This window comes from Mycobacterium montefiorense (genome assembly GCF_003112775.1).
Taxonomy (GTDB): Bacteria; Actinomycetota; Actinomycetes; order Mycobacteriales; family Mycobacteriaceae; genus Mycobacterium; species Mycobacterium montefiorense.
Genome location: NZ_BFCH01000007.1, coordinates 4,900 through 62,570, shown reverse-complemented (window position 1 = coordinate 62,570; position 57,671 = coordinate 4,900). Strand labels below are relative to the sequence as shown.

Annotated in this window: 37 protein-coding genes (1 of these 37 running past the window's edge); 21 read left to right on the top strand and 16 right to left on the bottom strand. The window is 67.0% G+C overall.

The features are described from left to right. The 3 genes in view from DB708_RS03905 to DB708_RS03895 are tightly spaced (at most 4 nt apart) and all read right to left on the bottom strand, a layout consistent with a single transcriptional unit that may run on beyond the window. Positions 1-1,000: the 5' portion of a hypothetical protein gene (locus tag DB708_RS03905; RefSeq protein WP_108920654.1), read on the bottom strand. The gene continues 248 nt to the left of window position 1, outside the view; only the first 1,000 of its 1,248 coding nucleotides appear in the window; its start codon is at positions 998-1,000; its stop codon lies off the left edge, out of view. Then, positions 993-2,210, bottom strand: coding sequence for a sulfotransferase family protein (locus DB708_RS03900; protein WP_108920653.1), 1,218 nt, complete (start codon positions 2,208-2,210; stop codon positions 993-995). Before DB708_RS03900 ends, DB708_RS03905 begins: the two co-directional genes overlap by 8 nt. A 4-nt stretch (positions 2,211-2,214) precedes the next feature. Continuing rightward, the gene (locus DB708_RS03895; protein ID WP_108920652.1) at positions 2,215-2,658 is read right to left on the bottom strand and encodes a nuclear transport factor 2 family protein; all 444 of its coding nucleotides are present in this window, start codon (positions 2,656-2,658) and stop codon (positions 2,215-2,217) included. Between the two features lie 84 nt (positions 2,659-2,742). On the opposite strand from DB708_RS03895, the gene DB708_RS03890 reads away from it, so the two are divergent. Together DB708_RS03890 and DB708_RS03885 are read left to right on the top strand one after the other, a co-directional pair. Further along, on the top strand, positions 2,743-3,633 hold the full coding sequence (locus DB708_RS03890) for an SDR family NAD(P)-dependent oxidoreductase (protein ID WP_108920651.1): 891 nt from the start codon (positions 2,743-2,745) through the stop codon (positions 3,631-3,633). Positions 3,634-3,635: 2 nt separating this feature from the next. Next, a complete protein-coding gene (locus DB708_RS03885) occupies positions 3,636-4,457 on the top strand; it encodes a mycofactocin-coupled SDR family oxidoreductase (protein WP_108920650.1) in 822 nt (273 codons plus the stop codon). A gap of 20 nt (positions 4,458-4,477) precedes the next feature. Here DB708_RS03885 and rpmB read toward each other — a convergent pair whose 3' ends face one another. Continuing rightward, positions 4,478-4,672 carry a 50S ribosomal protein L28 gene (rpmB, locus tag DB708_RS03880; protein WP_108920649.1) on the bottom strand — a complete coding sequence of 65 codons (195 nt, stop codon included), beginning with the start codon at positions 4,670-4,672 and terminating at the stop codon, positions 4,478-4,480. Between the two features lie 267 nt (positions 4,673-4,939). Between rpmB and DB708_RS03875 the strand changes: the two genes are divergently transcribed. Genes DB708_RS03875 through DB708_RS03865 form a run of 3 tightly spaced genes read left to right on the top strand, consistent with a single transcriptional unit; the run spans position 4,940 to position 9,548 of the window. Then, positions 4,940-6,619 (top strand): DAK2 domain-containing protein, encoded by a 1,680-nt coding sequence (locus DB708_RS03875; RefSeq protein ID WP_108920648.1) that lies wholly within the window; start codon positions 4,940-4,942, stop codon positions 6,617-6,619. Between the two features lie 2 nt (positions 6,620-6,621). Continuing rightward, complete coding sequence (gene recG / locus DB708_RS03870) at positions 6,622-8,841, top strand: ATP-dependent DNA helicase RecG (protein WP_108920647.1); 2,220 nt, start codon at positions 6,622-6,624, stop codon at positions 8,839-8,841. After that, the gene (locus DB708_RS03865; protein WP_108920646.1) at positions 8,838-9,548 is read left to right on the top strand and encodes an HNH endonuclease family protein; all 711 of its coding nucleotides are present in this window, start codon (positions 8,838-8,840) and stop codon (positions 9,546-9,548) included. The genes recG and DB708_RS03865 overlap by 4 nt, the downstream gene beginning before the upstream one ends. A gap of 15 nt (positions 9,549-9,563) precedes the next feature. Here the strand turns inward: DB708_RS03865 and DB708_RS03860 are convergent, their stop codons facing one another. Together DB708_RS03860 and DB708_RS03855 are read right to left on the bottom strand one after the other, a co-directional pair. Then, positions 9,564-10,352 (bottom strand): aldo/keto reductase, encoded by a 789-nt coding sequence (locus DB708_RS03860; RefSeq protein WP_108920973.1) that lies wholly within the window; start codon positions 10,350-10,352, stop codon positions 9,564-9,566. 62 nt (positions 10,353-10,414) lie between these two features. Beyond that, positions 10,415-11,248 (bottom strand): aldo/keto reductase, encoded by an 834-nt coding sequence (locus DB708_RS03855; protein ID WP_108920645.1) that lies wholly within the window; start codon positions 11,246-11,248, stop codon positions 10,415-10,417. Here DB708_RS03855 and DB708_RS03850 point away from each other — a divergent pair. From DB708_RS03850 to DB708_RS03820, 7 genes are all read left to right on the top strand, one after another. After that, positions 11,247-12,365: an alpha/beta hydrolase gene (locus DB708_RS03850; RefSeq protein WP_108920644.1), complete on the top strand. Its 1,119-nt coding sequence runs from the start codon at positions 11,247-11,249 to the stop codon at positions 12,363-12,365. The genes DB708_RS03855 and DB708_RS03850 overlap by 2 nt on opposite strands. A 100-nt stretch (positions 12,366-12,465) precedes the next feature. Continuing rightward, positions 12,466-13,233 carry a DsbA family protein gene (locus DB708_RS03845; RefSeq protein ID WP_108920643.1) on the top strand — a complete coding sequence of 256 codons (768 nt, stop codon included), beginning with the start codon at positions 12,466-12,468 and terminating at the stop codon, positions 13,231-13,233. A gap of 8 nt (positions 13,234-13,241) precedes the next feature. Further along, positions 13,242-13,877 (top strand): vitamin K epoxide reductase family protein, encoded by a 636-nt coding sequence (locus DB708_RS03840; RefSeq protein WP_108920972.1) that lies wholly within the window; start codon positions 13,242-13,244, stop codon positions 13,875-13,877. 10 nt (positions 13,878-13,887) lie between these two features. Then, positions 13,888-17,271: a pyruvate carboxylase gene (locus DB708_RS03835; RefSeq protein WP_108920642.1), complete on the top strand. Its 3,384-nt coding sequence runs from the start codon at positions 13,888-13,890 to the stop codon at positions 17,269-17,271. Further along, positions 17,268-17,822 carry a 16S rRNA (guanine(966)-N(2))-methyltransferase RsmD gene (gene rsmD / locus DB708_RS03830; protein WP_108920971.1) on the top strand — a complete coding sequence of 185 codons (555 nt, stop codon included), beginning with the start codon at positions 17,268-17,270 and terminating at the stop codon, positions 17,820-17,822. Before DB708_RS03835 ends, rsmD begins: the two co-directional genes overlap by 4 nt. A gap of 24 nt (positions 17,823-17,846) precedes the next feature. After that, complete coding sequence (gene coaD / locus DB708_RS03825) at positions 17,847-18,329, top strand: pantetheine-phosphate adenylyltransferase (RefSeq protein WP_108920641.1); 483 nt, start codon at positions 17,847-17,849, stop codon at positions 18,327-18,329. Positions 18,330-18,365: 36 nt separating this feature from the next. After that, a complete protein-coding gene (locus DB708_RS03820; protein WP_108920640.1) occupies positions 18,366-19,619 on the top strand; it encodes a saccharopine dehydrogenase family protein in 1,254 nt (417 codons plus the stop codon). A gap of 12 nt (positions 19,620-19,631) precedes the next feature. Here DB708_RS03820 and DB708_RS03815 read toward each other — a convergent pair whose 3' ends face one another. Then, on the bottom strand, positions 19,632-20,318 hold the full coding sequence (locus tag DB708_RS03815) for a flavodoxin family protein (RefSeq protein WP_108920639.1): 687 nt from the start codon (positions 20,316-20,318) through the stop codon (positions 19,632-19,634). Between the two features lie 319 nt (positions 20,319-20,637). Between DB708_RS03815 and DB708_RS03810 the strand changes: the two genes are divergently transcribed. The 8 genes from DB708_RS03810 to DB708_RS03775 all read left to right on the top strand — a co-directional run bounded on the left by DB708_RS03810 (position 20,638) and on the right by DB708_RS03775 (position 27,591). Beyond that, positions 20,638-21,786, top strand: coding sequence for a PPE family protein (locus tag DB708_RS03810; protein ID WP_108920970.1), 1,149 nt, complete (start codon positions 20,638-20,640; stop codon positions 21,784-21,786). A gap of 21 nt (positions 21,787-21,807) precedes the next feature. Then, complete coding sequence (locus DB708_RS03805; protein ID WP_108920638.1) at positions 21,808-23,022, top strand: PPE family protein; 1,215 nt, start codon at positions 21,808-21,810, stop codon at positions 23,020-23,022. 8 nt (positions 23,023-23,030) lie between these two features. Continuing rightward, positions 23,031-23,366, top strand: a complete 336-nt coding sequence (locus DB708_RS03800; protein WP_108920637.1) for a DUF732 domain-containing protein — start codon at positions 23,031-23,033, stop codon at positions 23,364-23,366. A 151-nt stretch (positions 23,367-23,517) separates the two neighbouring features. Continuing rightward, a complete protein-coding gene (locus DB708_RS03795) occupies positions 23,518-24,468 on the top strand; it encodes a metal ABC transporter solute-binding protein, Zn/Mn family (RefSeq protein WP_108920969.1) in 951 nt (316 codons plus the stop codon). Further along, a complete protein-coding gene (locus tag DB708_RS03790; RefSeq protein ID WP_108920636.1) occupies positions 24,469-25,353 on the top strand; it encodes a metal ABC transporter ATP-binding protein in 885 nt (294 codons plus the stop codon). It begins immediately after the preceding gene. Next, on the top strand, positions 25,350-26,264 hold the full coding sequence (locus DB708_RS03785) for a metal ABC transporter permease (RefSeq protein ID WP_108920635.1): 915 nt from the start codon (positions 25,350-25,352) through the stop codon (positions 26,262-26,264). The genes DB708_RS03790 and DB708_RS03785 overlap by 4 nt, the downstream gene beginning before the upstream one ends. Then, complete coding sequence (locus DB708_RS03780) at positions 26,261-27,151, top strand: metal ABC transporter permease (RefSeq protein ID WP_108920634.1); 891 nt, start codon at positions 26,261-26,263, stop codon at positions 27,149-27,151. Before DB708_RS03785 ends, DB708_RS03780 begins: the two co-directional genes overlap by 4 nt. A gap of 26 nt (positions 27,152-27,177) precedes the next feature. Continuing rightward, positions 27,178-27,591 carry a Fur family transcriptional regulator gene (locus DB708_RS03775; protein ID WP_108920633.1) on the top strand — a complete coding sequence of 138 codons (414 nt, stop codon included), beginning with the start codon at positions 27,178-27,180 and terminating at the stop codon, positions 27,589-27,591. Positions 27,592-27,650: 59 nt separating this feature from the next. Here DB708_RS03775 and DB708_RS03770 read toward each other — a convergent pair whose 3' ends face one another. Further along, complete coding sequence (locus tag DB708_RS03770; RefSeq protein WP_108920632.1) at positions 27,651-28,892, bottom strand: permease; 1,242 nt, start codon at positions 28,890-28,892, stop codon at positions 27,651-27,653. 262 nt (positions 28,893-29,154) lie between these two features. Between DB708_RS03770 and pks2 the strand changes: the two genes are divergently transcribed. Beyond that, positions 29,155-35,427, top strand: coding sequence for a sulfolipid-1 biosynthesis phthioceranic/hydroxyphthioceranic acid synthase (gene pks2, locus DB708_RS03765; RefSeq protein WP_108920631.1), 6,273 nt, complete (start codon positions 29,155-29,157; stop codon positions 35,425-35,427). Between the two features lie 21 nt (positions 35,428-35,448). On the opposite strand, the gene DB708_RS03760 is transcribed toward pks2, so the two are convergent. The 8 genes from DB708_RS03760 to DB708_RS03725 all read right to left on the bottom strand — a co-directional run. Continuing rightward, positions 35,449-36,711, bottom strand: a complete 1,263-nt coding sequence (locus tag DB708_RS03760) for a phthiocerol/phthiodiolone dimycocerosyl transferase family protein (RefSeq protein WP_108920968.1) — start codon at positions 36,709-36,711, stop codon at positions 35,449-35,451. 16 nt (positions 36,712-36,727) lie between these two features. Continuing rightward, positions 36,728-37,558, bottom strand: coding sequence for an ABC transporter permease (locus tag DB708_RS03755; RefSeq protein ID WP_108920630.1), 831 nt, complete (start codon positions 37,556-37,558; stop codon positions 36,728-36,730). After that, positions 37,555-38,370 (bottom strand): ABC transporter permease, encoded by an 816-nt coding sequence (locus DB708_RS03750; RefSeq protein ID WP_108920629.1) that lies wholly within the window; start codon positions 38,368-38,370, stop codon positions 37,555-37,557. Before DB708_RS03750 ends, DB708_RS03755 begins: the two co-directional genes overlap by 4 nt. Beyond that, positions 38,367-39,368 carry an ATP-binding cassette domain-containing protein gene (locus DB708_RS03745; protein ID WP_108920628.1) on the bottom strand — a complete coding sequence of 334 codons (1,002 nt, stop codon included), beginning with the start codon at positions 39,366-39,368 and terminating at the stop codon, positions 38,367-38,369. Before DB708_RS03745 ends, DB708_RS03750 begins: the two co-directional genes overlap by 4 nt. Before the next feature lie 10 nt (positions 39,369-39,378). Further along, entirely contained in the window at positions 39,379-43,803 is a 4,425-nt protein-coding gene (locus tag DB708_RS03740; protein ID WP_108920627.1) for a type I polyketide synthase, read from the bottom strand. Between the two features lie 2 nt (positions 43,804-43,805). Next, positions 43,806-49,217: a type I polyketide synthase gene (locus tag DB708_RS03735; protein WP_108920626.1), complete on the bottom strand. Its 5,412-nt coding sequence runs from the start codon at positions 49,215-49,217 to the stop codon at positions 43,806-43,808. Further along, positions 49,218-55,712, bottom strand: a complete 6,495-nt coding sequence (locus tag DB708_RS03730) for a type I polyketide synthase (RefSeq protein WP_108920625.1) — start codon at positions 55,710-55,712, stop codon at positions 49,218-49,220. Next, the coding region (locus DB708_RS03725; protein ID WP_201263413.1) for a beta-ketoacyl reductase at positions 55,712-57,671 on the bottom strand (1,960 nt) is incomplete at its 5' end. The genes DB708_RS03725 and DB708_RS03730, both read right to left, overlap by 1 nt.

Below are 57,671 nucleotides of genomic sequence, written 5' to 3'. Positions count from 1 at the left end.
CGACGGGCGAGATCACGTAGGTGTACGTGCCGTCCTCGCCGGCGACCGACTGCGCCTTGTTGAGGCTGCCGGTGCGGTCGACGAGATCGAGTGTGGTGCCCCAGATATTGCTCAGCGGAACGGTGAAGTATTCGGCGCCGCCGTCGCTGAGGTCGACCACGAACGCTTCGTCGGGCTCGAGCTCGAAGCGGCCCATCACATAGACCTGGTTGCGCATCGCGCCGACTTTGTCGGCCGACCACGCCAGGTTGAACTGGTTGGCGGGCATCTTGTACACGCCGTGGCTGAGCTTGCCGGTGAAGTTGGCGAAGTAATCCATCATCGCGGCGGTGGCCTCGGCCTGCTCGTCGAGGGTGCGCGCGGGCGTTGCGGGATGGCCGCCAAGCCGTTGCGCCTCAATATGATTGGGGTCGTCGCGGCCCCAGTCCAGCAGCACGTCACGGATGTAGAACTCGTGGGCCGCCGCAGAAGCCTGCACGTGATTGGGTCGCCCGTTGGCGGGCTCGGCGTCGACGGTGATGGTGTAGCTGCCGTCGGAGTCGACCACCATGGTGCGACCGTTGAGCACGTTGACGGTGCCCATGTTCGCATCCCACAGCGTGAAGTAGTTCTCGGTCATGCGGTGCTCGCCGACCCGGCCGTGGATCTCGTAGCGCTCGTCTCCCGAGATCGGGATCACCCGGTACACGCTGTCGGGATTGTCAATGCCCCAACGTGATCCGGGAATGTTTCGGCCTTCCACCGGGTGGGCGAGCCGGGTGATGCAGCTGACCTTGGGCCGCAGCTTGTCCTGATTGGACGACCACACCGCCGCGGAGAACATCACCTCGGCGAATGAATCGTCGAACCGCTCGCGCATCGCATCGGATGCCTTGGCGCGGCCCAGCCAGGTCTGCGCCACGCTGCGGTAGGCGGCTTTGACGGTCGGATGCTCGATCAGGTCGAGGGCGGCCAGCTCTTGTTCGCGCTGGGATGCGGTCGAGACTGGATCGTCAGGCATGTGCTGTTCCTCCGATGTGCTGTTCAAAGCGCTTGTTGTACAAAGCGAATCGCTCGTCGACCTGTTCGGGAAGCAGACCGTAGTTGTCCAGTCCGTAGGGCGGGCGGGCCGCCTCGCGGGGACGCTCGTGCAGCCAGCGCCGCATCGCGTCCTCGGCGGCATCTATCAGCGGCAGGCCAATGGCGTCGTAGACGCGGGCCACCTGCCCGATCGGATCGGCCACCGCCTCGTCGTATCCGATGTCGGTGACCACTGTGGCCTCGCCACCGGTTTGGCGGGCCCACCCGTCGCGAGCCGACATGGCCCGGTCGTTGGTCCAGCCCATCCGCGCCAGCCACTGCGCGCCGACCCGGTGTACGTCGACGGTGTCGGCGTGCATCGCGTGCAGCGTGGCGTTCAGACTGGCGCCCGAGGCGATCGTGGTGCGCGGGTCGCGATGCATGTGCACCACGTGCAGGCCGGGAAACCGTGCTGCCAGCTTGTCCAGATAGCCCAGGTGCGCAGGCGATTTCAGCACCCAGCGCGGTGCTTGGAGTCCGCCCCCCGAACAACGTTGCCGCTTTTGCCACTGAACGAATTGCAACATGCGGTGCAGGTGTTCGTAGGCGGGGGAGAAGTCCTGCTCGTCGAGCCAGGACCGGTAATGCGGAAGGTGGGCTCCTGATTCGGGGACATGGGACAAAAACGCGTCAGCCAGGAAAACGATTTCTTCCTCGGCTTCTCCTGCGTACATCGGGTGGATGGCGAACAGATCCGGCGCCAGCTCACGGGTTTTCGTTTCGCGCGCTCGGCTGATCGGGATGCGCGGATCGACGACATCGCTGAACCGATAGTCGAGCTTGGGCGCGACCTCGACGACCTCCCACCCGTAGGCGCAGATGAAGCGCGGGTCGGCGGCCAGCAGTCGTTGCAGCAGCGTGGTGCCGCTGCGCATCATCCCGACGACGACGATTGGCGCGGCGACCCGCTCCTCGAGGATCTCCGGGTGGCGGCGGATCCACTCCTGGGTGCGAAGCCGCATGCGCAGGCTGTGCACGATGCCCGAGCTCAGGATGTGCAGCCCGATGGCGTTCAGGTCGGCCCGCGCGTAGTCGTCCAGCAACACCTGCAGTGGACCCTCGAATTCGCCGGGGCCCCAATCGGTCAGGGTCTCCTTGCGCTGCGCGTCGGCCTGCACCGCGGCTAAGTCAAAAGCGCTCGAGGCTGCCACGCGTTCAGAACTTCAGGTGCTGGCTGACATCGCCGAGCTGGTCGACGAACATGATGCGGCTGTCGAACCACCAGGCGCCGTCCACCCGGTGAAAAGTGTCTTTGTAATGCCCAGTGACGATCACTTGCAGCGGAAGATCCGGGGTGGCCTGCGTGACGCAGTAGTAGGACGTGCTGCGTGCGGTCCCCGCGCCGTCGTCGATGTGGAGCTGCACATTGCTGGTGTTGTGCTTGGTCTTCGGGGTGCCGTCGTCGTAGATGCGGGTGGCCATGTCGTACATCTGCCGCACCCGGGCGGATCCCTCGAACACCGTCTCCGGCGGACCATCTTCCATGCCGCAGATGCGGCCATGTTCGAAAAGCCCGGCAACCCCGTCCAGGTCACCACCGTCGAGGAGCTCGGCGTAGGTGTAGATCAGGTTGGTGATTTCTCGCGCGCTGTCACTCATGCCAAGCCACTCCTGTGCCGTTTGCAGACCATGTTGGCAGAACTGACCCAACTTACATAGAACCGCCCATTACTCTTAGTCGCCGTGACGTTACCTTGGACGCCGAGCCGCCTCGGCAACTTGACCGGCAAGCGGGTCATCGTGACCGGAGCCACCAACGGCGTTGGGCTGGGCACCGCGCAAGCGCTGGTCAAAGCCGGCGCCCAGGTGATCCTGGCTGTACGCAACACCGACCTTGGCAAGCAACGGGCCGAACAGATGGGTGGCTCGACATCGGTGGTCAAACTCGATCTCGCCGACCAGTCGTCGGTGCGAGCCTTTCCCGATCAGGTGGACGGCGATATCGACATCCTGATCAATAACGCCGGCACGCTCACCGATCGACGCACCGACACCGTAGACGGCTTCGAGATGACGCTGGGCACCAACCTGCTGGGACCGTTCGCGCTGACCAATCTGCTGTTGCCGCGGGTGCGTTCGCAGATCATCAACGTCGGCTCCGATGCGCACAAGTCGGCCACCCTGCGACTCGACGACCTGCACCTGCGCCGCAACAAGTGGACGAGGCTCGGTAGCTATGCCATGTCGAAGCTCGCGGTGATGCTGTGGGGGCTCGAGCTGGACCGCCGGCTGCGCGCCGCGGGATCGCCGATCGTCAGCCAACTCACCTACCCGGGGTGGGTGGCCTCGAACCTGTCCAATCTCTCGGACGCACCGCTGATGTCGCTGGCCCACAAAGCCGTCACGGTGGTGGCCGACCGGCTGGCCAACGACATCGACGAAGGTGCGGCGCCGACCTTGTACTGCATCAGCGAGCCGGTTCCGCCGGGCAGCTTCGTAGGCGTCAGCGGCAGGCTTGGCCTGCGCGGCGAGCCGGCCATGATCGGTCGCACACCGCTGGCGTGCGACTATGACGCGGCCGCCCGGCTGGTGGCCTTCGCCGAAGAACAGACCGGGACAACGCTGGAGGTATAGCCATGGGTGAACTCGACAACTCGGTCGCCGTCATCACCGGTGCAGCGCGCGGCCAGGGCCGCAGCCACGCCGTGGCGCTCGCCGAACAGGGCGCCGACATCATCGCCGTGGACATCTGCGCCGACATCGACGCGATTCCCTACCCGCTGGGGAGCAAGTCGGATCTCGACGAGACCGCACGGCTGGTCGAAGCCGCAGGTCGCAAGGCCGTGACCGTCGTCGCCGACGTCCGCGACCTGCCCCAATTGGAAGCGGCGGTGCAAAGCGGCATCGACGATCTCGGGGAGGTCGATATCGTCATCGCGAACGCCGGAGTGGTGGCGATCGGCGACCCGGAAATCCATTCCGAGCCGGTGTTCAACTCGATCGTCGACACCAATCTCAAGGGGGTCTGGCACACGCTGCTGGCGACGGTGCCGTCGATCGTCCGCAAGGGCCGGGGCGGGTCGATCGTGCTGGTCAGTTCGTCGCAGGGCCTGACCGGTCGGGGCGGCGACGGCAGCGCCGCAATGTTCGCCTACGCCGCATCCAAGCACGGCGTGGTGGGGCTAATGCGTTCGGCCGCCAATGCGTATGCGCCACACAAGATTCGGGTCAACTCGGTGCACCCGAGCGGTGTCGCCACACCGATGATCATCAACGACTTCGTGGTGAACCGGATGCTGGAGAATCCGAACCCCGCGGTCGCCCAGATGCTGTTGCCCGACGTGCCGTTGGTCGAACCGCAGGACGTGACGGAAGCGGTGCTGTGGCTGGTCGGTCCCCGGGCGCGCTACGTGACCGGTGTGTCGATACCTGTCGACGCCGGGCACATCGTGATGTAGCCGCGGCCGCTGGCCCCGGACTAGCCCCGGACGACCTTGCCGGCCTTGATGCAGGACGCGCAGGCGTTGACGCGCTTCTTGTTGCCGCCGGGACGAGACACGACGTGCACAACCTGAACGTTGGGGTCCCAGCGCCGGCTGGTGCGGCGGTGGGAGTGCGACACCGACTTACCGAAGCCGGGGCCTTTCCCGCAGATATCGCACACAGCGGCCATCGTTGTAGCTCCTCAAATGTTCGGGGGTCCGGCACGGATAAGGTCGAGACGCGCCGCGACAGTTTAGGATACCGACTGAGGTGGGCAACCACCAAAACGATCCACAACTGACGGCGGCGCACCTCTGATCCTGTCGCTGTCGCTGGCTAGGCTCAATAGGCCGGTCAGCCCTTGCCGGCAAGGGGTGGCTCGCGGGCAGCCGCCACGTGCGTCATCGCCGCGCTACGCTGGCGCCCGCCGGCCGCTGGCTGCGAGGAGGTGGGTCAAGTGGGCAATCCGGAACGTCTGCTCGACGCGCCGGCCCTGCGGGACTGGGCGCACGCCGCCGTCAGCGACCTGATCACTCACATCGACGAGATCAACCGCCTCAACGTGTTCCCGGTCGCAGACTCCGACACCGGCGCAAACATGCTGTTCACGATGCGTTCCGCGCTGGCCGAGGCCAACGCCGGGATCGGTGCCGACAGCGGCCCCGGATGCGTTGCCCGGGTCGCCTCGGCGCTGTCGGTGGGCGCGCTGAACGGTGCGCGTGGCAACTCCGGGGTGATCCTGTCGCAGATCCTGCGCGGCATCGCCGACGTCACCGCGACCGCGGCCGCCGATTCCGGCGGTGAACTGCCGCAGCTGGACGCGGTGCTGCTCGGGGCCGCGTTGCATCGCGGCGTCGAGCTGGTGATCAGCTCGATGGGCGGCCAGGAAGTCTCGGGAACCATCGTCTCGGTGCTGCGGGCCGCTGCCGACGCCGTCGACGGCAGCGCGCGCGACGGGCTGGCCTCGGCGATCACCGCGGCCGGCGACGCGGCCGTTGTCGCGCTGGAGAAAACCCCTGAACAGCTGGACGTTCTTGCGGACGCCGGTGCCGTGGACGCCGGCGGGCGGGGTCTGCTGGTGCTGCTGGACGCGCTGCATTCGACCGTCATCGGGCAGGCGCCGGCCCGCACCATCTATGAGCTCTCGCCGCGGGCGCAGCCCGCAACGGATGTGACCAAGCGGCCGGCGCCGCAGTTCGAGGTGATGTATCGGCTGGACGGGTGCAATCCGCCCGCCGCGAACGCCCTGCGGAACCGGCTGATGAAGTTGGGTGACTCCGTGGCCATCGCCGCCGCGCCGTTCACCAACCAGGCCAGCTACTCGGTGCACGTGCACACCGATGACGCCGGGGCCGCGGTCGAAGCGGGCGTGGCGGCCGGACGGCTGAGCAAGATCGTGATCTCGGCGCTGAGTTCTGGGATCACCGGGCTGCCCGCGGGCAGTTGGACCAAGGAACGGGCGGTGCTGGCGGTCGTCGACGGGGACGGCGCCGCGGAGCTGTTCGCCGGCGAGGGCGCCCAGGTCCTGCAGCCCGCCCCGGAGGCAGGCGACCCGACCACCGCCATCAGCGCTCACCAGCTGATGCGGGCCGTCGTCGACGCCGGTGCCGCGCAGGTGATGGTGCTGCCGAACGGCTACGTGGCCGCCGAGGAACTGGTCGCCGGCTGCACCGCGGCCATCGGCTGGGGCATCGAGGTGGTGCCGATACCGACGGGGTCGATGGTGCAGGGGCTGGCCGCGCTGGCCGTGCACGAAACCGACCGGCAGGCGGTCGACGACGGCTACACGATGGCGCGCGCCGCCGGCAGCGCGCGATACGGATCGGTACGCATCGCCACCGAGAGCGCGTTGACCTGGGCGGGTCGCTGCCAGCCGGGCGACGGTCTGGGCATCGCGGGTGACGAGGTGCTGATCGTGGCCGCCGACGCGGCGGGGGCGGCGATCGGCCTGCTCGACCTGCTGTTGGCTTCGGGCGGCGATCTGGTGACGGTGCTGGTCGGTGTCGGCATCGACGACGGCGCCGCTGCGGTGACCGCCGTCCTGCACAAGCACGTGCACGACCATCATCCGGGCACCGAGCTGGTGACTTACCGCACCGGCCACCGCGGCGACGCCCTGCTGATCGGGGTCGAGTAATCGTGGCGTCGCTAAGCGACCGGCTGGACTACGTGCTGGGCGCCAAGGCCGCGGATTCCCTCGATGAGGTGTTCGGCATCCGGACGGTTGACGACCTGCTGCGCCACTACCCGCGCAGCTACACCGAGGGCGCGGCGGTCCGGGGTGCCGACGACGAGCGGCCCGAAGAAGGCCAGCACATCACCGTCGTCGACACCATCACGCAGGTTTCCGAGCGCCCGATGCGCAAGCGCCCCAATAACAAGATCCTGCTCGTCACCGTCGGGTCGGGACGCAACAAGCTCACCGCCACCTTCTTCAATGCGCGCTTCCTCAAGAAGGGGCTCACCGAGGGCACCCGGGTGATGCTCTCCGGTGAGGTCGGATACTTCCGGGGCGCGATGCAGCTGACACACCCCGCATTCCTGATCCTCGACTCGCCGGACGGTAAAAACCGGGGCAGCACCTCGCTGCGTGGCATCGCCGACGCTTCGCAGGCGGTCAGCGGCGAGGTGTTGATGTCGGCATTCGAGCGCCGCTTCTTCCCGATCTATCCGGCCAGCACCAAGCTGCAGAGCTGGGACATCTTCGCGTGCGTGCGCCAAGTGCTCGAGGTTCTCGATCCGGTGGCTGATCCGCTGCCCGGGGAGTTGGTCGCCGCTCATGAGTTGATGTCCGAGGACGAGGCACTGCGCGCGATTCACCTTGCCGAAGACGAGGGGGAGCGGGACCGGGCGCGCGAGCGGCTGACCTTCGACGAGGCCGTCGGCCTGCAATGGGCGCTGGTGTCGCGCCGGCACGGTGAGCTTTCGCAATCGGGGCCATCGGCGCCCCGGCAGTCGGCCGGACTGGCCGCGGAACTGTTGGGCCGCTTGCCCTTCGAGCTGACAGCCGGGCAGCGCGAAACGCTCGACGTGCTGTCCGAGGGGCTGGCGGCCAATCGCCCGATGAACCGGCTGCTGCAAGGTGAGGTCGGCTCCGGCAAGACGATCATCGCGGTGCTGGCGATGTTGCAGATGGTCGATGCGGGCTACCAATGCGCGCTGTTGGCCCCCACCGAAGTCCTTGCTGCGCAACATCTTCAGTCGATCAACGATGTGCTGGGCCCGCTGGCGATGGGCGGTCAGCTGGGCGGGGCCGACGACGCCACCCGGGCGGCGCTGCTGACCGGATCGATGTCGGCCGCGCAGAAGAAACAAGTCCGGGCCGAGATCGCCGGCGGCCAGGTCGGCATCGTCATCGGCACGCACGCATTGCTGCAGGACGCTGTTGAATTCGCCAACCTGGGCATGGTCGTCGTCGACGAGCAACACCGGTTCGGCGTGGAGCAACGAGATCAGTTGCGCGCCAAGGCTGCTGCGGGCATCACGCCGCACCTGCTGGTGATGACCGCAACGCCGATTCCGCGGACCGTCGCGCTGACCGTCTACGGAGATCTGGAAACCTCGACATTGCGTGAGCTGCCACGCGGACGTCAGCCGATTACCAGCAACGTTATTTTCGTGCGCGACAAGCCCGCCTGGTTGGACCGCGCCTGGCAGCGCATCGTCGAGGAGGTCGCCGCCGGACGGCAGGCCTACGTGGTGGCGCCCCGCATCGACGAGACCGAAGAGTCGGGGAAAGGGGAAGACGACGCGCGCCCTACGGAAACCGCCGTGGGGCTTTTCGCCCGTTTGCGCTCCGGCGAGCTGGCGAATCTGCGACTGGGCTTGATGCATGGTCGGTTGCCTGCCGACGAGAAGGACGCCGCGATGGCCGCTTTTCGCAACGGTGAGACCGATGTGCTGGTGTGCACCACCGTGATCGAGGTCGGCGTCGACGTCCCTAACGCCACGGTGATGCTGGTGATCGACGCCGACCGGTTCGGAATCAGCCAATTGCATCAGCTACGTGGCCGCATCGGTCGCGGCCAGCATCCAAGCCTGTGTCTGCTGGCCACCTGGAGTTCACCAGGTTCCCCGGCCGGCCGGCGGCTGAGTGCCGTCGCCGCAACCCTGGACGGTTTTGCGCTTTCCGAGCTGGATCTGCGAGAGCGCCGGGAGGGAGATGTGCTGGGCCGCAACCAATCCGGTAGGGCGATCACGCTGCGGCTGCTGTCGCTTGTCGACCATCTGGTGTTCATCGAAGCCGCCCGGGAGTTCTGTACCGACGCGTATCAGGACGCCAGCCTGCATGCCGGATTAGCGCTACTGGCAGCGCAATTCACCGACACCGACCGCATCGAATACCTGGACAAGTCGTGAACCGCAAAGTGCTGCTGTGGTTGTCGGCGGCCGCGGTGGTCGCGGTGCTGGTCGCCTATCAGACCCTGGGGTCGACGTCGGCCAAGCACGCGCAAGTTGCCGCGCGCGCCGATGTGCCCACCGTGGCACCCGGCGCCGATGTGCTGGCCGGTATTGCGGTGGTAGCCCTTCGGGTGCACCGCTACGACTACCTCAGGGCGGCTTACGGCGACGCCTGGGACGACGACAACGGTGCCCCGGGCGGGCACAACGGATGTGACACCCGCGACGATATTCTCGACCGCGATCTCGTCGACAAGACGTTCGTGGCGATCAAGCGGTGCCCCAGCGCGGTGGCCACCGGCGTACTGCACGACCCGTATACCAACACCACGATCGCCTTCCAACGGGGCGCCAAGGTCGGCGAATCGGTGCAGATCGACCACATCGTGCCACTCGCGTACGCCTGGGACATGGGAGCGTTCGGCTGGCCGGATCCCGAGCGGCTGCGCTTCGCCAACGACCCGGCCAACTTGCTGGCCGTCCAGGGTCAGGCCAATCAGGACAAGGGCGACCTGCCGCCGGGTTTGTGGATGCCGCCGAACAAGGCGTTCGCCTGTCAGTACGCGATGCAGTTCATCGCGGTGCTGCGGGGTTACCAGCTGCCGGTGGATCGGGCGTCGGCGAGTGCGCTGCGTCAGGCTGCGTCCACCTGCCCGACGGGCTAGCGACCGGCCGGCTGTCTAGGTGCCCTCGTAGGTGTCCGGGTCCGGGCGCAGCCGAGTTCCGTCATTGAGCGCGTTGATCGCGTCCACGTGCTCGGCGGCCAACTCGAAATCGAACACGTCGAAGTCGCTGGCGATGTGCTCGGGGTTGGCCGACCGGAACACGACCGCGTTGCCCAGTTGCAGGTTCCACCGCAGCAGCACCTGCGAGGGCGTCTTGCCGTACTCGCCCGCAACGGAGTTCACGGTCGGGTTCTCGTTCAGCTTGCCGAGAGCCAGCGGTGTGTAGGACTGCGTCACGACGTTGTGCTGCGCGTTGGTCTTGCGCATGTCGTCCTGGTTGAGCAGTGGATGCAGCTCGATCTGGTTGACCGCCGGGGTCGTGAAGACCAGGTCGATGACCATCTCCAGGTGTTCGGCGGTGAAGTTGGCGACACCGATCGATCGGGCGTGTCCGTCGCCGCGGAGTTGCAGCAGCCCGCCGAAGGAGTCCACGTACATGCCCAGCGCGGCGGCCGGCCAATGAACCAGGTAGAGGTCGAGGTAATCCAGGCCCAATCGTTCCAGGCTGGCGTTGCAGGCATCTCGGGCACCGGTAAGCCCCTGGTCGGCCGTGGCCAGTTTGGTGGTGACGAACAGTTCCGCGCGGGGAATCCCGGAGGCGGCAATCGCGCGACCGACCGCGGCTTCATTGCCGTATGCCGTGGCGGTGTCGATCAGTCGGCAGCCGACCTCCAGCGCCGCCGAAACGGCACGTTCGGTCTCGTCCTCCGACAAATCCGCGACGCCAAGGCCGAGCACCGGCATCGTGTTTTCGTCATTGAGGGTGATCGAGGGCACGGCGAGGCGTGCGTCGCCAGTCAACGTATTCACCTACCTGTGAAACTGAAAGTTCGTGGATCAGGACCAAGCCGCGTTCCGTCGTCGAGCGAGGAAATCGCCGCCATGTCATTGGCGCTGAGTTCGAAATCGAACACGTCGAAGTTGCTCGCAATCCGTGCAGGGTTCACCGACTTGGGGATCACGATATTACCGAGCTGGATATGCCACCTAATCAACACCTGGGCGGGTGTCCGCCCAGTTTCGTCGGCGACGGCGGTAACCGTCGGGTGTGTCAGCAGCGCTCCTTGGCCCAGCGGAGCCCACGCCTCGGTCGCGATACCGCGCTGCGCGTGGACTTTCCGCAATTCCGTCTGGGGAAAACGAGGATGCAGCTCGACCTGATTGACGGCGGGAATGATGCCGGTGGAATCGATGAGAACCATCAGGTGCTCGGGCTCGAAATTGCTGACTCCGATGGACCGGATCCGGCCCTGGTCGCGCAGGTGGGCGAAGGCCTTGAAGATTTCGACGAACTTACCCACCGCGGGCTGCGGCCAATGGACCAGATAGAGGTCGAGATACTCGAGGCCGAGCCGGTCCATGCTGGCGTCGAAGGCGACCAGCGTGCTGTCGTAGCCCTGGTCCGCGTTCCACAATTTGGTCACCACGTAGAGTTGATCGCGCGGCACGTCGGAGTCGGCAATTGCACGCCCGGTTTCCCGTTCATTGCGGTAGGCGGCGGCGGTGTCGATATGCCGGTACCCGGCTTGCAGCGCACTACTCACCGCCTGCTGGGTTTCCGCCGGAGGGACTTGGAAAACTCCGAGCCCGATGGCGGGGATCGCATGACCGTCATTAAGGGTGACCAAGGGGGCTGCCATGACACAGAGTCTGCCAGGCGCACCGGAGCGGCATCTGGAAGCCAGGCGCGGATCGGGCCGTTGGACCGACCGGGTGCAGGACGTCGTCACCAACGTTGGCGTCAAGGCCATTCCGTGGATTCCGACGCCGGCGAAGCGGGTGATGTTCGGCGGTCGGTCGATCATCATCGATGGCAACACGCTGGACCCCACCCTGCAGCTGATGCTGTCCGGTCTGCGGCTGGGCGGTATCGACGGCTTGGCGGTCAACGGCGACCCGGTGGCCTCGCGTGCGCAGATGCGCCAGTCGATCCTGTCCATGCCCGGACCCCAGATTCACGTCACGGTCGACGACCTGACGATCCCCGGTCCCGCCGGCCAGATCCCGGTGCGGCACTACCGTCCGGCCAGCGGTCCGGCCTCGGACTTGCTGGTCTTCTACCACGGCGGGGGCTGGGTGCTCGGCGATCTGGACACCGCCGACCCGCTGTGCCGGCTGACCTGCCGTGACGCCGGAGTGCACGTGTTGTCGATCGACTACCGGCTGGCCCCCGAGCATCCGGCGCCGGCCGCCATCGACGACGCGTATGCGGCGTTCAAGTGGGCCTGCGAGCACGCCGGCGAACTCGGCGCGACCCCCGGGCGTGTCGCTGTCGGCGGGGACAGCGCGGGCGGCAACCTGGCCGCGATCGTGTGCCAGCGCACGCGCGACGAGGGTGGTCCCTCGCCGCTGCTGCAGTGGCTGCTCTACCCGCCGACCGACTTCACCGCACAGACCCGGTCACTGAGCCTGTTCGCCCGCGGCTTCTTGCTGACCAAGCGGGACATCGACTGGTTCACCGCGCAGTACCTGAGCGGCACCGGCATCGACCCGGCGGACCCGCGGGTATCGCCGCTGTGCGCCGAGTCGATGTCCGGGCTGGCGCCCGCGCTGGTCGCCGTCGCCGGGTTCGACCCGTTGCGCGACGAAGGCGAGCGTTACGCGGCGGCGCTGCGGGCCGCGGGCACCGCGGTGGATCTGCGGAGCCTGGGTTCGCTGACGCACGGGTTCGCCAGCCTGTTTCAGCTCGGCGGCGGCAGCGCGGCCGCCACCAGCGACCTGATTTCGGCCCTGCGCGCTCACCTGAGCCGGGCCTGATTTGCCGAGAGGCGCGCGCCGGTAATCTATGAGGCGCCGTCTGAAACCGCGGTCGAGACGCCCGCAAACCGACCTAAACACCGAAGGATCAGGGAACCCTGTGGCCGACAAATCGAAACGTCCCCCCCGATTCGACCTGAAGTCCACCGAAGGCAAGTCCGGCCGCCTGATTCAGATCGGCGGTACCGCGTTCATCGTCATCTTCGCGGTCGCGCTCGTCTTCTACATCGTGACGTCGCATCACGACAAGAAGGGCGCCGCCACCGGACCGGGCGACACGGTCCGCGTGACGTCGAGCAAGGTGGTGAACCTGCCCGGGACGAACAACCCGAAGGCCGTCGTGACCTTCTATGAGGACTTCTTGTGCCCCGCCTGCGGCAATTTCGAGCGCACCTTCGGGCCGACGGTCTCCAAGCTGATCGACTCCGGTGCCATCGCGGCCGACTACTCGGTGGTGTCCATTCTCGACAGCTCCAAGAACCAGAACTATCCGTCGCGAGCGGGGGCCGCCGCCCTCTGCGTCGCCGACGAGAGCATGGACGCGTTCCGCCGCTTTCACACCGCGCTGTTCAGCACCGGTATCCAGCCCGACGAGCGGGGTCCCAATTTCCCCGACAACGCGAAACTGATCGAACTCGCCCGGGAAGCCGGCGTCGTCGGCAAGGTGCCGGATTGCATCAACAGTGGGAAGTATCTCTCCAAGGTCACCGGCGAAGCGTCGGCCGCGAATATCACCGCCACTCCGACGATCAAGATCAACGGCGAAAACTACGACCCGTCGACACCCGATGCGCTGGTCGGCAAGATCAAGACCATCGTGGGTGATGTGCCGGGCATCGACGCACCTGTCGCCCCGCCGGCTTCGTGACGGTTGCGGTGTCGGTCGAACCCGCCGAGCGATCCGGCGACCCGACACCGGCTTCGACGCGTGACCCATCCGTGCCGACGCTGCGCGCATGGTGGGTGCTGATCGCCGGTGCCGTCGGCCTGGTCTCCTCCATAACCCTGATGGTGGAGAAGATCGACATCCTGCTCAACCCGTCCTACGTGCCGTCGTGCAACGTCGATCCGATCATCTCGTGCGGCTCGGTGATGATTACGCCGCAGGCGTCGGTGCTGGGCTACCCGAACCCACTGGCCGGCATCGTCGCGTTCACCGTCGTGCTGGTCGTCGGGGTCCTTGCGGTAGCGAAAGTATCGATACCCCAATGGTTTTGGTCGGTGCTAGCGGCTGGGTTGCTGGTCGGTACGGGGTTCGTGCACTGGCTGATCTTCCAGAGCCTGTACCGGATCGGGGCGTTGTGCCCCTACTGCATGGTGGTGTGGGCGATGACGATCACGCTGCTGGTGGTGGTGGCGTCGATCGCGCTTTCGCCGGTCCTCGACAGCCGCGACAGCACCGTGGCACGGCTGCTTTACCAATGGCGATGGTCGCTCACCGCGTTATGGTTTACCGCGGTGTTTCTGCTGATCATGGTTCGTTTCTGGGACTATTGGTCGACACTTCTGTGAGGAGCCGAAGGTGATCTCCAAGGTACTGGTGGCCAATCGCGGCGAGATCGCGATACGTGCGTTCCGCGCGGCCTATGAACTCGGCGTCGGCACGGTGGCCGTGTACGCCTACGAGGACCGCAATTCGCAACACCGGCTCAAGGCCGACGAGTCCTATCAGATCGGTGAGGTCGGTCATCCCGTGCGGGCCTACCTGTCCGTCGACGAGATCGTCGAAACCGCCCGCCGGGCCGGCGCCGACGCCGTCTACCCCGGGTACGGCTTCCTTTCGGAGAACCCGGACCTGGCCGCTGCTTGTGCGGCCGCCGGCATCACGTTCGTCGGTCCCAGCGCCGAAATCCTTGAGCTGACCGGAAATAAGGCGCGGGCAATCGCTGCCGCCCGCGAAGCCGGACTGCCCGTTCTCACGTCCTCGGCGCCGTCGGCCTCGGTCGACGAGCTGGTGTCGGCGGCGCAAGACATGCGGTTTCCGTTGTTCGTCAAGGCTGTTGCCGGTGGCGGGGGACGTGGCATGCGCCGCGTCACCGACATCGCCGCGCTGCCCGAAGCGATCGAGGCGGCCAGCCGTGAGGCCGAGTCGGCCTTCGGCGACTCGACGGTCTATCTCGAGCAGGCGGTGATCAAGCCGCGCCACATCGAGGTGCAGATCCTGGCCGACAACGCCGGCAACGTGATCCACCTGCACGAGCGCGACTGCAGCGTGCAGCGTCGTCATCAGAAGGTTGTCGAATTAGCGCCCGCGCCAAACCTTTCCGCCGAGCTGCGGGACAAGATCTGCGCTGATGCCGTCGCTTTCGCCCGGCACATCGGGTACCGCCTTGCGGGCACCGTGGAGTTTCTGCTGGACGAGAGCGGCCACTACGTCTTCATCGAGATGAATCCGCGGATTCAGGTGGAGCACACCGTGACCGAGGAGATCACCGACGTCGATCTGGTGTCCAGCCAGTTGCGCATCGCGTCCGGCGAGACGCTGGACGATCTGGGTCTGCGGCAGGAGGACATCCGGCCACACGGCGCCGCGTTGCAGTGCCGGATCACGACCGAGGATCCGGCCAACGGGTTCCGGCCCGACACCGGCCGGATCAGCACGTACCGCAGCCCCGGTGGCGCCGGCATCCGCCTGGACGGCAGCACCAACCTGGGCGCGGAGATTGGTGCCCACTTCGATTCGATGCTGGTCAAGTTGACCTGCCGGGGCCGCGACTTCCATACGGCGGTGTCCCGCGCCCGCCGCGCAATCGCCGAGTTCCGCATTCGCGGTGTGTCGACGAATATTCCATTCCTGCAAGCAGTTCTGGAGGATCCGGACTTCCAAGCCGGCCGAATCACCACGTCGTTCATCGACGAGCGGCCGCAGCTGCTGACCGCACGCGCATCGGCCGACCGCGGCACCAAGATCCTGAACTATCTGGCCGACGTCACCGTCAACCACCCGCACGGCACCCATCCGTCGAAGGTGTACCCGCACGACAAGTTGCCCGAGGTCGATCTCGAGGTGGCGCCGCCGGCCGGATCCAAGCAGCGGCTGGTCGAGTTGGGGCCCGACGGTTTCGCGCGCTGGCTGCGCGAGTCGCCCGCGGTGGGCGTGACCGACACGACGTTCCGCGACGCGCACCAGTCGCTGCTGGCGACACGGGTGCGCACCAGCGGGCTGATGATGGTGGCGCCGTATCTGGCCCGCACGATGCCGCAGTTGCTGTCGGTGGAGTGCTGGGGCGGTGCGACTTACGATGTGGCGCTTCGCTTCCTCAAGGAGGATCCCTGGGAGCGGCTGGCCACGCTGCGCGAGGCGATGCCCAACATCTGCCTGCAGATGCTGCTGCGGGGCCGAAACACGGTGGGGTACACCCCATATCCCGAACTGGTCACGTCGGCTTTCGTCGAGGAGGCGACCGCCACCGGCATCGACATCTTCCGCATCTTCGACGCACTCAACAACCTTGACTCGATGCGGCCGGCTATCGACGCTGTCCGCGTAACAGGTTCGGCAATAGCAGAAGTCGCGATGTGCTACACCGGAGACCTGTCCGACCCGGGCGAGCAGCTCTACACGCTCGATTACTATCTCAACCTGGCCGAGCGGATCGTGCAGGCCGGCGCGCACGTGTTGGCCATCAAGGACATGGCCGGACTGTTGCGGCCACAGGCCGCCCACCAATTGGTCAGCGCGCTGCGCAGTCACTTCGACTTGCCGATCCACGTGCACACCCATGACACACCGGGTGGCCAGCTGGCCAGCTATATGGCTGCGTGGCAGGCGGGAGCCGACGCCGTCGACGGAGCTGCCGCGCCGATGGCGGGAACCACCAGCCAGCCCGCGCTGAGTTCGATCGTCGCCGCCACCGCGCACAGCGAGCATGACACCGGCCTGTCGCTCTCGGCGGTATGCGCGCTAGAGCCGTACTGGGAGTCACTGCGAAAGGTCTACGCCCCCTTCGAATCCGGACTACCGGGGCCGACGGGGCGGGTCTACCACCACGAAATCCCGGGCGGCCAGTTGTCGAACCTGCGGCAGCAGGCGATTGCGCTGGGGCTGGGGGATCGATTCGAACAGGTGGAAGAGGCCTACGCCGGTGCCGACCGCGTGCTGGGCAGGCTGATCAAAGTCACGCCGTCGTCCAAGGTGGTCGGCGACCTGGCGCTAGCTCTGGTGGGCGCCGGGGTGAGCGCTGACGAATTTGCCTCTGAACCAGCGAGATTCGACATCCCGGAATCGGTGCTGGGATTTTTGCGCGGCGAGCTGGGCGATCCGGCCGGTGGCTGGCCGGAGCCGCTGCGCAGCGCCGCGCTGGCCGGCCGTGCGCCCGCCAAGCCGATCCCGCAGCTCAGCGGAGAGGACGAGGCCGTGCTTGCGCTGACCGGGCCCAAACGTCAGGCAACCCTCAACCGGCTGCTATTTCCTGGTCCGACAAAGGAATTCGAGGATCACCGAGAGACCTACGGCGATACGTCGCATCTGTCGGCCAACCAGTTCTTCTATGGACTGCGCCAAGGCGAAGAACATCAGGTGAAACTGGAACGCGGTGTCGATCTGTTGATCGGACTCGAGGCCATCTCCGAACCCGACGAGCGCGGCATGCGCACGGTGATGTGCATCATGAACGGCCAGCTGCGGCCGGTGCTGGTGCGCGATCGCAGCATTGCCAGCACGATCCCGACCGCCGAGAAGGCCGAGCGGGCCAATCCCGACCACATCGCGGCACCATTCGCCGGCGTCGTCACGGTTTCGGTGGCCGAGGGCGATCGGGTGAGCTCCGGCCAGACGATCGCCACCATCGAGGCGATGAAGATGGAAGCTCCGATCACGGCTCCAAAAGATGCCACCGTGGCGCGGGTAGCGGTGTCGAGCACCGCGCAGGTGGAGGGCGGAGATCTGCTGGTGGTGCTGAGCTGACCCGCATTATCGGCGGGGTCGCCGGAGGCCGGCGCATCGCGGTGCCGGCACGGGGAACCCGGCCGACCACCGATCGGGTGCGCGAGTCGCTTTTCAACATCATCTCGTCGCGGCTGGATCTGACCGGATTGGCGGTGCTGGACCTCTACGCGGGTTCGGGGGCGCTGGGTTTGGAGGCGCTATCCAGAGGCGCGGGGTCCGCCTTGTTCGTCGAGTCCGATCAGCGCACCGCGGCCGTCATCGCGCGCAACATCGAGACCTTGGGCCTGCCGGGGGCGACGCTGCGCCGGGGCGCGGTGGCCATGGTGCTGGCGGGCGGCGCCGCGGCCCCGGTCGATCTGGTGCTGGCCGACCCGCCCTACGACGTCGAGACAGCCGAGGTTCAGGCGGTCTTGGCAGCGCTCAGCGTGCACGGCTGGGTGGGTGAGACGACCGTCGCGGTGATCGAGCGTGCCGCCGCCGGGCCGCCGCTGAACTGGCCGGACGGCTGGATCAGCTGGCCGGAGCGAGTTTACGGCGACACCCGATTGGAGCTGGCCGAATTTGGCTGACGTGCCCTGCTACCTTGGTCGCTTATGAGCGGCGCCGTATGCCCGGGCTCGTTTGACCCGGTGACGTTGGGCCACATCGACGTGTTCGAACGCGCCGCGGCCCAGTTCGACGAGGTGATCGTCGCGATCCTGACCAACCCCGCCAAAAAGGGGATGTTCGACATCGACGAACGCGTCGCGATGATCGAAGAGGCGACGACTCATTTGCCGAACTTGCGTGTCGAGGTCGGGCAGGGCCTGGTGGTGGATTTCGTCACGTCGCGCGGCATGACCGCGATCGTCAAGGGGCTGCGCACCGGCACCGACTTCGAATACGAGTTGCAGATGGCGCAGATGAACAAGCACGTCGCCAACGTGGACACATTTTTCGTGGCCACCGCGCCGCAGTATTCGTTCGTGTCGTCGTCGTTGGCTAAAGAGGTAGCGATGCTGGGCGGTGACGTCACGGCGCTGTTGCCGGAGTCGGTGAACCGCCGATTGCGCCAGAGGCGTTCCCGTGAGCGGTGACCCCGGGCCGACGGCTGTCGCGGGGGACTAGCACCAATGAGCTCTGCCGAGCGCGAGTTCGACATCATGGTTTACGGCGCCACGGGTTACTCGGGCAAGTTGACGGCGCAATACCTGGCACGGGTTGCCGGCGATGCCCGCATCGCGCTGGCCGGGCGCTCACGTGAGCGGTTGCTCGCCGCGCGCGAAAGCCTTGGCCGCAGCGCCCACGATTGGCCGCTGATCGTGGCCGATGCAGCACAGCCGGCGCCGGTGCAGGATATGGCGGCCCGCGCCAGGGTGGTCGTGACGACGGTAGGTCCCTACACCACTTACGGCTTGCCGGTGGTGGCGGCGTGCGCGAAGGCTGGGACGGACTACGTCGACCTGACCGGTGAGGTGATGTTCGTCCGGAACAGCATCGACCGGTATCACGAACAGGCCGTCGACACCGGTGCCCGGATCGTCGTCTCGTGCGGATTCGCTTCGATCCCTTCAGATCTCAATGTGTATCAACTCTACCGACGGGCACGCGGCGACGGCGCCGGTGAGCTGTGCGACACCACGCTGGTGTTTCGTTCGTTCTTTCAGGGCGGGGGATCGGGAGGCACCGTCGCCTCGGAGTTCGAGTCGATGCGCACCGCGTCCAGCGATCCCGAGGCCCGCCACCAGATGGACGACCCGTATACGCTGACCCCCGACCGAGGTGCCGAACCCGATCTCGGCCCCCAGCATGACTTTGCCTGGCGCCGGGGCAGTCGGATCGCGCCCGAGCTTGCCGGCTTCTGGCTGGGTGGCCTGATGTGGGCGCCGCACAACACTCGAGTGGTACGGCGCAGCAACGCATTACAGAACTGGCCTTACGGCAGGAGGTTTCGTTACTCGGAGACCATGAGCCTGGGGAAGTCCTTCGCCGCACCGGTCGCCTCCGGGGTGGTTACCGGGACACTGGCGGGTGCGTTTGCGTTGGGCACCAGGCACTTCCGCCGAGTGCCGCAGCGATGGTTAGCGCCCTTGGCAAGGCCAGGGACCGGACCGGGCGAGAAGATGCGCGAACGCGGCCACTACACGGCTCAGACGTACACCACCACGACGTCCGGTGCTCGGTACCTGGGGACCTTCGCGCAGCAGCTGGACGCGTACAGCGGGACCGGGGTGCTGCTCGCCGAGTGTGGTCTGGCGCTGGCGTTCGATCGCGGTCGGCTCTCCGACTTGCGGGGCGTGCTCACGCCCGCCGCGGCGATGGGCGACGCTTTGCTGACCCGGCTACCGGCCGCCGGGGTATCGATGAACACGGTCCGGCTGAGCTGAACCGCGCCGCTCTCAGCGCGGCGCCGGCTGCATGAGCAAGCGATCCGCGAGTTCAACGGCGAAGTGCCGGGTCTGCTCGAGCTGATAGGGCTGGACGTTGGTTGCCGGAATCGGCACGCCGAAGTATCGGTCACGGTATCGGCCGGACCGCAGGTAGCTGATCATCGAGAGCCCGGAGGCGAACTGTCCGCCGAGGTATTCGAAGTGGATGCCGCCCAAATACTGTCCGCCGCGCTTTTCCCCGAGTTTGCGCGCCTGCGCGAAATTCCCGCGCCAGTAGCGACGGCACACGCAGAACGCGGCGAAGGGTGTGCCGGCGAGCAGCTTGCCTGCGTCGTCGGATTTCAAGAAGGTGCGCACCGGCATGTTCATGGTGAACCACCATGTCGATGATCCGATGCAGACCAGGTCGTAGTTCCCGTTTCGCACCTCGTCCGGGGTTCGGATTTCCCCGGCGGCGCGGCGGGCTTGGGCGGGAAGCATGCTGAGTAGATCGAGCATCGCGTGGCGTAGCGGGACGCGCGAGAAGCGCTGTGCCCAACGATGATCGGTGAACTCGATCCGGGCTTTGTCTACCTGGAAGCCACGCTCACTGAAAACCTCTCCCGCGGCTTCCAGCACCCGCAGCGCCTGCCCGGTGAACGTGTAGTAGAGGAGCAGCACCCGAGGCCGGCGGCCGGCGGCTTCATCGGAAGTCATCGCGTTAACGTAACTAAAAATTAGTCGCGGAGCTGTGTTTTCATTCCGTGACCGGAATACGCTGATCAGCCAGTCTTACCGAGTCCGATCCTTCGGCTTCCGAAGGCCGCTGAGGGCCTTGCCCGCGGTGACCACACTTGTTGCCTCGAATCACTTTTCGACGCGTATCCCAGGTCAGTACCGTACATTCCTTAATGAAAACCATTATCACCAAGGACACGCCCGCCATCCGGATCGCCGGCCAGAGCTGCGCCCGGCGGGGGTGAGGGCGTTGTTGCGCGCTGCACGAATGCCGCGGTCTAAGCGCTGAGGGGGAATGATGCTGGATTTTGCGTTGCTGCCGCCGGAGGTGAATTCGGCCAGGTTGTACGCCGGTCCTGGGTCGAGGCCATTGTTGGCGGCCGCTGTCGCCTGGAGGTCGATTGCGGCTGAAATGCGTTCTGCAGCAATCGATTATGATTCCGTGATCAGGGAGCTGATCACGGTGGGCTGGCACGGCCCGTCGTCAGCGTCGATGTTGGCCGCGGCCGTACCCTTTATGACTTGGCTGAACGCTACGGCGGCTCAGGCCGAGCAGGCCGGTGCGCAGGCCGATGCGGCGGCGATGGCTTTTGAGGCCGCGTATGCGATGACGGTGCCCCCGCCGGTCGTCGTGGCCAACCGCACGCTGCTGGCGAACCTGGTGGCCGGCAACGTTGTTGGGCAGAACTCCCCGGCGATCGCGGCGACTGACGCCGAATACGCCGACATGTGGGCTCGGGATGCCGAGGCGATGGGCGACTATGCCACCGCCTCGAACTCCGCGGCACAGATGACGCCGTTCACGTCTCCGCGCACGAACACCACCCCCGACGCGGTGGCCGGACAAAATCAGACGGTCAATCAGGCCGCTAATTCGGCGGCCGACGCGGATGCCGCGCCCACGTCGGGATCGTCTATCGGCTATCTGACCGGCTGGTTGGACGGGTCGAACAACACCGCGCTGGGCAGCTTCCTGGGAAGCAACTTCTTCAGCAACGACATCCTCAACGGCATCATCGCCGGTGGTCCGTTCAACCCGCAGTCCATCATTGGGACGGCAGTGGGTTCGATGGCGACACGCGCCACGACGTTGTCGGGTCTAGAGGACTTCGCTTTTGGCGCCGAGGGCGGCGGGAATGCCGCGCTGGCGTCGAGCACGGCCGGTTCGGCGGGCCTTACTTCCGCTTCTGCCGGCGTGGGCAACGCACATCTGGTGGGTTCCATGTCGGTGCCGCAGAGCTGGGACTCGGCCGCCAATATCACCCCCGGCCAAGCCGCGGCACCAGTCAGCGGCCTTGGCGATATTGGGTCCGCCGGGGCGCCGGCGGCGGGCGGGCCGGGAGGCGTGGCAGGGCCGCTGGGCGGCAACGGCCGCAGACTGCGCCGCGCTATCCCGCGCTATGGGGTTCGTCCCGTCGTCATGCCCCGTCCGCCGGCCGCCGGTTAAGAGATTTCAGGAGAAGATGTCATGCTGAATTTTGGAGCATTGCCGCCGGAGATCAACTCGGCCAAAATGTATGCCGGCCCCGGGCCGGGATCATTGTTGGCCGCCGCGGCCGCGTGGAATGTCATGGCTGCTGAGATACGTTCCGCAGCAACCAATTACGACGCGGTGATCAAGTCGCTCGTCAGTGAGGGCTGGCTGGGTCCGGCGTCGGCGAAGATGGCGGCGGCGATCGGCCCGTATCTGGCCTGGTTGGACACCACCGCAATCCAGGCTGAGCAGGCCGGCGCGCAAGCCAACGCGGCCGCGGCCGCTTTCGAGGCCGCATTCGCCGCGACGGTGCCCCCACCGCTCGTCGCGGCCAACCGCGCCCTGCAAGCAAAGCTGTTGGCGGGAAACATCTTCGGCCAGAACACTCCAGCGATCGCGGCCACCGACTCCCAATACGGCGAGATGTGGGCGCAAGATACCTCCGCGATGACCAGCTACACCAGCGCCTCACGCGCGGCCAGCCAAATGACGCCGTTCAGCCAACCGCGGTCCGACACCACTGCGGACGCAACGGCCCTGCAGGCCAACGCGGTTCTCGACGCCAGCAACGACGCGGGTGCTAACGCCGCCGCGGCTCCTCAGCCGACCAGCATCTGGGACTGGCTCGGTCTGTCGCCCAATTCGAACACGTCGACCACCGGACTTGCCGGCATCATGAACTTCTTCAGCAACTCCAATCCGAATCTGATCGGAGCCTTCGTCAACAACGCCTCGGTCTCCGGCGTGTCCAACGGGTTCACCACCAACGGAATTCTGAACCCGACGACTTTCGTCGATTCGCAGGTGTCGCTGAATTCCCTGGGCGCGGTTGGGGCAACCACGTCGGGACTGGAGGATCTGGCGGCCGGTCTTGGTGGTAGCGCGTCGCTGGCCTCAGCGGTGAGCGTGCCCGGCGCCGCGGCGACAGCGGGGCTGGGGCAGGCGAGCCTGCTAGGCGCCCTATCGGTGCCTCCGACTTGGGCCGGCAGCGGCGCAACGGTCAGCACAGTCGCGGCGACGACTCAGGTGGGCGCCGGGGCATACCACAGCTTTGGCGCCGCAACCCCGATGGTGATGGAAGAGGCTGGGGCAGTGGGCATGCCGGGGGTGCCCCTGGTAGGTCTGCCCGGTTCGCACGAGGACGAGTTCGCCGATCCGATCTATGGGTTCCGCCCCCGCGTCGTCGGGCGCCCACCTGCGGCCGGGTGACGACAGCTATGAAAGTCTCACCGCTGCTGGCCGGCGTCCTGGTGGTAATCGCTGTGGCCGCACCGGCACACGCCGACCCCGATGACGACGCCTTCCTGGCCGCGCTCAACCAGGCGGGCATCACCTTCCGCGACCCCGACCACGCCATCAAAGCGGGCCAGAAGGTATGCGACTTGGCCAGCTCGGGAACCTCACAACTCGACATCGTCCGAGACATCCGCGACCTCAACCCCGCATTCACGATGGCCAGCGCCGCCAAATTCGCCAAAGCTGCCGCCGGCATCTATTGCCCCGAACTCCTGTCCACCGACAGCGCAGCCACCGACCCCAGCGCCGGAAGTTAGCCGTGGAAGCGCCAATTCGTCGTGCCCGCCCGCGACTATGCACGTTGTCAATCGCACGCCGAGCGGTTGGATGCGAACGCCACAATCGCGTGCTAGCGTCGCGCATATTAATGAAAATGATTGCCAATAAGCTGGAATGGAGAACGGTGCGATGGCAGGTCGACCTGGTCAACGCCGGTTAGCGGCATTGGTAGCGATGCACCTAGTCGCGATACTGGGCGCGGTTGCGTGTAGCAGCGGCAACGTGTCGCAATCCGGACCTACCAGCACGGGCAGCGCCGGTGCCAGGCTTGTGGTTGTTGCCACGATAAACGCGTGGGGCAGCATCGCCGCGCAGCTGGGGGGTGACCGGGTGAAGGAGACCAGCATCATCACCAACCCCAACACTGACCCGCACAGCTATGACCCGTTGGCTGCGGATGCACGCATGGTTGCCGACGCGAAGGTGGTAGTCGAAAACGGTATCGGGTACGACACCTGGGTCGACAAAATGCTTGTGTCCGACCCGAATCCGAACCGCGCCGTGGTCAACGTCGGCGACACCGTTGGAGTCGCCGCGGGCGGAAACCCGCATCAGTGGTATTCGCCTGGCTCGGTAACCAAGGTTGCCGATGCGATCACCGCCGCCTACAAGAAGGCCGACCCGAGCGACTCGGGATATTTCGATCAGCGCAACCAGCAGTTCCTCAACCAGGGCCTGTCCAACTACCGCAGCTTAATCGCCAGCATCAGAGCCAAATACGCTGGGACACCCGTCGGCGCCAGCGAGTCGATCTTTTCCCCACTCTCGGATGCGTTGGGGCTCAACCTGATTACGCCGCCGGAGTTTCTCAAGGCAATCAGTGAAGGCACCGATCCCTCGCCGGCGGACAAGGCGACCATCGACCACCAGATCGCCGCCAAGTCGCTCAAGGTGTACGTGTTGAACACCCAAAACAACACCCCGGATGTGCAGGCCCAAGTCGACGCGGCCACGAAACAGGGAATTCCCGTCACTACGGTGACCGAGACACTGTCGCCGATAAACGTGTCGTTTCAGGATTGGCAATCCGCACAGTTGTCTGGCCTGGCCGATGCTCTGCATAGCGCAACAGGAAAGTAGATGACCGGCGCGGGCCCTGTCGACGCCAGCCAGCACGTTGCCCCCGCGCCGGTGGCCCGCGAGATCAGCGTCCGGATGCGCGGCGCGTCAGCCGTGGTGGGTGGCAAGACGGTGTGGTCGGACGTCTCCCTCGATCTCGCCGCCGGGGAATTCGTCGCGGTACTCGGACCGAATGGCTGCGGGAAGTCAACGCTACTCAAGGTCCTATTGGGGCTAACACCTTCGCACGGCATGGTTGAGGTGCTAGGAGCGCGCCCCGGCCGACGCAACAAGCTGATCGGTAATCTGCCGCAACGACGCGCGTTCGACGCCAGCGTACGCATCCGCGGCGTCGACGTGGTTTCCCTGGGATTGGATGGCGCGCGCTGGGGAACGCCCGTGCCGGGACTGGCCCGCGTGCTGGCCCCGCGCCGGTCTGCGCAGCGGCGAAGACGGCTTGAGCATGTGATCGAAGTGGTCGGCGCCGCTGACTATGCCCGGCGCCCGATCGGTCGCTGCTCCGGTGGCGAACAGCAGCGGTTGCTGATCGCGCAGGCTCTGATCCGCCAGCCGGAACTGCTGTTGCTCGACGAGCCGCTCGACAGTCTCGACGTACCCAGCCAGGCCGGGATCAGCGCTTTGGTGGGCGACATCTGCCGCCGAGAGGGTGTGACCGTTCTGATGGTGGCCCACGACGTGAATCCGGTCCTGCCATACCTCGATCGCGTTATCTACATCGCCCGCGGGTCGGCCGTGATCGGAACGCCCGAGGAGGTGATCACCGCCGATCAGCTCAGCGCGCTCTACGGCGTCCCGATCGAAGTGCTCCACGACCGGGCGGGTCACCTGTTCGTCGTCGGGCAACCCGGCGTTCGTCCCACCCAGATCGCCGGAGCGCGTGCATGAATCCGCAGCTGACCTGGAATCTGATCGCCGACGTGCAGCAGATGTTGGTGTACCCGTTCATGGTCACCGCGTTGCGCGCCGGCACCGTCGTCGCCGTTCTAGCCGGTGTCGTTGGATGGGTGATGGTGCTACGCAAGGAAAGCTTCGCCGGGCATACCCTGGCCGTCGTCGGCTTCCCCGGCGCCGCCGCGGCGGCCTGGCTGGGCGTAGCCACCGGCTACGGTTACTTCGCGGCCAGCATCGGTGCTGCCGCGGCAATTACATTGCTGCCCAAGTCAACTCAGACGGGCAGGCCGAGCCTCGGCGAGGAGTCCGCTGGGATCGGCACGATTCAAGCTTTCGCGATGGCGACGGGGTTTATGTTCGTCAGCCTCTATCACGGATTCCTGTCGGGTTTAACGAATCTACTGTTCGGCACCATCGCCGGGGTCAGCTCCCAGCAGCTTGACGTACTGCTGCTCGCAGCGCTGGTGTGCCTGATCGTGCTGGCCGCGATCGGGCGGCCACTGCTGTGGACGTCGATCGACCCCGATGCCGCCACTGCCAACGGAGTCCCGACCCGATTCGTCGCCGGGCTGTTCCTCCTGGTGCTCGGTGCTGCCGCGGCCGGCGCCAGTCAGATCACGGGCAGCCTATTGGTATTCGCGCTGCTGGTGGCCCCGTCTGCGGCCGCCTTCCACTTCACCGCCCGTCCCGCGATGGGCATCGCGTTGTCCGTCTTCTTCGCGGTCACCGTGACCTGGCTGGGCATCGGCTGCGCGTTCTATTCTCCGTTTCCGATCGGGTTCTGGGTTAGCAGTTTCGCGTTCGGCGTCTACTTGCTGGCCGTTTGCTACCGCGCGAGCGTCGAACGGAGCCAGCAGCGATTCGATCGACGGCGCTCCCCGGCCTGCACCACGGTGGCCGCATGACCGTCAGCGACAAGCAGGCCAGCGCGTCGGGCCCACTTACCGGCCTCGCGAACATGCTGTCCCACCCCTTCATCAATCACGCGCTGGTGGCCGGGACCGCGGTGGCGATCGTGTGCGGGTTGGTCGGCTACTTCCTGGTGCTGCGCGGCCAGGTATTCGCCGGCGACGCCCAAGGGCACATCGCGTACACCGGGGCGATGGCCGCTCTGGTGGCCGGCTTGGATCCCCGAATCGGATTGTTTGCCGCCACGATCGTGGCCGGAGTCGCGCTGGGCATGATCAACCGTCGCGGCGCGGACGACGTCGCGATCGGCTCGTTCTTCTCCTGGATACTCGGGTTGGGCGCGCTGTTCTTGACCTACTACACCACTCACGGCAGCGGCAACAACGGCACTGCCAACGTGAATGTCTTGTTCGGCAGCATCTTTGGGATCAATGACCAGGCTCGAACCCTTGCAGTGGTCGTCGCCGCCGGATTAGGCGCCGTGCTGATCTCGATTGCGCGCCCGCTGCTGTTCGCCACGATCGATGCGGGCATCGCCCAGACCGCCGGCGTGCCCACCAGGCTGCTAAGCACGCTTTTTTTGGTCATCGTCGGGGTCACGGTCGCCGAGGCGACTCAGATCATCGGCGCGCTTGTCGTGCTCGGCCTGCTCGCGGCACCGGGAGCCGCCGCCGCGCGGCTGACCACTCGACCCTGGCGCGGGTTCTGGCTGTCCGCGGTATTGGCCACCGCCGCGATCTGGATTGGCGTCACCATCGCCTACGCCGTTCCCGCGGCGCCGGCGACCTTCACCATCATGAGCACGGCCACCACGATCTACCTGGTTGCCGAAGTAATCGGTGCCCGAGACCGCCAGCCGCGGCATACACCGGCGGCCCAGTAACGCAACAAATCGGCAGGAGTGCAACGATGCCCGCGCCGCGGGTGCTACACCGGACCCGAATGACCGCCCAGCAACGAGCCGTGCTCGACCTGCTGCAGCGCAGCGACCGCTTCCGGGGTGCCCAACAACTCCATCTCGATCTCCGTCAACGGCACGGCGTCCAGATCGGGCTGGTCACCGTGTATCGAATTCTGCACCTGTTCGCCGACATGGAAATCACCGAGACCCAGCGCGCCGAAGATGGCGAGATGCTTTATCGGCTGCGCACCACACCCGGGCACTGCCACTACCTGCTGTGCCGACGGTGCGGGCGTGCGATCGCGTTCACCACCGACGAAATTGAAGATTTTACAAGTCAACTCGCTCAGCGACACCGCTACACCGACATCGCCCACCAGATCGACTTCTACGGAACCTGCCCACGATGCACCGAAAGTTGATCGGGGGCTTCGCACTTGGCTGCCGCCCGTTGTGATGCGTAGCGGTCACGGGTTGGGGTCTAGTGATGGTGTTGCTGATCGGGTTTCGGGTCGGGGGCACCGCCCATCATCCGCAGCATCGGCATGCCGCCAGAAGTGACGAACCGGACGATTAGCACCGCCGCGAAAACCAGGAACGCGATGTTGAGCCAGGTGGTGTAGTTCCAGGAGATCGACGCCTCCATGACAGTGGCGTTGCGCTGGTGGGGGATGAGATCGGTTGTCCCGAATATCAATTCGACCAGGTATCCGGCGACGACCATGGCCAGGTAGAAGGTGCCCAGGATGGTCAGCATCATCTTGGTGCCATAGTACTTTCGGTAGATGTTCAGGATCGGCAGGATGATCAGGTCGGCGAAGATGAAGGCGACGACACCGCCGAAGCTGATACCGCCGTTCCAAAGCACCGCTGCCAGCGGCACGTTGCCGATCGAGCAGACGAAGGACACGATCGCCACGACAGGGCCGACGATCGGTCCCCACACCGTCGCAAGGTCGGGGTGATTGGCTAGAAAGAAACTCTGCCAAAAGGTCTCGGGAACCCAGGCCGCGATGGCGCCCGCGATCAACAAGCCCAGCACCAGGTCGCGCAGGATCGCCAGCCATTCCATCACGAACACATGCGAAACCGAGGTGAAACCGTCGGGTGAGAACACCCGCTGCCAAAACGACCCGTCCCGTTGGATCGACATGTCCATGGCGGCATGGCCTTCCATCGAGCCGGCGATTCCCCGCTCGGCTTGCTCGCGTGCGGCGTCGACGAGTCGGGAGCGCACGAACAGCCGGAACAGGACGGCCAACACGACGATCATGATCGGGCCGCCGACGAACTCCGCGGCGGTGAACTGCCAACCCATCAACAGGGCCAGGATGATGCCCAGCTCCACCACGAGGTTGGTGGAGCCGATCTCGAATGCCATCGCGGCGGTGAAGTTGGCGCCCTTGCGGAATAGCGACCGGGCCAACGCCACCGCGGCGTACGAACATGAGGACGACGCCGCACCGAGCCCGGCCGCCACCGCCAGGGTGCGCGGCCGGTCGTCGCCCATCAGGCTCACGATCGTCGAGCGACGCACCACCGCCTGCACCACCGCCGACAGGATGAAGCCCAGAATCAGCGCCCAGGTGATCTCCCACGTCATCGACCCCGCCAGCGCTAAGGCATGGCCGACTGCCGCGAGCACTTTGCCTGTCACTGGGGCCTCCGCAGGGGTTGCGTGATGGGAGTGATTATCGCGTATCGGTCCCGGTGGCGCCCGCATCTCGGCCAGGCCGAGATGCGTCGAGGCGGTTGATGAAGTGCCTGTTCAGCGCCTCGAGTGAGGTCGCGACCAGGCAATTGCGCCCATTCCCGCGCCGGTCTTGGGCCGGGCGTTTAAGCTTGGGCGGTTCGTATATTTCCGTGTCGATACCCGGATTAGTGGTTCTGCGAGCGCTGCTACGGGGGTTCCGTTGCGCGTATCGACATTCTGGTGATGCTTGGGGAGGCATCGCCGGATGAACTGAGACGAGGTATGAACGGCGATGCAGTCGCGTGTCACGCCCATTGCGGTGATCGGAATGGGCTGCCGGCTCCCCGGCGGTATCGACTCACCTGACGCGTTCTGGCAAGCGCTGCTGCGCGGCGAGGACTTGGTCACCGACATACCGCCCGACCGGTGGGACGTCGAGGACCACTACGACCCCGAACGCGGCGTCCAGGATCGGTCGGTGTCGCGGTGGGGCGGCTTCATCGACGACGTCGGCGGATTCGACGCCGCGTTCTTCGGCTTCGGGGAACGCGAGGCGACGGCCATCGACCCGCAGCACCGGCTGCTGCTGGAGACGTCCTGGGAAGCGATCGAGCATGCCGGAATCGTTCCGGCCGCACTGAGCGGCTCGCGAACCGGAGTGTTCGTGGGGCTGTGTCAACAGGACTACACGCTGATGACCGGGGACGCCGGAGTGCTCGGCGATGCCTACGGCTACACCTGCACGCCGTTCAGCATGGCTTCGGGGCGAATCGCCTACGGGCTGGGGCTGCTGGGGCCGGCCATCACGATGGACACCTCGTGCTCGTCGGGTCTGCTCGCCGTGCACCTGGCCTGCCAGAGCCTGGATAGCGGCGAGAGCGATCTCGCCCTGGCCGGCGGCGCGATGCTGGTGCTGGACCCGCGGGTGTCCACCTCGGCATCCGGGCAGGGCATGCTCTCGCCCACCGGCCGCTGCCACACGTTCGACGTCGCCGCCGACGGTTTCGTCCGTTCCGACGGTTGCGCGGTGGTGATGCTCAAGCGCCTGTCCGACGCGCAGCGCGATGGCGACCGGATCCTGGCGGTGGTACGCGGCTCGGCAGCCAACCAGGACGGACGTTCCGAAACGATCACGACGCCGTCGTCGGATGCCCAGGCCGCCGTCTACCGGGCGGCATTGGACTGTGCCGGAGTGGACCCGAAGACCGTCGGCATGGTGGAAGCGCACGGCACCGGAACCCCGAAGGGCGACCCACTCGAATTCACGAGCCTCACTGAGGTTTACGGTGCCGCGGGAAACCGCGTCGCGCTGGGATCGGCCAAGGCCAATGTGGGCCACACCGAGGCGGCCGCCGGCGCCGTCGGGTTGGTCAAGGCGGTGCTCGGATTGCGGCACGGGGTGGTGCCGCCGATGGCGCACTTCAGCCGACTGCCCGACGAGCTGAAGCAGATCGACACCGGATTGTTTGTGCCACAAGAGGTCACGCCGTGGCCAGACAAGGGCGACGGTCCGCGCCGGGCCGGCGTGACGTCATTCGGAATGTCGGGCACCAATGTGCACGCCGTTCTCGAGCAGGCGCCCGAGACGCCATCCGGCGCAACGGAAACCCCCGGGGCCGGACCGCTGTTCTTCGGATTGTCCTCGACGTCTGCCGACGAGTTGCGCCGCACCGCCCGGCGGCTGGGCGACTGGCTGGACGCCAACAAAGCGGGACTTTCCGCTGCCGACTTGGCCTATACCTTGGCGCGACGGCGTGGGCACCGGACCGTGCGCACCGCGGTGACGGCGGACAACCTCGACGGTTTGCGTGCCGGGCTGCGTGAAATCGCGGACGGTGCAACGCCTTACCTGCCGACCGCGGGGCACGACGATCGCGGGCCGGTGTGGATCTTCTCCGGTCAGGGCTCGCAGTGGGCGGCGATGGGCGCGGAACTGCTGGCCAACGAGCCGGCGTTCGCCGCAACCGTCGCGCAAGCCGAGCCGTTGATCGCGGCGGAGTCCGGCTTTTCGGTCACCGAGGCGATGTCGGCACCCGAGACGGTGACCGGTATCGGACGGGTGCAGCCCACCCTGTTCACCTTCCAGGTGGCGATGGCCAACGCCATGTTGGCCTACGGTGTGGCGCCCGGCGCGGTCATTGGGCATTCGATGGGGGAGATCGCGGCAGCCGTCGTCGCCGGCGCTCTGTCGCTGGAGGACGGCGTCAAGGTGATCTGCCGGCGCTCCGCGTTGATGTCGCGGGTCGCGGGTGCCGGAGCGATGGCCTCGGTGGAGTTGCCTGCCCAGCAGGTGCGAGACGAATTGGCCGCCCGTGGCATCACCGACGTCGTGGTAGCGGTAATCGCCTCGCCGAACTCGACCGTGATCGGCGGAGCCGGCCAACCGGTGCGGGATCTGGTCGCCGAATGGGAAGCCCGCGAGGTGATGGCCCGCGAGGTGGCCGTGGACGTCGCGTCGCACACGACTGCGGTCGACCCGATCCTCGCCGACTTGGCCGAAGGGCTCGCGGATCTCACACCGATGACGCCTAGCGTGGCGTATTACTCTGCGACACTGGATGATCCGCGTAGTCAGCCGGCTTTTGACGCCGACTACTGGGTAAGCAACCTGCGGCAGTCGGTGAAGTTCGCGGCCGCGGTGCAGGCTGCCCTGGACGACGGTCACCGGGTGTTCGGCGAACCGTCGCCGCATCCGCTGCTGACCCGTGCGGTGGAACAGACGGCCGGCGCTGCCGACATCACCGCGGCGGCCCTGGCCGGTATGCGGCGTGAGCAGCCGATGCCGCACGGACTGCTCGGCTTCCTGACGGATCTCTACAGTGCCGGCGCCGCAATCGATTTCTCCGTGCGGTATCCGGCCGGGCGGCTGGTGGACGCCCCGCTGCCGACCTGGACCCGCCAACGGCTGCTCGTCGAATCCAGCGGATCGGCAGCGCGGGATCAGTCCGCGATCGCGGCGCACCCGCTGCTGGGCGCGCATGTCCGGTTGCCGGAGGAGCCCGAACGCCATGCCTGGCAAGGCGAGATCGGCACCGCGACATTGCCGTGGCTGGCGGATCATCAGGTGAACGGCGTCGCGGTGTTCCCGGGCGCCGGCTTCTGCGAGATGGCGCTGGCGTCTGCTGCCGAGATACTAGGGACCGACGCCGAGGTGCGTGATGTCCGGTTCGAGCAGATGTTGCTGATGGATGACGAAACCCCGGTCAGCGGCGTGGCTTCGGTGAAGGACGCCGGCGTCGCCGACTTCATCGTGGAGACCGAGCGCGACGGCGAACGCACCCGGCGGGCGACCGCGGTGCTGCGCACGGCGCAGGACGAACCACCACCGCGGCGCGACATCGCCGCCCTGCTGGCCACCCATCCGCACCGGACCGAGGGCGCCGCGGTGCGACGCCTGTTCGCCGAACGCGGCGTCGATTACGGCCCGGCCTTCACCGGTTTGGTGTCGGCGCACAATGCGGAAGGCAAGAGCCGCAGCGTTGTCGTCGAAGTCGAGTTGCCCCGGGCGGTCCGGACGCAACAGGGGAGTTACGGCGTTCATCCCGCGCTGCTGGATGCCTGCTTCCAGGCGGTGCTGGCGCACCCGGCCGTCAAGGATGCTTCGCAAGTGGGACTGTTGTTGCCGCTGAGCGTGGGCCGGCTGCGCCGGTATGCCCCGATGCGCGCTACCCGCTACTGCCAGCTGCGCATCGTCTCGGCCAGTGAGTCGGCCCTCGAGGTCGATCTGGATCTGCTGGACGAGACCGGCGAGGTTCTGCTGGCCGCCCACGACCTGCGAATGGCGGCCAGTGGCGGCGGCGCCGACCACCTGATGGCCGAGCGGCTGCTTACCGTCGAGTGGCAGCAGCAGACGCTGCCGGCGGTACCCGAGCGGGCGGTGGGAAGTTGGTTGCTGATCAACACCGCCGAGACCGACCTGCTGGAGTCCAGGCTCACGGACGCACTGAAATCCCTTGGTGCACAACCCACGACCCTGAGCTGGACGGAGCAGTCCGACCACTGCGCCAACACCGCACAGCTGTCCGCCGCGGTGCGTGGCGGTCTCGAAGGCGTGGTGATCGTGTGCCCGCCGCCCGCCGGCCAGCCCGACGAGCAGGGTCTGGTGGCCGGCCGCGAGCAGGTACGCCATGTGGTCCGGATGATTCGGGAGTTGCCGGAACTGTCGGCCGAACCGCCGCGGCTGTTCGTCCTGTCCCGGCGGGCCCAGATCGTCTCGGCGGACGACGACCCCAACCTGGTGCAGGCCGGACTGCGTGGCCTGTTGCGAGTGGTCGGCGCGGAGAACCCGCAGCTGCAAACCACCCAGATCGATCTGCAGGACGACGGTGACATCGAACAGGTGGCCCAGGAGCTGCTGTCCGGTTCGCCCGAGGACGAGACCGCCTGGCGTGGCGGCCAGCGATACACGGCACGGCTGCGCTGCACACCGCTGGGAGCCGAAGAACGCCGAACCACCACGGTCAACCACGAATCCGGCCAGCTGCGCGCGGTGGTCCGCCACCCCGGCGACCTGCAGACGATGGAATTCGTCGCCTTCGACCGCACGACACCGGAGCCGGGCCAGGTCGAGATCGCGGTCGACGCGTCCAGCGTCAACTTCGCCGAAGTCCTTGCGGCCCTTGGCCGTTACCCTGACCTGGAGGGCGAGCCACACCAGTTGGGATTTGACCTCGGTGGTGTGGTGACCCGAGTCGGTGACGGCGTCACTGATCTGGTGGTCGGCGACCGGGTGGGCGGCTTCTCCGGATTCGCCAACGGCAGCTGGGGCACGTTCGTCACCTGCGATGCCCGGCTCGTCGCCGCGCTGCCGCCGGCCGTCACCACGGTCGCGGCCGCCGCCGCGGCAACCGCGTACGGCACCGCGTGGTACGGGCTGTGCGAACTGGCCCGAATCTCGGCCGAGGACAAGGTGCTGATCCACTCGGGCTCGGGCGGCGTCGGTCAGGCCGCGATCGCAATCGCGAAGATGGTGGGCGCGCAAATCTTCGCCACCGCGGGCAGCCCGGATCGGCGGGCCCTGTTGCGGGACATGGGCATTGACCACGTCTACGACTCGCGTAGCACCGCGTTCGCCGATGAGATCCGCCGCGACACCGACGGCTATGGCGTGGACATCGTGCTCAACTCATTGACCGGTGCGGCCCAGCACGCCGGAATCGAGCTGCTGGCCTACGGTGGGCGGTTCGTCGAGATCGGCAAGCGCGATATCTATGCCGACGCCCGGCTGGGGCTGTTCCCGTTCCGCCGCAACCTCACCTTCTATGCCGTCGACTTGGCGTTGCTTACCCACACCCATCCGCGGCGCGTGCAAGAGCTGCTGCGCACGCTGTACCAGCGGATCGCGGATGGCGACCTGCCGGCCCCGGCCTGCACCGAATATCCGCTGTCGCAGGCGGCTACGGCGATCCGGGTGATGAGCGGTGCCGAGCACACCGGCAAATTGGTGCTCACCGTGCCGCGCTCCGGGCAGACCCGCGCGGTGCTGCCGCCGGAGCAGGCTCCGGTGTTCCGCAAGGATGGCGCCTACATCGTCACCGGCGGCCTGGGTGGCCTCGGACTGTTCCTGGCCGGCCAGATGGCCAAGGCGGGTTGCGGGCGGATCGTGCTGACCGCGCGTTCGGTCCCAACTGCCAAGGCGCGCCAGGCAATTGAGCGGCTGCGCGCCAACGGGACCGACGTCGTCGTGGAGAGCGGCAACATCGCCGAGGCCGAAACCGCCGCCCAGGTGGTGGCCGCGGCCACCGCGACCGGGCTTGTCCTGCGCGGAGTGCTGCATGCCGCCGCCGTGGTCGAAGACGCCGTCCTGGCCAATATCACCGACGAGCTGATCGACAAGGACTGGGCGCCAAAGGTCAACGGCGTGTGGAACTTGCATCACGCGACGGCCGGACAGCCGCTGGACTGGTTCTGCTCCTTCTCGTCGGTGGCCGCGCTGTTCGGCTCGGCCGGACAGGGTGCCTACGCCGCGGCGTCGAGCTGGCTGGACGCCTTCACCCACTGGCGCCGCAGCCAGGGTCTTCCGGCGAACACGATCGCGTGGGGGGCGTGGGGCGAGATCGGCCGCGCCACCTTCCTGGCGGCCGGCGGTCGCACCACGATGATCGCGCCGGACGAGGGGGCGCAGGCGTTCGAGACGTTGTTGCGTTACGACCGCGGCTACACCGGCTACGTGCCGACGACGGGTGCGCCGTGGTTGGCTGCACTGGTTGCGCGCAGCCCGTTCGCCGAAGCTTTCCAGGACTCCGGCGACCAGCATGGGGCCGAAAGTTCGGCGCTGCGCGCCGAATTGCGGACGCTGTCGCCCGGCGAGTGGCCGGCCCGGCTGCGCCGCCTGATCGCGGATCAGACCGGCTTGATTCTGCGCCGTGCGATCGACCCCGACCGTCCGTTCGCCGAGCACGGCCTGGACTCGCTGGGCAACCTCGAATTGCGAACCCGCATCGAAGCCGAGACCGGAATCCGCGTCACCCCGAAGACCATCGCCACCTTCAACTCCGCACGTACGTTGGGGCAGCACCTGTCGGAGGCGCTGGCTGCAGAAGAGGGTCAGCCGCCGCCTTGCTAGCCGGGTGGCACTGGGTCGTGGTTACTCCACGACCCAGCTGTCCTCCTCGGCGAGCAGTGAACAGAGCAGTGAATGTATTGCCTCCAGCGGCTTTTCTCGCCCGGGCAGGTGCGCATGGTGCTCGATGAACAGCCGGCCCGCGAAACTTCCGCAGCTGTAGAGGTCCACGGGGGCGCGGGTCGGGAACCATAGTTCGCTCGCGAAGTCGTCGAGTTCCATGTCCGGCGGTGTGCGCAGCGCAGGGATGGTGCCGGTGTCGGTGCACAGCACCACCGGGGGCAGGCCCGCCGGCGTGCCCTGGTATTGCAGGTTGAAATGCAGCGCGGATTGCTGAATCACACCGTCGGACAGGTCCGTCCGGAACGAATCCACGATGCCGCGGGCCAGCTCGACGAGGTCGGTGTCCGGCCTGATCTCGGCCAGGTAGGTCGCCACTCCCAGCGGCAGCGTGCTGCCGGTGAGACTCACCGGGGGCGACAGCAGATAGCGCAGATCAACCGGATAGATGTAGGGAATCGGAATGTGCGGGGTCTTGCGCAGTTCCCATTCCGCCAACAGGATCGCCGCGGCCACCACGGAGTTGAGGCTGAGCTGATTGGCCAAACCGAACTCCACCAGTTCGGCGGTCTCTTCCTCGGAGAACCGGATCCGGGCGATCGGAATCGGTTGGATTGAATCCGGATCCGCCATCTCGGGTGGCTTCTCCTGGGCCGGCAAGTCGTAAGCGAACAGCGCCTTGAACAGCTTTTCGAGCCCGGATCGCTGTTGCTTGGTCACGCCACGCTGTTCGAGCAACGGCTCCAGCGCCTCGGGTGCGGGTTGCGGAGTTCTCGGAGCCGGGGCGCCGGTGGTGACCACGTCGGTGTAGAGCGAGAAGAGTTCTTCGAGGAGACCGAACGCATGGTGGGCGTCGGCCAGGCTGTGATGGGTGTACAGCGTGATCTCGGTGCGTCCACCGCTGCGCTTGCACCGCAGATTCAGCAGCGTTTGGTGCTGATCCAGGTGCATGCCCGCGGTTTTCGGCGCGGCGTCCGAATCGTCGTCGACGACCCAAATGCCCGGGTGCATCAGGTCTTCGGCGATGATCTGGTAGCGGCCGTCGTCGGTCTTCTCCAGCCGGCCGGTGAATACCGGGTGGGATTCCAGCAACGCGTCGAAGGCGTCCGACATCGCGCCGATGTCGACGGGACCGTTGACATGCGCGGTGAACGCGAAATAAGTCTCGTTGACCGCGAACACCTCTTCGCTACGCGTCAACTTTCGGATCACGGATCCGGGAAACACCGTCATACCCCCCTGTTCAACATGTGCTGGCCCGTCGATAGCCCAAAAGCGTTGGCACGATGCACACGACGGCGATGCCGCCGGACCACAGCAGTGTGGCGATCATCGGCCACCGCACCGGTCCGCCCATGGACAGTCCGCGCATCGTTTCGATCGCGTAGCTCATCGGCTGGTGCGCGACGACCGGCTGTATCCACTTGGGAAATTGGTCCATCGGCAAGAACCCGGTGGAGAACACGACCGCGAGGATGTGCACCAGCGTGACCGTCTCGAGCAGAAAATTGTTGGCCGTGTACAGCGCAACCATCGTGATCAGGGTGGCGAAGGCCAGCCCGAATATCAGCGGGATGACGAACCAGGTCAGGGTCGCGAGAATGCCCTGGTGGAACCGGAATCCGAGGATCATTCCCACGGCCAGCACAACCAGCGTCGTGATCATGATCCGAACCGTCTCAGCGACGATCCGCGAGAGCACACCCGACGCGCGGTGCACCGGAACAACCCACAGGCGGCGCAGCAGGCCATCGTTGCGCTCGCGGATCAGGCCGATCGCCCCGACGACGGCACCGTTGATCGTGGCGGCGAGTGCGTTCAGCGGCACCGTGCCGTACAGCGCACTGTGACCGCTGACTTGTGAAATGACGTTGCCCAGAATGATGTTCAGGGTCAGCAGGAAAAGGATGGGCAACACCAGCGCCTCGATCACCGCCGTGAGGTCGCGTGCCCACCCCAGCAGGATCCGCCGGGTCTGGACCCGGGTTTGGGCTACCAGCGCCCGCAGCGAATTCTCGTGGTACTGCCCGTGGGGCGCACCGAAACCAGTGGCGGGCTCGTGCACCAATGTCATTTTGCCCGCCTCGACAAAACGATCACTGACGTCGGTATCAGGAACGCGGTCAAGCCGCAGAGCCAGGCCAGCGTCGGCACCAGCACCGACCAGGTCACCGGGGTGCCGTACGGGGCGGCGTCACCGGCCAGGGCGCGCAGCGCGGTCACGAACTGCGACACCGGCTGGTTGCGCACAATGGGCTGGATCCAGTGCGGAAATTGTTGGGCCGGTTGAACTCCGGTGGACAGCAGCCCGAAGATCAGCGGCGGCAAGATCAGCAACGGCGTCATCGCCTCCGGGTTGCGGCTGCCGGTGCCGATCAGGTCCGCACCGAATGACAGCACCGACCCGATCGCGACCACTAACCCGACGAACGCGATGGTGTACGCCACCGAGTGGTGGAACCGGAATCCGATCACGTAGCCGCAGACCACCGCCACGGCCACCGAGATCGTGCACCGGTACACCGCGGCGGAGATGCGGGCACCCACCGGTGCGAACGGAGCCATCGGCATCGATCTGAATCGCCGATTGATGCCCTTCACCGAATCCGTCGCCGCCCGAAAAGCCGTCGACATCGCGGCGAATGTGATGGCCTGCAAGGCGATCAACGGCATCACGTATTGCGCGTAGCTGCTGCACAGCGTTTTGGTCGCGGTACCCATCACCTGATGCAACGGGATGTAGAAGCCGGCCGTGAAGACCACCGAGGACGCGATCGTCACGATCAGCTCACCGTTGCGCAGGGTCGGTGCGATGAAGCGCTTGGTGAGTACCCACCATTGTGCGAGCGGTGAGAGGTGGCGCTCGGTGGTGGTTGAGGCGGTCACCCGGCGGCCTGTGTCGCAACGGGAGTGCGCTGCCTGGGGGATTCGTCTGTCAGCGCGAGGAATACGTCGTCGAGTGACGGGCGCCGCAGCGCCACGTCGGCCACGTCGATGTTGGCCGCGGCCAGCCGGCCGACGGCCTCGATCAGCGTGTTGGCGCCATCGGGCGCCGGTATCGCGATGCGATCCGACTCGGGTGTCAAAGCGGCTCGGATCTTGTCGGGCACCAGCGAGCCGAGCGTGTTGGCGATCGTGGCCAGATCCTTGAGATTGCGCGGCACGATTTCGCAGTAACTGCCGCCGGTGCGCTCCTTGAGCTGATCGGCCGTTCCCTGCGCGATGACGCGTCCGTGGTCGATCACCACGATCCGATCGGCCAGCGCGTCGGCTTCCTCGAGATACTGTGTGGTGAGCAGTGTGGCGATACCCAGACCCTTGAACTTGCTGACCAGGTCCCAAATGCTTTGCCTGCTACGTGGATCCAGCCCGGTGGTGGGTTCGTCGAGAAAGACCACCTGAGGCCGGACCACCAAACCGCAGGCGATATCGATGCGTCGGCGCATACCGCCCGAGTAGGTTTTCACGCGCCGGTCGGCGGCGTATGCCAGATCGAATTCGTCGATCAGCTCCTTGGCGCGGGCGTGGGCGGCCGACTTACGCAATCCGAACAGCTGACCGAACATCACCAGGTTTTCGCTGCCGGTGAGCATGTCGTCGATCGCCACTTGCTGGCCGGTGAGCATGATCGAGCGGCGCACCCCGGCCGGCTCGGACACGACGTCATAGCCGGCGACCACCGCACGGCCGCCGTCCGGCCGGCTCAGGGTGGACAGGATGTCCACCAGCGTGGTCTTGCCGGCCCCGTTCGGACCGAGCAGGCCGAGCACCTCACCGCGACCGACTTCAAAGCTGACCTCTGCTAAGGCCACAAACTCGCCGAAGGTCTTGCGAACCTTGTCGACGATGACGGCCTTCTCAAAGTCCTTATGCGCGTTAACCACTCAGTTCCCCTCAACCCGCGTCAAGCGCCGACAAATCCACCAGGGCCAGCTCGACGGGCTGACCTATCTCGCCGTCGTCACCGACCGCGGTGATCGCATCCTGGATCAACTCGCGCAGCGCGATCGGGAAACGCTGCGCCAGCGCCTCGGCCTGCGCGCCCTGCACCCGGCGAGCGTCATACCACCAATCCAGATGCAGCATCCCGGAGTGCCTGTACACCCGGAACTCGATGGCATGGCCGAGGCCCGGAATCGTGTCGCGCACCGGCATCGCTACGTCGGAGTCGAATTGCACCGCGGCATCGATGGGCGGTAACTCGGGGATCGCGCCGGCGTACCGGAAGTGCAGGTCCGCCGAGCCCGCGGCGCAGAGCTGCCGCGCGGTGGGCGCATATAGGTGCCGCAGCAGCCCGTAGCCGATGCCGTAATGCGGAACGGATTTGAGCGTGTCCCGCACGGCTTCCAGCAGTTCGGTTGCCGCAGTGTCGCTGGTGCACCCGAGCGCGATCGGGTAGATCGTGGTGAACTGCCCGATGGTTCTGCGCAGGTCGACATCCGGGCGCAGCACCGAGCGGCCCGGCCCTTCCAGGTCGATGGCGAGGACACCGGAGCCCATTGTTGCGGCGATGGTTTGACTCAGCGCGGCGAGCAGGATCTCCTCGACCGACCACCCGAGCACCCGGCGCGCGTCGTCGACCTCCGATGTCTGCTCGACGGTCAGCGTCGATGGCACCTTCTTGAGGTCATCGCCGTGCGGCGGCTCGGTGACCTCCGTGTTCGCCGGCCGCAGCGTGGCCACCTTCGAGCTCTCCAGCCAGAATTCGCGAGTGTCGAGCACCGCCGGATGCGTCGCGAGAGCCGCGCAACGCTGCGACCAGTCCCGCCACGAGGTGGTGTTCGCCGGCAGCGAGATGTCCTCGCCGGCAAGGCGTTGCGTGAATGCCGTAAAGATATCGGCGATCAGGATTTCCCGCGACGTGGTGTCGGCGACAATCTCGTGCAGCGACAGTGCCAGGTAGCACGCACCGTGGGAATCCGAGACGTAGACGGCCGTCAACGGCGCGGCCAGGTCACCCGCGGTGGTCAGCTTGGCGGCGATGTCGAGCACCGCTGCCCGTTGCGCTGCGGATTCCGATGCCCCCCCAGTTTCCGGGCTGTCCGGAAGCGAACGCGAGGACAGTGCGTCGAATTCGTCTGGCGCAGCGATGTGTTGCTCCCAGACTCCGGCGCGTTCGACGAGCCGCACGCGCAATGCGTCGTGGTGGTTGGTCAACGCGGTGAGCACGGACCGGACGTCGTCCACGCCGACTGCTGCGTCGAGACGCAGGATCAGCGGCACCCGCCAGCGTCCCGCCTCCTGCACTCCGTGATCGAGGAAGTGCGCGACATTCGGTGGAATGGTCGGATGAGAGCTGGCCTCAGCCGGTTTCGCCAAGCCGCCGGCCGCATACTTCGAATCGACATGCGCGGCCAGGGCTACCAGCGTCGGGTTTCCGTAGAGGTCCTGCGGGCTGACGTCCAGGCCCGCGTTGCTGGCGTTGGTCGCGATGCCGATCGCGATCAGGGAGTCGCCCCCGAGGTCGAAGAAGTTGTCGGTGCGCCCGATGGAGTTCAGTCCCAGGCACTGCATCCAGATCTGACGCAATACCGCCTCGGTTTGCGATTGCCCGTTGGCGGCGACGTCGGCGTGGACGGCCGAGCCATTTGTGGATGCTGCCGCCACCGTGTCCTCGGCGGTCCGGTCGGCCCAGTTGACCGGCTTAGCATCAATCCAATGCCGTTCGTGGGCAAAGGGATAACCGGGCACGGAGATGATGTGCTGCTTGGGTCCGGTTGCCGGTGTCCAGTCGACCGGCACGCCCGCCGACCACAATTGGCCGAGGCCCAGCAGGAAGGTGTCCCTGTCGTCGACATTTTGAATCGGGTGCCGCATCAGGCGAATCGCCCGGTGCCCGCCCGACCACTTCGGGTGCCGCATCGCCGAACCCGTCAGGCTGCCGCCTGGGCCCACCTCGACAAGGATCCGGTCCGGATCGCTCAGCAGCACGTCGAGTTCGTCGGCGAAGCGGATCGTGGAGCTGATCTGCCGGGCCCAACTGGCCGGATCGGTGATCTGTTCATCCGACATCCAGGTCCCGGTGAGATTGGACAGCAGCGGTGTGTTCGGCCGGCCGAGTTTGACGCCAGTCAGGAACTGCTGAAATTCCGCCGCCATGGCATCCATTGCGCTGGAATGGAATGCGTGTGTGGCGCGCACCCGTCGGGCGGTGATGTCGGCCTCGTGCAGGCGTTGGGTGAACGCGCGGATCTCGTCGTTCGGCCCCGAGACGACGCAGTTGCCCGGGTCGTTGACCGCGGACAGCTCGACACCGGGACGCAGGTACTCGGCGATGTCGTCGGGACCCAGCGCCACGGCCACCATGGAGCCCGGCGGGGACTCATGCATCAGGCGGGCACGCAGGGCCACCAGCTTGATCGCCGTCTCGAGGTCGAAGACCCCGGCCAGGGTGGCGGCGATGTATTCGCCGGTGCTGTAGCCGATGTATGCCCCGGCGCGCACGCCAAAGCTTTCGACCAGCCGCGCCAGCGCGTACTCCACCGTGAACAGTGCGGGCTGGGAACGGTCGATGCGTTCTAAATCCGTTGTGGCGTCGCCGAATATCTCCGCGTGCAGGTCGATCTCCATCTCGCTGCGGAATCCCGCGACGCACGCGTCGAAATGTTCGGCGAAGACGGGATCGGTGTCATACAGCCCGCGGGCCATCCCGATGTGCTGAGCTCCCTGGCCCGGGAACATCAAAACGACGTGCTCCGAATTCGATTCGGCATTGTCGCCGACGGATTCCCCGACGAAGACGTTGTCGTGCTCAGCCGCCCGCAACACCGTGGCGGCGTGCTCGCGGTCGTGCACGACGGCTGCCATGGTGACGGGATGCTTGCGGCGACCGGCGAGGGTGAATGCGACGTCGGACAGGTCCGGGCCGTCCGGCGCGGTCAGTGCGGCGGCCAGGGTGGCCCGCGATTCTCCCAGCGCCGCCGCGGTGCGTGCCGACAGCAGCAGTACTTGCGGATTGGTCGACTCGGCCTGCACCGCAACCGGCGGCGCCTCTTCCAAGACGACGTGCGCGTTGGTGCCGCCCACACCGAACGAGCTGACCCCGGCCCGGCGCACTCCATCGGATTCCCACGCGGCGTAGCTGCTCTGCACAGTGAACGGCGTCTCGTCCAGGCGCAGTTCAGGGTTGGGGCTGGTGTAGTGCAGAGTCGCGGGAATCGCCTTGTTCTTCAGGCACAGAATCGTTTTGATCATGCCGACCACACCGGCGGCCACCTCGAGGTGGCCGATGTTCGACTTGACCGACCCGAGAACACATGGTCCGGGTCTGGGTGTGTCGGACACGGCGAACGCGTTGCGCAGTCCCTGGACTTCGATCGGGTCGCCCAGCGGCGTGCCGGTCCCGTGCGTCTCGACGTAGCTCACGGTCGAGGCGTCGACGCCCGCCACCGCGTGGGCTTCGGCGATAACGTCGGCCTGGGCGGCCGGATTCGGCGCCGCATAGCCCATTTTCGCCGATCCGTCGTTGTTGATCGCCGATCCGCGGATCACGGCGTGGATGCGATCCCCGGCGTCGCGCGCTGCCTGCAGTGGCTTGAGGGCAACCATCGCGACACCGCTGCCGAACACCGTACCGTCGGCGCGCACGTCGAAGGGACGGCAGTGGCCGACGGCCGAGACCATCGATCCCGGCGAGTTCCAGTAGCCGACATGGTGCGGCACCGACAGCGAGACCCCGCCGGCCAGCGCCATGTCGCACTCGCCGGATAGCAGGCTCTGGCAGGCCAGGTGGACCGCGACCAACGACGACGAGCACGCTGTCTGCACGGTGAGGCTCGGGCCGCGGAGGTTGAACTGGTGAGATACCCGCATCGCCAGGAAGTCCTTGTCGTTCTGCAGGAACAGGTTGAACTGCTCGAAGTTGAGTCCTGTTCCCATGAACGCGTTTTGACCGTGGTGTGACGACAGGTTGTGCAGCAGGTAGCCGCTGGGGGAGCAGGTTCCGTAGACGCCGATGGACCCGTCGAACAGGGCTGGGTCGCAGCCGGCATCTTCGAAGGCGTGCCATGCGCATTGCAGGAACAACCGATGCTGGGGATCCAGCGTCCGGGCGAATTGCGGTGGGAAGCCGAAGAATTCGGCGTCGAACTCGTCGATACCGTCGACGATCGGTGCGCGGCGCACATACGCCGGGTTCGCCAGCACCTCGTCGCCGACCCCGGCGGCCCGCAGTTCGTCTTCGGACAGTGTGCTGATCGACTCTTCGCCGCGCGCGAGGTTGTCCCAGAACGCCGACACACTGTTGGCGCCGGGGAATCTTCCGGCCATGCCGACCACCGCAATTGCGGTGTCCGGCAATCCCTCTTCCTGCGTGCTCATGCTTACTGTCCTCGCTTCCGCCGCATCGCGGCTCCTTGGCGCGCCGCGGCGCGCTGTTGTGCTCGGTCGCGAACCGCGTTACCTCGATCGAGGTTTTGTTCAGGCTCGGCGAGGCCGAGCTGGCGGATCACTTCGACCGTGAGGTCTTGCAGCGATGCACCTTGCAGGATCATTGCCACCGGTGGCTCGATGCCGAAATCCGCACGTGTGGTGTTGCGGATCCGCACTGCCATCAAAGAATCCATACCGAGTTCGGTCAGCGGCACCCCGGTGTCGACGGCCGACCGATCGGAATACCCCATCACCCCCGCGATGCGTCCGCACAGGCGTTCTCGCACCACTTCCCGGGCCTCGGCCGGATCGAGCTCGCGCAGCGCCTGGGGTCCGGACCAGTCGCCGCCGTCGCCGGCGATGTCCAGTTCGGAGACCACGCTGGTGAAATAGCCGAGGTTGCGGATTTCGGGGAACGCGAGCATCGCGCGGTCGGCACGCAGCCGGGTGACGCCGGTGTGGCTACGGTCGGTGGCCAGCAACGCGTCCATGGCCGCGATGCCCTCCGCCGGACTGATGGGGTCAAGCGGGCTGCCGACCAGAGACTGCGCGACACCCACTTCCGACCACGGTCCCCAATTGATCACCGCCGCCGGCATTCCGGCCGCGTGGCGCCAGGCAACCAGCGCATCGAGCCATGCGCTTGCGCACGCGTATGCGCCCTGCCCGGCCGAGCCGAGCAACGAGGCGGTGGTGGAGAAACCCACCCACCAGTCGAGCTCACGACCGACGCTGGCCTGGTGCATCCGCAGCGCGCCAGCGGCTTTAGGAGCCCACACTCGCTGCAGGCTCTCCTTGCTCATCGACAACACCAGACTGTCGTCGATCACCGCGGCGCCGTGCACGATGCCGGCCAGCCGGCGATTCTGGTCCTCGGCAGCCGCGACCAGGCGTTCGGCGACGCCGGCAGCGGCGATATCGCCGCACACCACCGCGACCTCGGCGCGGCTTTCCAATTCGGCCAGCACCTTGCGTGCGTCGTCGGAGGGTTCGCTGCGCCCGTTGAGCACCACCCGGCCCGCGCCGCTCTCGACCAGCCAGCGCGCGAAAACCAGGCCGAGACCGCCGAGGCCACCGGTGACGATGTAGGACGCGCCCGACTCGACGACCGCGTCGCGCACCGGCTCGCCCAAGGTCGCACGGCCCAGCCGCTCGACGTACCGCTGTCCGTCCCGCCAGGCGACGACGTCGTCGAAATTAGCTGCGGAATGCTGTGATTCGAGTTCGGCTATCAACGCGGACACCGGGTCCCGGGTGGTGTCCAGGTCGACGAGCGTGGTGTGCAGGTCGGGATGTTCGTAGGCCAGCACCCGCACCAGACCCCGCAGCGCGCCGATCGCCGGGCGGCCCGGCTCGTCGCGGACGGCGAGACCGCCCGGGGTGACCAGCCACAGCCGCGGTGACCGGCCGTGCCAGCCGCCGAGGATCGCCCGCACCACCGTCGAGATCGCCCACACCGAATCCCGGGCCCGGTTGAGCCCGGCGGCGGTGATGCCGGCATCGTCGGAGCCGTCGCCGATGAACGCGACCACGCCGACGGGCGGGCGCTCGGGATCGCCTGCCGTTTCCGCGAATGCGGTGAGCATCGCGGCCTCATCGCCGAGATCGGCGGTGATCACCCGGCGTGCCGGTGAGCGCCACTGCTCGACGAATTTCTCGGCCTTGGAGCCGGCGTCGGTGAGTACCAGCCAACTGCCAGGAGCATCGGAGGGGCCCGCAGCCGCGATCGGCGCTTCCACCCAGCTGGTGTCGAAGACCTTCTGCGCCAGCGGCAATGGCGCGCTGCGTCGTTCGACGCGGCGCAGGTACAGATCGTTGATTTCGGCGGTCACGTTTCCGGCGTCGTCGGTCAAGGTGAGCTTGCCGAGCTTTCCGGCGCCGCCCTCGTCGAGGTTCATCAGCCGGGCCCGGCAGTGGGCGTGCCGGCCGGGATTGCCGTACACCCGGAGTAACTCGAAAGAGACTGGAAGGTAGCTGATTTCGGCCGAACCCGCGGTCGCGGCGGCTTCCTCGTCGGGTATCGCCGCCGCCAGGCCTTGCAGGGCGGCATCGAGCATGACGGGGTGGATTCGGTAACCCGGATGCCTGGGCGCCCCTTCGGGCAGGGTGATCTGGGTTTCTACCGAGCCGTCCGGCTGCCGGTTGATCTGGGTCAGTGCCGCGAACGCCGGGCCGTGATTCTGGCCGGTCATCCGCAGGACTGCGTACAGGTCGGCCGGTGATACCGCGGTCTGGCCGTCGCGGGGGCCGGGTGTCCGTCGCTCGAGGGTGCCGTCGGGCGGCGACACCGCGGCCCTGGCGGTCGCGTGCCGGCACCAGCCGGCGGGGGTGCGGGAATAGATCTCGATGCGGGTCTTGTCGTCGGCGCCGCGGGTCAATTGCGTCGTCACCTGGGTGTGGCCGTCGAGGGTGAGCATCTGCTCGACCTCGAGCTGGTTGATCGCCAGGGCATCGACCGGCAGACCGAACGCTTCACTTGCCGCGGCCAAAGCGATTTCGGCGAACCCGGCCGCCGGCATGACTGCCTGGCCGAAGACCTTGTGGTCGGCCAGCCAAGGGGATACGTCGGTGCCGACGTCGGCCTGCCACACATGGTCCTGGCTTGAGGGAACTTCGACGTGCATGCCGAGCAGCGGGTGCGCGTCGACCGAGTCCGGCCCGGGGTAGCTAGCCGAGCGGTCCGCGACCCAGAAGGGTGTGTGCTGCCAGGGCGTCACCGGGATGTCGGCGAGCCGGCGGGTGGTGTCGATCTCCGGGAGCTTCCCGACCGCCGCGAGTTGGGTGTGGAAGGTGACGGTGTCGTCGGTGTCGCGTTGCAGGGTGCCGACGGCCGTCAGCTGAGCCCGGTTCTCCGAGTCGCTGAGAGTGTCGTCGATCGCGTAGGTGAGCACCGGGTGCGGGCTGACCTCGATGAAGGTGTGATAGCGGGCCGCCGCGGTGGTGATGGCCTGGTGGAAGCGCACCGGGTTGCGCAGGTTGGCCGCCCAGTACTCGGCGTCCAGCACCGTCTGGGGCTGCTCGCTGGTGGTGCTGATCATCGGAATGGTCATCGGCTGCGGCGCGAGATCGGCGAGCGCGGAACGCAATTGCGGCAACACCGGGTCGATGATCGGGTGGTGGGAGGCCACGTCGACGTCGATGCGGCGGGCCAGCCGGTTTTGGGCGGCCACCGCCTCGATCACGGCGTCCACGGATTCGGGCGGGCCGGCGATCACGGATTGGCGCGGCGAGGCGTGAACGGCCAACGTCACCTGCGGGTAGTCGGCGATCAGCTCCGCGGCGGCGTCGGCGTCGAGCTCCAGCAGGGCCATCGCGCCCTGACCGGACAGCTGGGCCATCAGCCGCGAGCGGGTGGCGATCACCCGCAACCCGTCGGCGGGAGTCAGCGCCCCGGCAACGACGGCGGCCGACACTTCGCCCATCGAGTGGCCCACCACCGCGTCGGGTGTCACGCCGTACGAACGCCACAGCGCGGTCAGCGCAAGCTGAATCCCGACCAGCACCGGCTGAATGCGGTCGATGCCGACCACTTCGACGCCGTCGGCGAGAGTCTGACGCAGCGAAAAGCCGGCCTGTGCAACGAAATCGGGCTCGAGCTCGTCGATGGCCGCGGCGAACGCCGGTTCGTCGGCCAGTAGCCGCCTGCCCATGCCGACCCATTGCGAGCCCTGACCGGAGTAGACGAACACCGTGCCGGGGCCGGTGAAGCCGTCCCGGCACTCCAGCACGCCGGGAACGGGGCGCCCGGCGGCCAGCGCGCGCAGACCCGCGATCGCGTCCGTATGGTCACGTGCGACCACGACAGCGGCCTTGGGATGGCGGGACCGGTGGTGGTTGAGGGTGTGCGCGACATCGGCAAGCGGCGCCGCTGCGCCGGGGCCTTCCATCCAGTCGGCCAGCCCCGCGGCCAGCGAGGCGGTCCGCTGAGAGGTCTTGCCCGACAGCACCAAGGTGGACAGCCGCGGACCGGATCCGTTCGCCGGTATCGACTCTGGCGCCTGTTCGATGACGACGTGCGCGTTGGTCCCGCTGAGGCCGAACGACGACACGGCCGCCCTGCGCACACCGTCGGGCCACGCCGTGGCCTCGGTCGGGACGAACAGCCGCGTCGACGAGGGGTCGATGGCCGGATTCCAGCGGGTGAAGTGCAGATTGGGCGGAATCTGGCCGCGCGACACGGCCAGCGTCGCCTTGATGAACCCGGTGATTCCGGCCGCGGCCTCCAGGTGGCCGATGTTGGTCTTCACCGAACCGAGCGCGCACTTGCCGTCGCCGCGGCCGTAGGTGGCCGACAGTGCCTCGAATTCGATCGGATCGCCCAATATCGTTCCAGTGCCGTGTGTTTCGATGTAGTTCACGCGGTCCGCGGTCGAGTCGGCCAGCCGCAGCGCGGTGCTGATCACGTCGCGTTGTGCCGCCGCGTTCGGCGCGGTCATGCCGTTGGAGCGGCCGTCCTGGTTGATCGCCGAGCCGCGGATCACCGCCAGCACCCGATCACCGTCGCGGGTGGCGTCGGCCAGCCGCTTGAGCACCACGACGCCGCAGCCCTCGCTACGTACGAACCCGTCGGCCAGCGCGTCGAAGGTTTTACAGCGGCCCGTCGGCGACAGGGCCGACCACTTGGACAGCGCGATGCTGGTGAACGGGGACAGCATCAGCTGAACGCCACCGGCGAGCGCCACGTCGCTTTCGCGCAGCCGCAGGTTCTGGCAGGCCAGGTGCAGCGCCACCAACGACGACGAGCACGCGGTGTCCACCGCGACCGCGGGGCCGCGCAGCCCCAGCAGATACGAAATTCGCCCGACCGCGGCGCTGTGTGGGTTTCCGGTGGACATGTATGCGTCGATTTCCGCGCGGCGCTCGAGGTTGACGATCGTGTAGTCCCACGCCGACAGCCCCATGATCGCGGCGGTCCGGGTGCCGCTCAGCGAATCCGGGGGCAGCCCAGCATGTTCGAGTGCTTCCCAGGCGACTTCGAGCAGGATCCGCTGTTGGGGGTCCATCGCCTCGGCTTCGCGCGGGGTGATGCCGAAGAAGTCGGCGTCGAAGCCGGCGACGTCGTCGACAAAGCCTCCCCACTTCGTCGTCATCCGCCCCGGTGTCTGCGGGTCGGGGTCGTAGAAGGCGTCGGCATCCCAGCGATCGGCGGGCACCACGTCGACGGCGTCACGTCCGTCCATCAGCAGCTGCCAAAAGCTGTCCGGCCCGGTCACACTGCCCGGCAACCGGCAACCGATCCCCACCACCGCGACCGGTTCGGCGACATCGGTGGGAAACGTGGTCCCCGCGCGCACGAGTTCGCGTGCAAGGACCTCGCGCGCCTTGGGTGACATCTGCGCCGCGCGCTCGGCAAGACTCGTCATTTACTCACTGCCCCCGGTTGCCGTCTCCAGCTCGCTGGCCGCAACGAGGTCGGACAGCAATTCCATTTCTTCATCTGACAGCTCGGATTCGGCCTCCGGCGCCGGTTCGGCCTCGCCGATGGCCTCGTAGCCCAGGCGTTCACACAGTGCGCCGGCCAGATCGGTGATGGTCGGGTAGGCCCAGACCAGCGCGGCCGGCAACATGGTGCCCAGGCTCGCTTCGAGCCTGTTGCGCAGCTCCAGCGCCATCAGCGAGTCCAGACCAAGCGACTCCATCGGCCGGTCGGGGTCGATCGGCTCGGTCGAGCGCAGCACCGCCCGGATCTCGCCGGCGATCGCGGTGGCCAGGCGCGCGGGACGCTCGGCGGCGTCGCAGGCGTCCAACTCCGCGCGGATCGCGCCGCCGCCGCGCCGCTCGGTGGGGGTCAGGTCCTGCAACTTGGCGAACAGCGAGGAACCCGCCGCCGACGGGAACGACTGGAACCACTGCCGCGCGTCGAGGCTGAACACACCGGTGCGGGCCCGGTCGGCGGCCAGTGCCAGCTGCATCGCCGCGAGCCCCTGCTCGACGGTGATCATCGCGACACCGAGGTCGGCGAAGAACTGGGCGCGACCGACTTCGGCCCATGGGCCCCAGTTGATTCCGACGGCGGGAAGCCCGAGCGAGCGCCGATGCGCGACCAGGCCGTCGACCCACGAGTTCGCCGCGGCGTAGGTACCCTGGCCGGGCGCGCCCAGCAGTGAGGCCACCGAGGAGAACGTCAGCCACCAGTCGACGTCCAGGTGTGCGGTGGCCTGGTGCAGGCGCCAGCTGCCGGTGACTTTCGGGGTGAACACCCGCCGCGCGGCGGCGTCCGTGACGTTCAGCACGATCTCGTCATCGAGAACCATTGCGCTGTGCAGGACTCCGGCCACCCGGAAGCCGGCGTCTTCGACGGCCCGCACCAGCCGGCCGGCCGTGTCGGCGTCGGCGATGTCGCCGGTGACCACCTCGATGCGGCTGCCCGCGGCGTTCAATTCCGCGATCGCCGACCGGGTTTCGTCGCTGGGAGCCGAACGCCCGTTCAGCACCACCAATCCCGCGCCCTGATCGACCAGCCACTGCGCGACGACGAAGCCGAGACCACCCATGCCGCCGACGATGAGGTAACCGCCGTCGGGGCTGACCAGAGGAAGTGGCGGCGGTGCCGCGATCGCTTCGATGTCACCGCCGGCCGGTATCGACACGACGATCTTGCCGGTGTGCCGGCCCGAGGCCATCAGCCGGAATGCGTCGGCCGCGTCGGAAAGAGTGAACTCGGTGACGGGGAGTACCTGCAGCTTGCCGTCGGCCACGTGCGCCAGGATGTGCCCGAGCATTTCGCGGTACCGCGCGGGTTGCAGCTTCAGATTCAGGTCGAGGTCGACGACGGCGAAGGACGCACTTTTCGCCAGTGCGGCCAATCCCAGGCTGGCGTCGGCGTGCACGTCCTTCTTGCCCAGCTCGATGAACCGGCCGCAGGGGGCCAGGATCTGCACACCGCGGTGAATCGCCTCGCCCGGAAGTGAATTGAGAATGACGTCGACACCGTAACCGTCGGTGATGTCGAGTATCTCGTCGGCGAACTCCACGTCGCGGGAGTTGCCGACGTACTCGACGCCAAGTCCGGCCAGCATTTCGCGCTTGGCGTCCGAGCCGGCCGTCGTGTAGATGCGGGCCCCGATCATCTTGGCGATCGACACCGCGGCCAGCCCGACACCGCCGGTGGCGGAATGAATCAGCACCCGCTCGCCGGGTGCCAACCGGCCCACCTCGCACAGTGAGTGCCAGGCGGTCAGATACGCGATGCCGAATGCGGCCGCCTCGCCGTCCGGCAGCGCCTCCGGGACCGGGGCCACCAGATCGGCCAGCGTTGTCATGTGTGAGGCGAACGTTCCGGGACCGAACGCGATGACGCGCTGTCCGACCTCGACCGCGTCAACGTCCGGGCCGACCGCGGTCACGAAGCCGACACACTCGCCGCCGATCACCGGCGGGGCACCGTCGAGTCCGGGATACACGCCCATCGCCTTCAGCACGTCGCTGAAGTTGAGGCCCGCGGCCACGACACGAACTTCCACCTGACCGGCGGACGGCGGAATGCGCTTGACCGCATGCACTTTGAGCTCGTCGAGGCGCCCGGGCCGGTCGATCTGCAACCGCACGGCGCCGTCGCCGTCCAGACTCACCACGGTGCGACGGGATTCGGCGGCAAGCTCACCGGCCGCGTCGACCGGCGCGGGCACCAGCCGGTTGACATACCGTTGCTGGTCGCGCAGCGCGATCTCGTCGTGGTCCGCACCGGCCAGCAGCTCCTCGGTCAGCGCGGTCAGGGTGCCGGAGCCGTCGGCGTCGATGTCGACGATCGTGGTCCGCAGTTCCGGATGCTCGAACGTCAGCACCCGCGCGATGCCCCGAAGTTGGGTCTGCGCCAGGGTGACTGGATCGCCGGGATCGAGCTGTTGGGCGCCGCGGGTGACGATCCACAGCCGGGGGCTGTTGCGGGCCCCCATTCGCGTCACCGTCTTGGCGATGTCGGCGATCAGCAGTGTGCGGGCCTGCGCCAGCTCCAGCTGTGCCTCGTCGTCCAATGCCTTGTCGACGCTGCGCGGCGGGCAGACGACGACGATGCTGTCCCATGGGTTTCGGGTGATCGCCGCGCGCAGGCTTGCCGCGTCGGCGCCCGACACCACCTCGATGTCGGCGACAGCGTCGCGCAGCGACGAACGCAGCGCGGGCAGCAGCGGGTCGTCACCGATCAGCAACACGCCGCCGAGCGTGCCGGCGGGCTTGTCTAGGGGTGCGGGCTCCCACTGCACCGTGTACAGCTGACTACCGAGTTCGGTTGTGCCGCCGCTCGACCCGAGTACCGCCATCTCCACCTCGTCGATGACGAGCACCGGCCGGTCATCCGGGTCGGTCAGCGTGACGTGGCCGCGGAGCCGGTCGGGGCTATCGGTGGCGGCCAGCGAGCCTATCGAGCAGACACCGCCCGTGATGTCGCCGTAGACGTGCACGCCCGCGAAACGTATCGGCAGCACCAGGGTTTGACGGGCCGATTGCCCGCCGGCCAGGTCGGTCGCGATCCGGGTGGCGCCCAGGGCTTGCACGGCGATGTCCATCATCACCGGGTGCAGGCCGAAGCAGCGGAAGCCGGTTTTGGCCGTCGCGGGCAACCGCACGTCGGCGCGGGCGGCACCGGACTTTTCGACGGCGAGCCCGACGATTCCGCGGAATGCCGGTCCGTGTTGTTGGCCCGCGCCGCGCAGCCGTTGGTAGAGCTCCTCGGGGTTGAGTTCGTCGGCCACCTCGTCGAGTGGCGCCGGTCGCGGCACCTCGTCTTCGGACGCGGTCTCCCGGGCAACCGTTGCGGTGGCGTGTTTGATCCACCCCGAAGTGGCGTTCTGCGTGCGCATTTCGATCCGGCACGTCTGCTCGTCCCCGGTCAGCGTCGTGACGAGCAGAGTGTCCTCGGTGACGTGCAGCATCTGATGCAGGCTGAGCTCGCGGATCATCCAGCCCGCTGAGCCTTCGGCGTCTGCGAATGCGTTCGTCGCGGCGGCCAGCGCGACCTCGGCGTAGGCCGATCCGGGCAGCACGCAGAGGTCGTCGATCACGTGGTCGCCGAGCCACAGCAGATCTGGGCACAGTTCGCATTCCCAGATCCGGGTGCCGGTGCCCGGATCGGTGACGCCGATGCCGAGCAGTGGGTGGGTGTCAGCGGTGTGGTGGGCGGGGATGGTGGGGGCGATCCAGTGCCGGGTGTGCTGCCACGGTGTGGTGGGCAGCACCGGGTGCGGCTCGCACGGGTGCGGAGTCTGCGGCGGGCGGCTGGTGTGCGTTGTGTTCAGGTTGGTGTGGAAGGTCAGGGTGTCGTGCGCATCCCGTTGCAGGGTGCCGAGACTCAGATAGTCGGCACCGCCGTCGTTCTCACGCGCAGCGAGGGTTTCGGTGATGGCATGCGTCAACAATGGGTGGGCACTGACCTCGATGAAGGTGTGATGCTCGGCGGCTGCGGCGGTGATGGCCTGTTGGAAGCGCACCGGGTTGCGCATGTTGGTGGCCCAGTGCTCGGCATCGAACGCCGCTGGGGCTTGCAGGTTTTCGTAGGTGGTCGAGATGACCGGAATGGTCGGCGGTTGCGGGTCCAGACCGGCCAGCTCGGCACGCATCGCGGGCTGCAGGGCGTCCATGGCCGGGTTGTGCGGGGCCACTTCGATGTTGACTTGGGAGGCGAACTGGCCCTGCGCGCGCACCGTCGCGATCAATTCGTCTATCTGTGCGGTGGGCCCCGAGATGACCGTCTGGCGCGGGGAGGCATAGATCCCCAACGTGACCTGCGGGTGGTCGGCGAGCAGCGCCTCGGTGGCGTCGGCGTCGAGTTCGAGCATTGCCATGGTGCCCTGCCCGGACAACGGTGCCATCAGCCGCGACCGGGTCGCGGTCACCCGCAACCCCTCGGCGGGGGTGAGCGCACCCGCGACTACCGCCGCGGCCACTTCGCCCATCGAGTGCCCGATCACCAGATCCGGGGTGACGCCGTAGGAACGCCACAGCGCGGTGAGCGCGATCTGCATCCCGATCAGGCCGAGCTGAATCTGCTCGATGCCGTCGAGCTCCTTGCCGGTGGCGATCATATCGTGCAGCGAAAAGCCGGCTTCGGCAACGAATGTCGGCTCCAGTTCGGCGACCGCCGCGGCGAATGCCGGCTCGTCGGCCAACAGCTGGCGACCCATGCCGGGCCACTGCGATCCACGGCCCGAGTAGACGAACACCGTGCCCGGCCCGACCGATCCTTCGTGGCAGTCCACGACTCCCGGGGCGGGTTCGCCGGCGGCCAGCGCACGCAATTCCGCGACGGCTTGGTCGCGGTCGGCGGCGGCCACCGTTGCGAACTTGGTCTGCCGGGCCCGGTGATGGTTGAGGGTGTGCGCGACATCGGCCAGCGCCACGTCGGCACCGGGGCCGTCCATCCAGTCGGCCAGCACCGCCGCCGTCGCCGCCACCCGCTGCTTCGTCTTGCCCGACACCAACAGCGTCGTTACCGCCGGGCCAGACCCCTGGTGCGGCACCGGCACCGGATCTTCCGCCTGCTCGACCACGATGTGCGCATTCGTTCCGCTCACTCCGAACGACGACACCCCAGCCCGGTGCGGTTGCCCGGTGTCCGGCCATTCCATGTCCTCGGTGGCGATGGTCAGCCGAGACACACCTTCGCTGGCGTGCGGCGTGAGCTCGCGGAAGTTGAGGTTGCGAGGAATGCGCCCATGCCCCACGGCCAGCACGGTCTTCATGAATCCGGCAATACCGGCCGCGGCTTCCAGGTGACCGAGATTGGTCTTGACCGCGCCCAACACCAGTGGCGCGCGGTCCTGTCGGTCGGCGAAAACCTTGCTCAGCGAATCGAGTTCGATCGGGTCGCCGAGCGGAGTGCCGGTGCCGTGCGCCTCGATGTAGTCAATGTCGGCCGGCGTCAACTTGGCCGACGTCAGCGCCTGGCGAAGCAGCGCCTGCTGCGCCGGGCCGTTCGGAACGGTCACCCCGCTGCTGGCGCCGTCCTGGTTGACCGCCGAACCGCGCACCACGGCGAGGATCCGGTTGCCGTCCCGTTGCGCGTCGGAGAGTCGCTTGAGCACCACCACCCCGGCGCCCTCACTGCGGACATACCCGTCGGCGCCCGCGTCGAAGGTTTTGCATTGGCCTTCCGGCGACAGCATGCCCCACCGCGAGCAGGCGATGCTGGTTCCCGGCGTCAGCAGCAGATTGGTCCCACCGACTAGCGCCGTGTCGCTTTCGCGCCAGCGCAGACTCTGGCAGGCAAGGTGGATGGAAACCAGCGACGACGAGCACGCCGTGTCCAGCACCACCGCGGGACCGCGGGCCCCGAGCAGGTAGGCCATCCGGCCGGCGGCGAAATTCGCCGAGTTCCCGGTGAGTACGTAGGCGTCGAGGTCGACCGGGCGCACCGTGCCGGACATCTTCAGCATGTAGTCGTAGGCGGTGACACCGACGAAAACCGAGGTCTGGGTGCCGCGAATGGTGTGCGGCGGAATGCCGGCATTCTCCAAGGCTTCAAAGGCGACTTCGAGGAACAACCGCTGCTGCGGGTCCATCGCCGCCGCCTCACGCGGGGTGATAGAGAAGAACTCCGCGTCGAATTCGTCCGGCTCCCAATTGGAAAGGAAGCCGCCTTCGCGGTTGCAGATGGTGCCGGGAACCGTGTGGTCCTCCGTGAAAAGAGCGTCGGCGTCCCAGCGTTGCGATGGAACCCGCACAATGCCGCTGCGCCCATCGCGCAACAAGTCCCAGAACTGTTCCGGGTTGTCGACACCACCGGGAAACCGGCAACCCATCCCGACAACCGCGATGGGCTCGGTGCCCGCCTTCTCGGCGATCTCCAGCCGAGCCGACAGATCGTCGATCTTGTGCAGCGCCTCGGCAATGATCGCCCGGCGGTCTGGTGTCGGGGTGGTCATCAGGTCCCTCTTAGTCTTTCCGAAAGTTGTTCCAACAACTCGGCTTCGCTGAATTCGTCGTAGGCATCCGCGTCCGGCTGCTCGTCGGCCTCGCCGAGCTCGGGCAACACCGTGCCCAGATAGTCGGTGAGGCTGTACACGGTGGGGTAGTCGAAAACCACGGAGGCGGGCAGGAATTCGCCGAGGGTGTCGGACAATGTCCGCTGCAGAGTCACGCTCATCAGCGAGTCCATCCCGAGCTGGAAGAAGCCGGTCGAGGGGTCCAACGACTCCGTCGGCGGCAAGCCCATCACATTGGCCGCGAGCCGAGCCACCTGGTCGAGCAACATGTCGTGGCGCTGTTCCGGCTGGCACTTGCCCAGGGCGATGCGGAACTCACTTTCCGGCATCGCCGTCTCGCCGGGGATCGGCAACAGATCGTCGACAATGCGCAGCGAGCCGCGGGTCCGGTAGGCGGCTGCCAGCAGCGGCCAATCCGCTTCGACGACAACGGAATGCACCCCGGCCGACGGGCTCATCGCGCGTGCCAGACCGCCGATGGCGATCTCGTCATCCATCGGCAGCAGCCCAGATCCCATGCTGACCTGGCTGAAATCGTGTTCGGCGTCGGCCAGCGATTTCCACAGTCCCCAGTTGACCGTGGTGGCCGACAGCCCCATCACGCGGCGCGCATAGGCAAGCGCATCCAGGTAGCCACTGGTAGCGGTGTAGTGGGCAAGCCAGCGCGAGCCGGTCAGGCCGGAGATCGAGGAGAACAGCACGAAATGGCGTACCGGCTTTTCCAGCGACAGCCGGTGCAACACCGCAGCGGCGTCCAGCTTGGGTGCGAACATCGCGGTCACATCGTCGTTCGTCATCTCGCTTAGCAGGATCGGCTGACCGGCGAAGGCTGCCAGATAGATACCTTCCAGCGGAGGCAAGTCGGCGCCGAACCGGTCGAACAGCGCGCTCATCGCCGTCTCGTCGGTGGCATCCGCCGCGATGGTCATGAGTGTAATACCTTGTAATGCAAGGCTTTCCGCGAGTTCATGCAGTCGTTGGCCAGGGTTGCGGGAGACGGCGACGACCGTCCCCGCTCCCATTCGCGCGAGCTGGCGGATCAGGTGCGGCCCGATATTGCCGGTAGCGCCGATGACGAGCTGAGCGGCGTCGGGGTCCAGCGTGACCGCTTCGGCCGGCAGCACACGCTTGCGCAGCCGCGGCACGTGCCGCCGTCCGGACCGGTAGACGACCTGGTCTTCGCGATCGCCTGCGCCCGCCTCGTCGAGCACCAGCCGTGCCAGTAGCTGGACGGGTACCGAGCTGTCGAAATCGATGATGCCGCCCCATATTTCGGGGTGCTCGAGCGCGAGTGTTCGTCCCAGGCCCCACAGTGCCCCGTGACTGGGGTTGGCGCGATCGCCTTCGTCAAGGGGTTGAGCGTTGCGGGTCACCAGGAACAACTTGGCCGGCGAACTGCTGGCCGCCATCGCGCAGGCAAGCCGGCGGACCTGATGGAAGAGCTGATAGGCCGTTCCCACGTCGAGCGGATCGCCCGGATCCGGAGCGGCGTAGACGACGTGGTCGACATCGCCGAGCGCCCCGCCCAACGCGGCCGGCTCGGCATCCGCGGCCCGCACGTCGGCCAGGCAACCCAACTCGGCGGCCAGGGCTGCGTCGCCGACCACCAGCCAGCGGCCGGCGACCGTGGTATCGGCGTCGGGCAGCGGCGCTGCTTCCCACACGACCTGATGCGACCAGTCATCGAGCGGTCCGCCGATTCCCGGTGTCGAATGGGTGTGCTGCGCAGCGCCATTGCGTTCCGGCGCCGGTGTCCGGGTTTCGGCAGCGGTGAACCAGTGGTGGGTGTGGTGCCACGGGGTGGTGGGGATCTGGGGGTGTGGTTCGGGTGGATGCGGAGTCTGCGGCGGATGAGTGGTGCGCACCCTGTTCAGGTTGGTGCGGAAGGTGATGGCGTCG

Excerpts from the sequence above, each read along its gene's own strand:
- rpmB (WP_108920649.1), bottom strand. The coding sequence starts at position 4,672 with ATGGCCGCTGTGTGCGATATCTGCGGGAAAGGCCCCGGCTTCGGTAAG.
- coaD (WP_108920641.1), top strand. The coding sequence starts at position 17,847 with ATGAGCGGCGCCGTATGCCCGGGCTCGTTTGACCCGGTGACGTTGGGC.
- DB708_RS03860 (WP_108920973.1), bottom strand. The coding sequence starts at position 10,352 with ATGCCGGTGCTCGGCCTTGGCGTCGCGGATTTGTCGGAGGACGAGACC.
- DB708_RS03855 (WP_108920645.1), bottom strand. The coding sequence starts at position 11,248 with ATGGCAGCCCCCTTGGTCACCCTTAATGACGGTCATGCGATCCCCGCC.
- DB708_RS03730 (WP_108920625.1), bottom strand. The coding sequence starts at position 55,712 with ATGACCACCCCGACACCAGACCGCCGGGCGATCATTGCCGAGGCGCTG.
- DB708_RS03850 (WP_108920644.1), top strand. The coding sequence starts at position 11,247 with ATGACACAGAGTCTGCCAGGCGCACCGGAGCGGCATCTGGAAGCCAGG.
- DB708_RS03885 (WP_108920650.1), top strand. The coding sequence starts at position 3,636 with ATGGGTGAACTCGACAACTCGGTCGCCGTCATCACCGGTGCAGCGCGC.
- DB708_RS03775 (WP_108920633.1), top strand. The coding sequence starts at position 27,178 with ATGCCCGCGCCGCGGGTGCTACACCGGACCCGAATGACCGCCCAGCAA.
- DB708_RS03785 (WP_108920635.1), top strand. The coding sequence starts at position 25,350 with ATGAATCCGCAGCTGACCTGGAATCTGATCGCCGACGTGCAGCAGATG.
- DB708_RS03755 (WP_108920630.1), bottom strand. The coding sequence starts at position 37,558 with ATGACATTGGTGCACGAGCCCGCCACTGGTTTCGGTGCGCCCCACGGG.
- DB708_RS03815 (WP_108920639.1), bottom strand. The coding sequence starts at position 20,318 with ATGACTTCCGATGAAGCCGCCGGCCGCCGGCCTCGGGTGCTGCTCCTC.
- DB708_RS03735 (WP_108920626.1), bottom strand. The coding sequence starts at position 49,217 with ATGACGAGTCTTGCCGAGCGCGCGGCGCAGATGTCACCCAAGGCGCGC.
- DB708_RS03770 (WP_108920632.1), bottom strand. The coding sequence starts at position 28,892 with ATGCGGGCGCCACCGGGACCGATACGCGATAATCACTCCCATCACGCA.
- DB708_RS03820 (WP_108920640.1), top strand. The coding sequence starts at position 18,366 with ATGAGCTCTGCCGAGCGCGAGTTCGACATCATGGTTTACGGCGCCACG.
- DB708_RS03800 (WP_108920637.1), top strand. The coding sequence starts at position 23,031 with ATGAAAGTCTCACCGCTGCTGGCCGGCGTCCTGGTGGTAATCGCTGTG.
- pks2 (WP_108920631.1), top strand. The coding sequence starts at position 29,155 with ATGCAGTCGCGTGTCACGCCCATTGCGGTGATCGGAATGGGCTGCCGG.
- DB708_RS03895 (WP_108920652.1), bottom strand. The coding sequence starts at position 2,658 with ATGAGTGACAGCGCGCGAGAAATCACCAACCTGATCTACACCTACGCC.
- DB708_RS03810 (WP_108920970.1), top strand. The coding sequence starts at position 20,638 with ATGCTGGATTTTGCGTTGCTGCCGCCGGAGGTGAATTCGGCCAGGTTG.
- DB708_RS03780 (WP_108920634.1), top strand. The coding sequence starts at position 26,261 with ATGACCGTCAGCGACAAGCAGGCCAGCGCGTCGGGCCCACTTACCGGC.
- DB708_RS03790 (WP_108920636.1), top strand. The coding sequence starts at position 24,469 with ATGACCGGCGCGGGCCCTGTCGACGCCAGCCAGCACGTTGCCCCCGCG.
- DB708_RS03740 (WP_108920627.1), bottom strand. The coding sequence starts at position 43,803 with ATGAGCACGCAGGAAGAGGGATTGCCGGACACCGCAATTGCGGTGGTC.
- DB708_RS03805 (WP_108920638.1), top strand. The coding sequence starts at position 21,808 with ATGCTGAATTTTGGAGCATTGCCGCCGGAGATCAACTCGGCCAAAATG.
- DB708_RS03795 (WP_108920969.1), top strand. The coding sequence starts at position 23,518 with ATGGCAGGTCGACCTGGTCAACGCCGGTTAGCGGCATTGGTAGCGATG.